This is a genomic window from Brevibacterium iodinum ATCC 49514 (genome assembly GCF_900169265.1).
Classification (GTDB): Bacteria; Actinomycetota; Actinomycetes; order Actinomycetales; family Brevibacteriaceae; genus Brevibacterium; species Brevibacterium iodinum.
The window spans coordinates 57,672-114,379 of sequence record NZ_FXYX01000003.1 but is presented as its reverse complement, the minus strand read 5'-3'; the positions used below and the strand labels follow the sequence as shown (position 1 = coordinate 114,379).

Genomic DNA, 56,708 nt, shown 5'->3' with positions numbered 1-56,708 from the left:
CGGTGACGCCAGGGTCAGCTGCCCGCGGAACGATTCGACCTTGCCGCCGAAGACGACGGTCAGCCCCGGCTTCAGCGACTTCTCCAACCAATACTGGTTGAAGAACGCGATCTTCATCGACTGCTTCCCGTCGTGGACGATGACCTCGGTGATGGTGCCTTTCCGCTGCTTCATCCGCCGCGTCTCCACCCGGATGACTTCGGCCTGGATGATGGCGGTCTCTCCCAGAGGCAGTTCGCCGAGTTCCGTGCGCTCCCCGGGCACGAGGTAGCGCCGGGGGAAGAAGCGGAGTAAATCAGTGACCGTATACACCCCGCGTTTGGCCAGGTGAGTGCGGTCGGCCTTGCGGAAGTTGTCTTCGAGCCGGGTCGTCATTCGACCCCCATGATCACGAGCACCCCGGGGTCTCTGGCATCGATGTCCTGGAAGTGGACGGTCCCATGCGACTTCTGGATCCAGTCCCGCAGATGGTCGAGCACCTCCGGTGCGCAGTCGGGTCCGTGGACGACGGTGAGCAGCTCACCCCCGGCCCCGAGCAGCCGATCGGCGAGCTTCTCGACCAAGGTCCGCAGCTCCGTGCTCTGAGTCTTCGCTCTGCCCTCGATGAATACGCGGTAGAACTGCGCCGGATGAGTCGCCACAGCCGTGCCCAGACCAGAGCCCGTGCCCTGCCCCGAACCTGCACCAGCCGCCGCGCGGCCTTCCCCGTCCTCGTGGACGACGGGCAGCATCCCTGTCGGCGGGTCGGAGGCGAGCTGATCGGCCGAATAGATCGTGCCCACCCTGGTGCCCGCGGCCGCTTCGGTCATGTCCGCAAAGATCTCCCCCGCCGGTGCGAAGGGATCGTAGACGGCCAGGGCCGAGAGCAGGGTGGCGACGTTGCGGGAGCGCACGACATGCGCGCCCAGCCCGGTCAGGGACTTCAGCGCCGAGGTGGAGCTGGGGATGACGATGACCGCCCGGTCCTCGGCGGCGATGAGTTCGGACATCGTCTCAAACAGGTCCCCCACCTCCGGGGTCAGCGCCGTGGCTCCGTTGAGCGCGGTGTGCATGAGCAGTCCCGTGCCCTTGACCAGGGCGATGAGCTTCGTCTCGCCCTCCTCCTCGTGCATGCGCAGGTCTTCCATATCGAGCCGAGCGATCCCAAACTCGCCGAGGCGGTCGATGACGGTCGCGGCGGTCGCTTCGTCGGCGACGTGGACGTGGACCTTGGCCGCGTTGATGACGATGGAGGTCCCGCCGAGGCGGTCGAGTTCGTCGCCGAGCGAGTCGGTGGGTTCGGTGGCGAGGACGGCGACGATCTCGAGTTCGTCGGCGGTGGCTTCGTGGATGATCTTCGGTGCGCGGGCCACCTCGGCGAGCATCGAATCCTGCGGTGTGCGGCCGGTGACGGTGGCGTAGAGGAGGTCGAAGAGTTCGACGATTCCCGTCGATCCGGCGTCGACGACCTCGGCCTCGCGCAGCACCGTGAGCTGTCCGGTGGTCTCACGCAGGGCGGATCGGGAGCGTTCCCGCACGGCCGCGATGACGTCGATCAGGGAGGCTCCGTCGTCGGCTTGCTCACGGGCCTCGGTGGCCATGGCGTCGAGCACAGTGAGCATGGTGCCGTCGACGGGTCGGGCGACGGCGGCCCGGGCCCGGTCGGACGCGGTCTCCAGGGCGGTGGCCATGGCGTCGGCGGTGGCCACGGTGACTCCGGCCAGGGCATCGGCGACTCCCTGCAGAGCGACGGCGAGGATGAGTCCGGAGTTGCCGCGAGCGCCGCGTCCGGCTCCGGCGGCCAGTGCCGCGACGACCTGGGGGAGGGTGACGGGTCCGGTGAGCTCTTCCACGGCGAGGTAGGCGGCACGCAGGGTGTGGTACATGTTCGTGCCGGTGTCGCCGTCGGGGACGGGGAAGACGTTGAGCTCGTCGATCTCGGTGCGCTCCTTGCGCAGCCGGTCGACGGCGCGGCGGGCCCAGCGTGCGGCCAGACGACCGTTGAGGCTGATGGCGTTGCTCATGTCACTTCCCGAAATGGCTGAAACCGCTCGCCGGCACGGGTGTGCCGTCGAGGCTGACATCGTGTCCGGTGCGGACCCGTCCGATTCTCCGCCAGCCTACTCCAGGGGACTGACGCGACGGCGCAGACGCGGCGAAACCGTGGTCCTCTCCCCCGTCCAGGACCCAGGACAGGGCCAGATCCTCCGCTGTCGCAGCCGTCCCATTCGCTGACCGCGCATCGAGCACGAATTCGGCCGCCGGCAGCAGCGGGTCGATGAGGTCGGCCAGCAGAGCCCTATCGAGCTCGATGCCCACCCCCGAGGCGGTCGCCACCCGGGCGAGGTCGAGGCTGAGTCCGTCGGAGACGTCGATCATCGCAGACGCCCCGATCACACGCAGTGCACCGTAGTCCGGCCGTGGGGCCAATTGAGTCTCGATGAGGGGACGCAGTTCCGGGCCGGCGGTCTCGCGTCGCAATCCGGCGAAGAGCAGGTCGAGTCCGGCGGCTGCCCGTCCGACCGTCCCGGCCAGATAGAGAGAATCCCCGGGCTGGGCGCCGGAGCGCAGAATCGCGGAACCCTCCGGCACCGTTCCGAGTGCGGTGATGGCGATGACGATGAGTTTGGATGACGACAGATCGCCCCCGATGATCGGCACCGTGCATTCCAGCGCGGCACCTGTCCGCTCGGCTTCGTCGAAGAGCCCGGAGTACAGCGCTTCGAGGTCGGCGATATCAGTGTCATCCGGTATGGCCAGGGACACGAGCAGTCCGTGCGGGACCGCGCCCATGGCGCAGACATCGGCAAGATTCTGGGCCGCGGCCTTGACCCCGAGCTTCTGCCAGTCCAACCACTCGCGAGTGAAGTCCTCGTTCTCCACGAGCATGTCCGCGGTCGAGACGAGTCGCCCCTCCGGTGCGGTCACGGCTGCGTCGTCCCCGGGCCCGACGATCACGTGCGTGCTGCTGGGATTGCGGCCCAGCACGCGGGAGATGATGTGCGATTCGCCAAGTTCGGACAGTCGGGTCATGGCTCCAGGTTATCGGGCGATACGGTAGTCCTATGAGATCTCGCCCTGCTTCGACGCGCCGCAGCGCTCGGCCCGCGCACCGTCGTCGTTCTCTCGCCTTCGTCGCTCTGGCCACGGTGCTCACCGGTCTGGCAGTGACCGGGTGTTCGCGCACCGTCATCGTCGAACCGGCCAAGGACGCGGCGAATCCGAAGTGTGCCGACATCCTGCTCACCCTGCCCGATGAGATCTCGGGTGAGAAGGCACGCACGACCTCCTCACAGGGCACGAAGGCCTGGGGGGATCCCAACGTCGCGGTGCTGCGCTGCGGAGTCACTCCTCCCGGCCCGACGACGGATCAGTGCGTGAGCGTCTCCGGGGTCGATTGGATCTCGAAGCCGGTCGAGGACGATGATTCGACGTGGAGGTTCACCAGCTACGGCCGCACTCCTGCCGTCGAGGTGCTCGTCAACCGCAAGGCCGAGTCAGGCAACGATGTGCTCGCCGCGGTCTCACCGACCCTGTCGAAGCTCCCGCCGGAGAACGAGTGCGTCGGAGCCGAGGACATCGCCGGCTAGAGGGCCCGTTGGAGACGCGGCTGCTCCGCGGACTCGCTTGCTCCGCGGCCCGCGCGCCTACTTCGCGCGGGCGTGGTCGATCAGGGCGATCGAGATGAGTTCGCCGATGAGTTCGGAATACTCGAGTCCCGACTGCGCCCACATGAACGGATACGCCGAGGTGGGGGTGAACCCGGGCAGGGTGTTGAGTTCGTTGATGACGACCTCGCCGGTGTCCGTGACGAAGGTGTCGACGCGGGCCAGACCGGTGCAGTCGAAGAGACGGAACACCGAGGCGGCCAGCTCCCGAACCCGGGCGGTCACCGTCTCGTCGAGATCGGCGGGGCAGGTGACCTCGGCATCGGCGAGGTCGAGGTACTTCGCGTCGAAATCATAGAAGGAGTGGTCGCCGCTGACCCGGATCTCTCCGGGAGAGGACACTCGCAGCTCCGAGTCATAGACGGAACCGAGCACGGCGCATTCGACCTCACGGCCGCTGACCTCGGGTTCGACGATGACTTTGGAGTCGTGCTCGAAGGCGCCGAGCAGGGCTGCTTCGAGGTCGGCCGCCTCGGCGACCCGGCTGACTCCCATGGACGATCCGGCACGGGCGGGTTTGACGAACACGGGCAGGCCGAGCGCGGCCACTCGCCTCTCCGCCTCCGCGCGGTCTGCGGCCCACATCGTCTCGGTCACGAGCTCCCACGGGCAGGTGGGGATTCCGGCGTGGGCCATGAGTGACTTCGTATAGTGCTTGTCCATGCTCGCTGCGGAGGAGAACACACCGGAGCCGACGAACGCGGTGTCGCTGAGTTCGAACAGTCCCTGCAGCGTTCCGTCCTCACCGAAGCGGCCGTGCAGGAGTGGGAAGAATACATCGACCGCACCCAGTTCGGTGTATGTGCCCTCGGCATCGCGCCGCAGCAGCGGTGACCCGTCGGCGGAGACCGGAGGGATCACCTCGGTGCCGTTGTCCGTGACCTCAGGCATATTGTCCGGGTCGAAGCGCATGCTCGCCCAGTCGTCGACGACCCGCCACACACCGGTCTTCGTGATGCCGATCGGCAGTACGTCGAAGGCATCGGCGTCGATGGCACCGATCACACCGGCCGCGGTGACGCAGCTGACGGAGTGCTCGCTCGAACGGCCTCCGAAGAGGACTGCGACAAGGGGCCGGTGATCGTTGTCTGCCATGAGTTTCCTTGCTGAAGTGGTACTCCCGTGCCCTCGGACCGGACACGGGTGCGCACAGCTGGTCAGGTGTGCGCGGACTGAAAGACTTTAGCTCACTTGGCCTCGTACGTGCATTCCAGCCACGCCCGGCCGATGCCCTTGAAGAACATGTTGAAGCCGGCGAAGGCAGGTGTTGCGGATTCGTCGATGCCCAGCGGTTCGGCCAGAGCGGTGACGATGAAGAAGTAGCGGTGCGGTCCATGGCCCTCCGGTGGGGCGGCACCGACGAAGCGGGGTTCGCCGGCGTCGTTGCGCAGGGTCACGGCTCCGCTGGGCAGGAGGTCGGCGGCCGGGTCGCCGGCGTTGGTCTCGAGGCTCGTCACCGAGGCGTCGAGGTCCGTGACGACCCAGTGCCAGAAGCCCGAACCGGTGGGAGCGTCGGGGTCGTAGCAGGTCACGGCGAAGGCCTTGGTCTCTTCGGGGAACCCGGACCAGGACAGCTGCGGAGAGACGTCCTCACCGCCGGGCACGCCCATGGCGCCGGAGAGCTGGGGGCCGGTGAGCACCCCACCGTCTTCGATGTCGGTGCTCGTCAGCGTGAAGGTGGGAAGTTCGGGAAGATTGAAGAACGGTGAGTTGGCGCTCATGAGTACTCCTAGGTTTCCAGCGGGTGCCTGAGATTCGATGTGGCTCAGGCAGGTGGTCCTTCGTGCTTACGCTTCCGAGACAACAGCAATCCGGCGAGTTCGTCAACCTGCAGTTTTCCGCTGAGAACCGCACAGACCGCCTCGGTGATGGGGAGGTCGACGCCGTTGAGTCGACCCAGGGCGAGGACGGCGGGAGCGGATTTCACGCCTTCGGCCGTCTGTGAAGTGTGGGCGATGACGTCCTCGAGGCTCATCCCCTCACCGAGGTGGCGCCCGAAGGTGCGATTGCGCGACAGGGGCGAGGCGCAGGTGGCCACGAGGTCGCCGAGCCCGGCGAGTCCCGACAGGGTGTGCGCCTCGGCGCCCATGGCCGCGGCCAGGCGAGAGGTTTCGGCGAGCCCGCGGGTGATGATCGACGCCTTCGAATTGTCGCCGAGCTTCTGTCCGTCGGCGATGCCTACAGACAAGGCGATGATGTTCTTGATCGCTCCGCCGATCTCGACGCCGACGACGTCGGTGTTCGTATACGGGCGGAAGTACGCGTTCGCGCTGATCTCCGCGACCACCTCGGCGGTGGTGATGTCGGAGGACGCGACGACGGTGGCGGTGGGCTGCCGGTCGGCGATCTCACGCGCCAGGTTGGGTCCGGAGACGACGGCGATCTGGGATTCGTCGACCTCGGCAACCTCGGCGATGACCTCGGACATGCGTTTGCCGGTGTCGACTTCGATGCCCTTCATCAGGCTCACGAGCTTCACACCCTCACGCAGATGCGGCTTCCACCGGGTGAGGTTCTCCCGCAGGGTCTGGGCGGGGACGGCGAGGACGATGACGTCGGCGTCGGTGACGGCGGCGATGTCGTCATCGGTGGCACTGAGCAGCTCGGGCAGGTCCCGATCGCCGAGGTAGCGCTCGTTCGTATGGGAGGTGTTGATCTCCTCGGCGACCTCGGGGCGGCGGGCCCAGAGAGTGACGGGGAACCCGGCGTCGGCGATGACCGCGGCGTAGGTCGTCCCCCACGATCCGGCTCCGAGGACTGCGATCTTATCCACGCTCATTCGTCCGTCTCCTCAGTCGCGAATCGGGTCGGCAGCTCACGGCCGGAGAGGTCGGCGACCATGGCCGCGATCGTGTTCTTCAGCCGGTGGGAGAGCTCCCCCATAGTCGACTTCTCATTCCGGTGGGGCCACAGGTCCGAGTAGTCCAGGGCGGGCCCGAACTCGACGACGCAGTCGTGGCTGAAGGGCCTGAAGCACAGACGCTTCTTGTCCCCGCGCGGGTAGATCTCGTTCAGCCCCCAGTGGGCGACGGGGATGATCGGCGCTCCGGTCTCCAGCGCCAGGCGGGCGGTGCCGGTCTTGAAGTGCTGGGGCCAGAAGTCCGGATCCTTCGTCAGCGTGCCCTCGGGGTAGATGACGACGGTCTCGCCCTTAGCCAGGGCCTGCTTCGCATACGCCAAGGAGTCGCCTGCCTGCGCCGAGGCACGGAGGACGGGGATCTGACCGACGCGTTTGAGGATCGTGCCGAGGATGCCCGTGAACAGGGTGGACTTCGCGAGGAAGTGCGGCAATCGGCCGTTGCGCTTCAGCGCGAGGCCCACGAGGATCGGGTCGAGGTGGTTCGCATGGTACGCGGCGACGATCATGCCCTCCCCCTCGGGCGGGAGGTTGCCCAGGCCCTTCACACGGATCTTCGTGGCCGTGCGCATCAGGCCGTAGGCGGCCGTGGCTGCGACGGTGCCGGCCCGGTTCTGCGACCGCACCGAGGCGGGGTCGAAGGAGACGAGTGCGTGATCGACCACGTCCGCTTCGCGTCCGGGACCGTGGTCGGCCCTCATGCAGACACCTCGGCGCCGAGGCCGATGAGTTTGTCGAGGAAGTTCTCGTATCCGCGGTTGATCAGCTCGATGCCGTGGACTTCGCTCGTGCCCTGGGCGGCGAGTGCGGCGATGAGGTGGCTGAAGCCGCCGCGCAGATCGGGAACGTCGATGCGGGTGCCCTTGAGGTCGGTGGGTCCCGACACGACCGCCGAATGCTGGTAGTTCATCCGTCCGAAGCGGCAGGGGGTGCCGCCGAGGCATTCGCGGTAGAGCTGGATCTGCGCACCCATATCGCGCAGGGCGTCGGTGAAGCCGAACCGGTTCTCATACACGGTCTCGTGGATGATCGACAGACCTTCGGCCTGGGTCATCGCGACGACCAGCGGCTGCTGCCAGTCGGTCATGAAGCCGGGGTGGACGTCGGTCTCGAGAGCGAAGGATCGGAGTTTGCCGCCGGGGTGGCGGAAGCGGATGCCGTTCTCCTGCACATCGAATTCGCCGCCGATCTTGCGGAACACGTTGAGGAACGTGATGAGCTCCGGCTGGCTGGCGCCTTCGACGAAGATGTCTCCGCCGGTGGCCAGTGCCGCCGAGGCCCAGGATGCGGTCTCGTTGCGGTCGGGCAGGGCACGGTGGATGAACCCGCGGAGGGTGTCGACGCCCTCGATGCGCACCACGCGGTCGGTGTCGACGGTGATGATCGCGCCCATCTTCTGCAGCAGCGCGATGAGGTCCATGATCTCCGGTTCGATGGCCGCTCCCCGCAGCTCGGTCACACCTTCGGCGCGGACCGCGGTCAGCAGCACCTGCTCGGTGGCTCCGACGGAGGGGTAGGGCAGTTCGACCTTGGTGCCCTTCAGGCGGCTGTGCGCCTTGAGCATGATGCCGCCGGGGGTCTTGTCGACCTCGGCTCCGAACTTGCGGAGCACATCGAGGTGGAAGTTGATGGGGCGGTCGCCGATATGGCAGCCGCCGAGGTCGGGGATGAACGCCTGACCGAGGCTGTGCAGGAGAGGTCCGCAGAAGAGGATCGGGATGCGGGAGGATCCGGCGTGGGCGTCGATGTCGACGATGGAGCCCTGAGCCACATCGGCCGGGTCGAGGTGGAGTTCGCCGTCGGGCTGGTCCCCGTCGGGGCCGGAGGTGACGCGGACTCCGTGGAGTTCGAGGAGTCCGGTGACGATCTCGACATCGCGGATGTTGGGCACGCCGCGCAGCACGGACGGGGTCTCACCGAGCAGAGAGGCCACCATCGCCTTGGGCACCAGGTTCTTGGCGCCGCGGACTCGGACGGTGCCGTCCAGCGGATTTCCCCCACGTACTTCGAGCATGTTCCTCCCTGATTCCGATGATCGGATCCGGGCGGGATGCCACCCGGAGACGGTGCCCCACGATTGCTGCGGGCACCGTCCTAGACTAACCCAGCCGACGGTATCCCACCGATTCGCCTAGGCGGCCCACCGTCACGTCCGGACGTGTGACGGTGGGCATCCTCGGCGAGTGTGGATCGGTGCGGGTGGGCCGGCTTAGGCGAGGGTCAGACCTTGGCGGGCAGGGTCGTCGGCTTGAAGGCGAAGCGGGAGGATTCGTAGGCGACGATCTCGTCTTCCTTGGCCAGGGTGAGACTGATGTCGTCGTGGCCTTCGAGCAGGCGCCAGCGCGTGTAGTCGTCGATCTGGAAGGACACGGTGACGGTGTCGCACGTCACGGTCTTCTCGTTCAGGTCGACGGTGATCGAGGTGCCGGGATGGTTCTCGAGGATCTTCCAGATGAGTTCGATGTCGGCCTGTTCGAGCTGGGCGGCCAGCAGGCCCTCCTTGCCGGAGTTGCCGCGGAAGATATCGCCGAAGCGGGAGGACAGGACGACCCGGAAGCCGTAGTCCTTGAGCGCCCAGACGGCGTGTTCGCGGGAGGAGCCGGTGCCGAAGTCGGGGCCGGCGACGAGGACGGAGCCGGATGCGAAATCGGGGTCGTTGAGGACGAAGTCGTTGTTGGTTCGCCAGCGGTAGAACAGGGCGTCCTCGAAGCCGGTGCGGGTGACCCGTTTGAGGAACTTCGCGGGGATGATCTGGTCGGTGTCGATATTGGATCGGCGCAGAGGAACGCCGATGCCGGTGTGGGTGGTGAAAGCTTCCATGGCTCGTCCTCCTTATCAGTCGTTCGCCGAGACGGGTGTCAGGTTGAGGGACAGGCGATTGTCGGCCCATTCCACGGGTTCGGCATCCCGCGGCAGGTCCGCGACGTCGCCCGGTGACGACAGCGTGCCGCGCACCGCGGTGGCCGCGGCCACGAGCGGCGAGACGAGGTGGGTGCGACCGCCCTTGCCCTGGCGGCCCTCGAAGTTGCGGTTCGAGGTCGAGGCGCAGCGTTCGCCTTCGGCCAGCTGGTCCGGGTTCATCCCTAGGCACATCGAGCAGCCGGCGAAGCGCCATTCGCCGCCGAAATCCTTGAAGATGACGTCGAGGCCTTCTTCTTCGGCCTGGAGGCGGACCTTCGCGGAGCCGGGGACAACCATGAAGCGGACGTTGTCGGCCTTCTTGCGTCCGCGGACCACCTCGGCGGCGGCCCGGAGATCTTCGATCCGGGAGTTCGTGCAGGACCCGAGGAAGACGGTGTCGACTTCGATCTCGCGCAGCGGCGTGCCCGGGGTCAGACCCATATAGGCCAGCGCATTGGCGGCGGCGGCCTTGTCGTTCTCGTCGGTGAAGTCGTCGGGGCTGGGCACGCTCGCCGACAGCGGCAGGCCCTGGCCGGGGTTCGTTCCCCAGGTGACGAAGGGTTCGATGTCTTCGGCCTTGAGGACCACCTCGGCGTCGAATTGCGCGCCTTCGTCGGTGTAGAGGGTCTTCCAGTACTCGACGGCGGCGTCCCAGTCTTCGCCTTCGGGGGCGTGGGGGCGGCCCTTGACGTACTCGAAGGTCGTCTCGTCGGGGGCGACCATTCCGGCGCGGGCACCGGCTTCGATCGACATATTGCAGATCGTCATCCGGGCTTCCATGGACAGCTGGCGGATGGCCGAGCCGCGGTATTCGAGCACGTAGCCCTGTCCCCCGCCCGTGCCGATCTTCGCGATGATGGCGAGGATGATGTCCTTGGCGCTCGAGCCTTCGGGCAGGTCGCCGTCGACGGTGATCGACATCGTCTTGAAGGGCTTGAGGCTGAGCGTCTGCGTGGCGAGCACGTGTTCGACCTCGGAGGTGCCGATGCCGAAGGCGAGCGCTCCGAAGGCGCCGTGGGTGGAGGTGTGCGAATCGCCGCAGACGACCGTGGTGCCCGGCTGGGTCAGGCCCAGCTGCGGTCCCACGACGTGGACGATGCCCTGGTCGGCGTCGCCGAGGCTGTGCAGGCGGATGCCGAATTCCTCGGCGTTCTTGCGCAGGGTGTTGATCTGCGTGGCCGAGGTCGGTTCGGCGATCGGCTTGTCGATGTCCCAGGTCGGGGTGTTGTGGTCCTCGGTGGCGATGGTGAGGTCGGGGCGGCGCACGGGGCGCCCGGCGAGTCGGAGTCCGTCGAAGGCCTGCGGGCTGGTCACCTCGTGGACGAGGTGGAGGTCGATGTAGATAAGGTCCGGCGCACCGTCAGCACCAAGTGAGACGACGTGATCGGCCCAGACCTTCTCGGCCAATGTGCGTGGCATGGTTCCTCCCGCCGGTGCAGGGATCTCTGCACCCGATGTAGACCTGACGGGCCGAGGTACGGCGCGTCGATGAACTGCGATGTGTGCACTGGAGTGAGTGCGTATTCGAAATCTACTCGGCCGTATCGCAATGCGAACTTGCATCTCGCCCACTGAGACGCGCACAATGGTGCCTATGACAAGCATAGGTAGCGGCGTCGGGGTCATCGACAAGGCCGCAATGGTTCTCTCCGCACTTGAGGCCGGACCCGCCTCTCTCGCCGAATTGGTGACGCTGACCGGACTGGCACGCCCCACTGCCCACCGCCTGGCTGTTGCCCTCGAATTCCACCGCATCGTCGGTCGCGACCTGCAGGGACGTTTCGTCCTCGGGCCGCGCCTGGCCGAACTGTCGTCGGCCGCCGGCGAGGACCGCCTGTTGGCCGCGGCCGGGCCGGTGCTCGGTCAGCTGCGCGATCAGACGGGCGAGTCCGCTCAGCTCTTCCGCCGTCAGGGCGATCTGCGTCTGTGCGTGGCCGCGGCCGAGCGCCCCGTAGGGCTGCGCGACTCCGTGCCGATCGGTGCGACGCTGTCGATGCGCGCCGGCTCTGCGGCTCAGGTGCTGCTGGCCTGGGAGGAACCGGACCGCCTGCACACGGGTCTGCGGGGTGCCCGGTTCTCCGCGACCATGCTCTCCGGGGTGCGTCGCCGAGGCTGGGCCCAGTCCATCGCCGAACGCGAACGGGGCGTCGCCTCGGTGTCGGCTCCCGTGCGCGGGCCGAGCAATCGGGTGGTCGCGGCCGTTTCGATCTCCGGACCGGTCGACCGGCTCACCCGACAGCCCGGTCGCCTGCACGCGAAGTCGGTCATCGACGCAGCGCGTGCTCTGACCGAGGCACTCGTGCGCGGCTGAGTCCGACTCTGCTCCCATCGCGCCTCGCCCAGCGGCGAACGGTCTGACCGCGGGCCCGGAGGATCATCCCTCCGGGCCCGCGGTCGTGCATCGCCCGTCGGCCCGGCCTCCGGGGCTTGTACGATGGCTCCATGATCGCCGCTCAGAGACGCAACATCATCGTCGATACGATCGAGAGAGACGGCGCCGTCTCCATCGCCTCCCTGTCGGAGAAGCTCGATACTTCGGCCGTGACCATTCGCCGTGACCTCGATCAGCTCGCAGAGGAGGGCAGACTCATCCGCACCCATGGCGGTGCGGTCCTCGCCTCGAGCGCGCGGGAGTCGAGCTATGCGGAGAAGCTCGAGCAGGCGCTGGCCGAGAAGTCGGCGATCGCTCGCGCTGCGGCGACGCAGGTGCGCAACGGCGATGTCGTGGCCCTCGGGCCGGGAACGACGACAGAGCTGTTGGCCAAGCAGCTCGTGACGCGTTCGGGTCTGCGCGTGGTGACGAATTCGCTGCTCGTCGCCGAGGCCATGGTCTCCTCCCCCGACAACGAGGTCATCGTCGTCGGCGGACTGCTGCGCCATTCGATCCGGGCCTTCGTCGGCGGCGGCACGGTGTCTCAGCTGCTCGGCCTGCGTGCCGACACCGTCTTCCTCTCCGGGAACGGACTGGCCGCGGACTTCGGCCTGTCGACGCCGGCGTTCCCCGTCGCCGATACGGATCGGGCCATGGCCGCCGGGGCAGGGCGCGTGACCGCGCTCGTCGATCATACGAAGGTGGGCCTCCGCTCATCGGTGCTCACCGTTCCGACCGAGCAGATCCAGCAGCTCATAACCGATTCGAAGAGCGAGGAATCCGAACTCGCTTCCCTGCGCGAGGCGGGCGTCGAGGTCGAGGTCGTCTGACTCTCGCCAGCAAACGATCAGAACTGTTCAGCTTCGATCACTAGCGATCAGGCTCACAATCCTCTAAAGTGTCCACTCGGGTGTCTTACACCACACGCAGCCATGCACTGACGCATTACGAAGCGATGCACTGACGCATATGGAGGAACCTTGGAAGCAATCCGCTTGGACGCACAGTGGATCGACTATCTGCTGATAGCGATCTACTTCATCTTCGTCCTCGGCATCGGTTGGTTCGCCAAGCGCGGGATCTCCTCGAGCATCGAGTTCCTCCTCTCCGGAAGGAGCCTGCCTGCTTGGGTCACGGCTCTCGCGTTCGTCTCGGCCAACCTCGGCGCCGTGGAGATCATGGGCATGTCCGCCACGGGTGCCCAGTACGGCATGCCGACGATGCACTACTTCTGGATCGGCGCGGTCCCGGCGATGCTGTTCCTCGGCGGAGACGTCGCCGACGAAGGCGCCCATTGCGGCCTCCGAACCGGCGAGGAACTTCAGCTTGTTCTCCGCTCGGCGGGGGCTCGTGATCTCGAGGTGGAGCCAGTCGGCGCGGCGGTCGGCACTGTTGACCGGCGCCTGGTGCCAGGCCGCGATATACGGTGTGGGACTCGGGTAGAGGCCGTCGATGCGGCGCAGCACCTCCGGATAGACGCGAGCCAGATCGTCACGCTCGGACTCGTCGAGCTCGTCGACGCTTCCCACCTGGCGGCGCGGAACGAGGTGGACCTCGATCGGCCAGCGGGCCGCGAAGGGCACGAAGGCGGAGAAGTGATCGGTCTCAAAGATCATTCGCTCCCCTGCCTCGCGTTCGAAGGCGAGCACATCGCCGAGCAGCGGCCGACCGGTCCGGCGCAGGTGTTCACGCGCCCGGGCCGAGGTGATCGCGGTGTGCGGGGTGACATAGGGGTAAGCATAGATCTGACCGTGCGGGTGGTTCATCGTCACCCCGATCTCCTCCCCGCGGTTCTCGAACATGAAGACCTGTTCGATGCCCGGCAGGGCAGAGAGTTCGGCGGTCCGATCGGCCCACGCGTCGATGACGGTGCGGGCGCGTGCGGTGCCCAGGCATGCGAAGGAACCCGTGTGCTCCGAGGAGAAGACGACGACTTCGCAGCGACCGTATCCCGGTCCCGACAGCGCAGAGGTCACGGTTTCGACGGAGTCCGCGGCCGCCTCGGCGAAGGTGGTGTCCACGCTCTGAGCGGACGGAACATCACCGAGGCCGGGACCCAGGGAGGGGAATCGGTTCTCGAAGACGGCGACGTCGAAGTCCACGGCCGGGATCTCTGTGGGACGATCCGGCGTCGACGGGCACAGCGGACATTCGGCGGCGGCGGGCAGGTGGGTGCGGGTCTGCCGGTGCGTGGCCACGGCGACCCATTCGCCGGTGAGAACATCGAAGCGCAGGGTTCCGCTGTCTGGTCGCGAATCGTGCGGCCGAGGGTCGGCGGCGATCGTCGGCGCAGGTGAGTCGAGGTCCTGGAAGAACAGGATCTCACGACCATCGGACAGGTTCGCCCGGCGATGCGACGCTGGCATCTGACCTCCCAAAAATTATCATTTTAGATCATAATGCTAACATCCGGCGGCTGAGATGCGCGTGGACGGCGTAGAATATCTGCAACTGTTCTTCCCGCGCTCGAGCACCCTGGAGACCCATGACCGCCACGATCGAACTCGCCTGCGACGAGTCAGCGGCGGTCATCTCCTCCATCGGCGCGAGCCTGGTTCGCTTCAGCGTCGGCGATCGTCCGGTCGTGGTGCCGATGAACGCCTTCGACGGAGCCGTGCTCGCGCCATGGCCGAATCGAATCGATGGGGGTCGTTACGACTTCGCCGGAGACAGCCACCGGCTGCCGATCACCGAACCCGAGCGGGATGCTGCACTGCATGGCCTCGTCGCCGATGTGCCGTGGTCCGTGGTCGAGCGCACCGAGTCGACGGTCAGTCTCGAATACACGCTGGAGCCGACCGAGGGATATCCGTTCGCGTTCGATCTGCAGGTGGATTTCGAACTCGCCGAGGCGGAGCTGCGCATGCGCGCACGCGCCCTGAACACGGGATCGGCTCCCGCACCGTTCGGTTTCGGATTTCATCCGTGGCTCTCGGCCGGGGATGGTGAGCTCGTCGACGAGGCTCAGCTCGTCATTCCCACTGCGCACTGGCACGAGACCGATGAGCGGCTCATCCCCACGGCTGTTCGCCCCTTCGATGACGGCACTGCAGTCCCGGCCGATCATGCCTCCGATGATTCCGCATGCATGGTGTGCAAGGACTTCCGGGCGCTGCGCCTCATCGGCGGAACGATCCTCGATGATGCGTACGGCTCACCTCGGCGCGGGGACGACGGGTGGTCTCGAGCACGGCTGAAGGGTGCCGATCTGCGCGAGGTCGTCGTCGGGATGGGTCCCGGTTTCCGCACCTGGCAGGTGTGCACGGGCGACGGCCTCGATGAGGATCTGGCTCGTCGGGCGATTGCGATCGAGCCGATGACGTGCCCTCCGAATGCGTTCGCCGCCGGCGAGGCCGGAGAGGACTTCGACGTCATCGCCACCGGTGACGAGCTTGCCGTCGAGTGGAGCGTCGCCCTCACTGAGGCAGACGTCGCTTCGCCTTCCCTCCCAGAATGACAGTCACCCTGCCGCGAGTCGGCGCATGCTGATAGGTTGCAACTACAGGCAGATATCAGGCGAGCGTGCCCTGCCCTGGGTGCGTTCCATTCTCGAAGGGGACACCATGTCGACACCGCAGAACCCGAACGACCCGAACAGCAGCTCGGCTGAGCAGAACCTCGACGGCCAGAACCCCGGCGCGAGCGACCAGCCGGAGAGTGCCCAGTCCGCGTCGGACCAGTCGGCGCAGAATCCTCAGAACTCCCAGTTCCAGCCCGGCCAGGATGCGCAGTTCCAGTCCGATCAGCCCACCTATCAGCAGGGCACCTATGATCCCAATGCCTATCAGGCACAGGGTCAGCAGTACCAGCAGGGCGGGTATTCGCAGCCCGGTGCCTATCAGCAGGATCCCTATCAGCAGGACGCTTACTCGCAGAACGCGGCGCAACAGCAGGCTTATGGTCAGCCCGCCTATGGTCAGCCAGCGTATGGTCAGGCTCCGCAGTCGACACCCCAGCAGGCCGGGTTCTTCAAGTCGCTGTTCGACATCCGCTTCGACAACTTCATCGCGGTGAAGTGGGCGGGCTTCATCTACATCATCGCGATCGTAGTCGCGGTCCTGTCCTACCTCGGGACCATCATCGCCGGCATCACCACGGGAATCGCAGCAGGTACGGCCTCGGCATATATGACCGGCGGCCCGAGCTTCAGCATCTGGCCGCTGCTGATCGCCATCATCTTCGGTTGGATCATTCCGGCGCTGTGGGTGATCGGCGTCCGTCTCGTGCTCGAGCTCATCGTATCCAACATCAAGACGGCCGAGCACACGAAGCGCATCGCCGATTCAGTCAGCCGCTGAGGCGACTACGGCACTGTTTGAGTCAGAAAGCACTGTGCGAAACAGGTGCTTTCTGACTCAGACAGTGCCGTTCCCAGCTGCCCCCAATGCAGGCGCGGGAAAACGCCCGTGAATTAGAGTGAGCCCCGCACCGAAATTCGATGCGGGGCTCAACCGTACCCCCGAGCAGATTCGAACTGCCGTTACCGCCTTGAGAGGGCGGCGTCCTAGGCCACTAGACGACGGGGGCCAGAACAACACTCCTGGACTGATCCAGACTGTGTCCGCTGGGCTACCAGGACTTGAACCTAGACTAAATGAACCAGAATCACTCGTGCTGCCAATTACACCATAGCCCAATGTTTTTCAAGGTCATCCCCGAGGAGATTTCCCTGAGCAACGAGATATAACTCTACACAAGCACCCCGCCTCCCGACAAATCCGAGAGGCTCCTTTTCAGTGTGACCTTCTTAACACAACAGGCTCCCCGCACCCGTCCCGCCGACAGGCCAGTAGTCCCGCGCGCGCAGGCTCGGTCTGCCCGCCCCGACGGGCCCCGGCCTCACCCGCGGGCGAGACCGATGAGCCGGTCGAGGACCCGGTAGCCGTCGGCGCGCAGACCGTTGTGTTCGTACTCGTTCGTCACCCACGGCTGCACCCCGGAGAGATGCTCGGCTGTGGCCAGCGAATACTCCACCGGCACGTAGGCGTCTTCGAAGTACACTGCCGCCGCACCACGCACCGAGGCAGCCTGCAGAGCGTCGACGTCGTAGAGACCGGGCCACTGACGTGCGGCGACGAGGTCGGCCACCTCGGCGAAGGGCGCAAGCTCCGGATCCTCATGCAGCGACTCCGGCCCGGCATGCTCGCCGGCCAGCAGAGTCGGATCATTGACCACGGCATCGGGCATCGCCCGCCTGGCCGCCCAGTTCGTCACCGTGCCGTCGGCCCAGCAGGATTCGTGGACGACGACATAGAGCGGATTGCGCCCTGAGAACGGCAGAGACGCGGCAAGGTCATGCCGGAATGCCCCCGAAGAGAAGTCAAGGTCGAGCAGATAATGCAGCTTCTCCGGACCATCCGAGGCGCCGAGGAAGTGCCCGAGCAGACGGATCCGCTCCGGCGTCGCCCGCGCTCCCCCGGGCAGGGTGAGACCGTCACCGACAGACGCAAGGTCGACGAGGCGCCGCATCTTCTCACGGTCGCCGGGAAACGCTGCGTAATACTGCTCGGACTTGCGGATCATGCCCTCCCACGTGCGTCCGTAGACGGTCGCCGGGTCGAGGCCGATCGCGGGCAGACCGCCGGTGAAGTACACCTCGTGAAGGGCATTCGAATGCGCGGAGATGTAGCGCAGAGTCGTGAAGCCGCCGAAGGACTGCCCCAGCAGGGACCAGGTGTCCGCGCCGAGCTGGCGGCGCAGGATCTCCGCGTCCTCGACGATCGAATCGGCACGGAAGAAGGACAGCGCCTCGGCGATCGCAGCCGGGTCGTCCCCTACCGTCTCCAGTCCGGTGATGGCCCCATCAACAGAGCCGATCGGATTCGATCTTCCGGTGCCACGCTGGTCGAGCATGACGACCTGGAATTCCTCGAGGGCACGCTTCACCCAGCCGCCGGGACCGCCGACGATGCCCGGGCGCGGGGCTTCCACGCCGGGCCCGCCCTGCAGGTACACGAGGTAGGGCTTCTGACTGTCCGCCTCGGTGGCGATGATCCGGGCGAACACGTCGATCGTGTCCGGCAGATCCAGCTTCCCCGAGGCGGCTGACGCGGCTCCCTCCCCCGCCGAGGCGGCATCCCCCGACCGTCTGAAATGGTCGAAGGGCACGGAGACCGTCACGTCACGGAAGTGCAGTCCCCCACGGGTCCAGTTCTTCTGCTCGACCATGGTCACAGCTGCGCCGCGAGTGCCTTGAGGCGCTTCAGCGAGGAGTCCTTGCCGAGGATCTCCATCGACTCGAACAGCGGTGGTGAGACCTTGCGGCCGGACACGGCCACACGCAGGGGTCCGTAGGCCAGGCGCGGTTTGATCTCCATCTCGGTCACGAGCTTCGCCGACAGCACCTCTTCGAGCTTCGCCGTCGTCCAGTCGTCGAGCCCTTCGAGGACCTCGATGGAGGCGGCGAGCACCTCGGGGGCGGAGTCCTTGAGCGTCTTCAGTCCGTCTTCGGCCATGACGAGGTCGTCATCGGAGGTGAAGAGGAACGCGAGCAGGTCGGGAGCTTCTCCGAGCAGCTTCATGCGGGTCTGCACGAGCGGAGCCGCCTCGTCGAGGATCTGCAGCTGAGCCTCCGTCGGGGACGCCGGGAGCACCTCGGCGGCCTGGAGGTAGGGCACCAGACGGTCACGGAAGTCATCCGGATCGAGGAGGCGGATGTGGTCGGCGTTGATGGCGGTGGCCTTCTTCACGTCGAAGCGGGCCGGGTTGGGCAGGACATCGTGGATGTCGAATGCCTCGGTGAATTCCTTGACGCTGAACACATCGCGGTCGGGTCCGATGGACCATCCGAGCAGGGCGAGGTAGTTGATGAGTCCCTCGGGGATGAATCCGTTCTCGCGGTGGAGGAACAGGTTCGATTCGGGGTCGCGCTTCGACAGCTTCTTGTTGCCTTCGCCCATGACGTAGGGCAGGTGACCGAACTCGGGAGTCGCCTCGGCGATGCCGATGGCCTTGAGATGTTCGTAGAGAGCGATCTGACGCGGGGTCGAGGACAGGATGTCCTCGCCGCGGAGCACATGGGTGATGCCCATGAGCGCGTCGTCGACGGGGTTGACCAGGGTGTACAGCGGCTGGCCATTGGCACGGACGACGACGAAGTCGGGCACGGTTCCGGCCTTGAATGTGATGTCGCCGCGCACGAGGTCGGTGAAGGTGATGTCCTCATCGGGCATGCGCACGCGCCACACCGGTTCGCGGCCCTCGGCGCGGAAGGCAGCTTTCTGCTCGTCGGTGAGGTCGCGGTCGTACCCGTCATAGCCGAGCTTCGGATCACGGCCCGCGGCCTTGTGCCGGGCTTCGACTTCCTCGTTGGTCGAGTAGGACTCGTAGATGTGGCCGCCGGCCTTGAGCTTCTCGATGACGTCGGCGTAGATCTCGCCGCGCTGCGACTGGCGGTAGGGTCCGTTGTCGCCGCCGACCTCGATGCCTTCATCCCAGTCCAGGCCCAGCCATTTGAGGGCTTCGACGACCTGGCCGAAGCTCTCCTCGGAGTCACGTGCCGCGTCGGTGTCTTCGATGCGGAAGACGAGCTTGCCGCCGGTGTGCTTGGCGTAGGCCCAATTGAACAGGGCTGTGCGGACCATGCCGACGTGCGGGGTGCCGGTGGGTGATGGGCAGAAACGAACTTTGACGCTCACGATTGTCCTTTGCGTGATCTTCTCGGGTGTGAGTCTGTGGTGTGCGCGGTGGCGCGGGTGGTGTGGGTCGGAAGGTCCGGGACGCAACCCCGCCGAGGCGGCGGTGGGTTCAGGCGTCCATGACCGGGTTCGACAGGACGCCGAGTCCTTCGATGGCGATGTCGACGCGGTTGCCGGACACGATCTGGCCGACCCCCTCCGGGGTTCCGGTGAGGATGACGTCGCCGGGCAGCAGGGTGATCGTCTCCGACAGGTGTTCGATGATGGTCGGGATATCGAAGATGAAGTCGGCGGTGGTGCCGTCCTGCTTGAGATCCCCGTCGACCCAGGACCGGATGCCGAGGTCGTCGACGTCGAGTTCGGTTTCGATCCAGGGACCCAGCGGGGCCGAGGTGTCGAAGCCCTTCGCCCGCGTCCACTGCTTGTCGGACTTCTGGAGGTCGCGCAGGGTGACGTCGTTGCTCGCGGTGTAGCCGAGGACGCAGTCGTTGGCGTTCTCCGCCTTCACACCCTTGGCCACACGGCCGATGACGACGGCGAGTTCGGCCTCATAGGAGACGTATTCGCTGATCGCGGGCAGGCGGATGGGGTCGCCGGGGCCGATGACCGCGGTGTTCGGCTTGAAGAAGGTCACTGGGGTCACGGGAACCTCGTTGCCGAGTTCTGCTGCGTGTGCGGCGAAGTTGCGGCCCACGCCGATCACCTTCGAACGCGGCAGGATGGGACTGACCAGACGCACGTCGTCGATCTTCAGCCTCTCGCCTGTCGATTGGGCCGGAGAGAAGAAGGGGTCCGAGTCGAGAACAGCGAGTTCGAGTCCCGACGTGTCCCAGCTTCCGTCGGTGATCGGCGGCACTTCACCCTCGACGACTCCGTATTTGGGTTCGTCCTGATGTACAAATCTGGCGATACGCATGTGTCACAGTCTAGTCAGTGCCTGGTGCCCTCCGCGCCTCGGTGCTCATCGATCCGCGATCGGGTCTCCGCAGACCCCCCGCTGTGTCCCGTGTGCGGGCCGGGCCGCCCTGCTGAGAGACTGGTGGCATGCCCGATCCGCACCTCCCGCACACCTTCGATCTCGCCCGCATTGGGGCCGGCCTGCCTGCCGCCGCGCTCATCGATGAGTTGGGCCTCGCCGAGGCGACCCCCGCCCCGAGATTAGTCGTGGAGGCTCCTCCCGGAACCGGTAAGACCACCGTGGTGCCGCCGATGATCGCTGAGCACCTGACTGGTCCGGGCCGCATCATCGTCACCCAGCCCCGGCGGATGGCGGCCCGCGCCGCGGCCAGGCGGCTCGCGTCGTTGACGGGGACCCGCCTCGGCGAGGTGGTGGGGTTCACCGTCCGCGGTGAATCGCGGACCTCGCGGGCGACACGGATCGAATTCGTCACCACGGGTGTGCTTCTGTCCCGGCTGCTGCACGATCCGGAACTGACCGGTATCGACGGGGTCATTCTCGACGAGGTGCATGAGCGGCAGCTGGATACGGATCTCGCGTTCGCGATGTGCCGGGAATTGGCTGATCTGCGTGAGGATCTGTCCGTGGTCGTCATGTCGGCGACCTTGGATGCGCAGCTGTGGGCCGCGCGTCTCGGTGACGGACCGCAGGCACCGGCGACGCTGCTGTCGGTGTCCGCCGATCCTCATCCCTTGGAGATACGATGGGCACCGGCGAAGGAGCGGCCCCTTGACTCGCGGGGTGTGACCTGGGATTTCCTTGATCATCTGGCGGCGACGACGGTGCGTGCGCTGACTGAGACCGGTGAGGGCGACGTCCTCGTCTTCGCTCCCGGTGCACGCGAAGTCGACGAGGTGGCCTCCCGCGTGCGGCGCCGTGTGGAATCAGATGGCGGTGCGGGAGCCAGTGGTGGACCGGTCGGCGCTGGTGATTCGGGTACCGGTGACACGATCGAGGTGCACACTCTCACGGGGCGGACCCCCGCGAAGGAGCAGGACGCGATCCTGCGCCCACGCACCGACCAGGGACGGAACCGTCGCGTCATCGTCTCAACGTCGGTGGCGGAGTCGGCGCTGACGATCGACGGAGTGCGCATCGTCGTCGACTCCGGGCTCTCCCGGGGACCACGGCTGGATACGAGGCGGCGCATGTCCGGGCTGGTCACGATGCGGGAGTCGAAGGCTTCGGGAACACAGCGTTCCGGTCGTGCCGCCCGGCAGGGGCCGGGTGTTGCGTATCGGTGCATGTCAGAGGCGGATTGGGCGAGCCTGCCCGAGCACACTCCTCCCGAAATTGCGACCTCCGATCTCACCTCCGCAGTGCTCGCGCTCGCCGTGTGGGGCGGCGACGAGACCCTCTTGCCCGATCCGCTGCCGGCCGGACCGAAACGGCAGGCGGTCGACAACCTGGTCGCCTTGGGAGCCGTGGAGATCTCGGCGGCGGCAATGGACGGTGCAGGAGGCGGGCGCTCCGCCGATGGGCGCCAAACCGGTGAGCGCCCCGACGCTGCCGAGATCCCGATATCAGCACTGCACGTCACGCAGACAGGTCGAGCGATCGCGGCGGTTCCCGCCTCGGTGTGGTCGGCACGTGGTCTCCTCGACGGGGCCGCCCTGCTCTCACCCGCGCGAGCGGCAGAAGCGGTCGCCGTCATCGAATCCGATCAGAGGGCTCCCGGCGCCGATCTCTCCGCGCTGCTGCGGCAGCTGCGACACCGCAAGGACACCCGCTTCGCCCAGGACTGCAAACGGTTCGCGTCGATCGCACGCGAATTCGCCTCGGACGGCGATGGTGGCGACACGGGAGACGACGGAGGGAACGGCGGAATCGCCGACCGAGGCGAGCTCACCCGCGGTTCCGGCACAGCGCTGACTCCCGAGGACCTCGGGCTCGTCACGGCGCTGTCCTATCCCCTGCAGATCGCGCGGCTGCGCAGCGCCTCCGATTCCGAATACCTGCTCGCCTCAGGCACGGCGGCGAGCCTGCCCCGAGACTCCTCGCTCCAGGGCAGCCCGTGGATGGCCATCGCCGAGGTGGGCCTGGCCGGATCGCGGGCGATCATCCGATCTGCCGTGCCCATCGACGTCGACACGGCGGAACTCGCCGGAGCCGGGCTGCTGCACACGGAGGAGGCGGCGACGTTCGAGTCCGGGAAGGTCCGTGCGGTTCGGCGCAGCCGCCTCGGCGGAATCGAACTGACCTCCACCCCGATCCAGGCCGGTCGCGAACTCGCTCGCCGTGCCATCGCCGAATCGGTGCGCGAACGAGGAGCCCGCGAAGTTCTGCGTCCTTCCGAGGCAGTCGAATCGCTGCGCGCCCGACTGGGACTGCTCCGCGCGATCTACGGGGACCCGTGGCCGGAAGTGACGTGGGAGCACCTCTCTGACACGCTCGATCAGTGGTGTCCTGATGCGCTCGATCGCATCGCGAAGGGCTCCGATCCTGCCCGCGTGGACCTCGTCTCCGCGCTGCGCGGTCTGCTGCCGTGGCCGGAGGCGGCCCGGCTCGACGAGCTTGTGCCGACCCATATCGAGGTGCCCAGCGGATCACACATCCGCCTCGAGTATCCGGACCCCGAGCGCGCCGAGCTCCCGAGCCCGATCCTCGCGGTCAAACTCCAGGAGTGCTTCGGATGGACCGACGTGCCTCGCATCTGTGACGGCCGGGTGGCGGTCACCATGCATCTGCTCTCCCCCGCCCGGCGGCCCCTGGCGGTCACCAGTGATCTCGCGTCGTTCTGGGCGAATGCGTATGCCCATGTCAGGGCCGAGAACCGGGGCCGTTACCCGAAGCATCCGTGGCCGGAGGATCCACTCACCGCACCGGCGGCGAAGGGCACGAAGCGCTCGGGTCGCTGAGCTGGAGCCCGACTCGACCGTCTGGGACAATGGTGCGGTGACTTCCGCACTCTCGACCACGACCCCCGACCCAACCAGGGCGGCGACCGAGCGTGCCGACGCATCGTCGGGCCGCCTCGGTGATGGTGTCGTTCCTGCCGAGATCTGGCGCGAGCTGCGTGACGAGCACGAGCATCGGATCGTCGAGCGCACCGATGCGCATATCGGGCGGCGGATGCGACAGGAGACCCACCCGGTTGAGGACTTCCTCTTCACCTACTACCCGTTCAAGGTCGGGCAGCTGAAGAAGTGGCACCCCGGTCCGGGTGTGCGCATCGCGCTTGAGACGGCCGAAGATCGTCGGTATTTCGACCGTCGGTGGTATCGCATCGACGATGCGCAGAATTTCGCCGAGGTGGACCTCGAGTCCTGGCGCACCGACCGTGGAGACGGGGCGAAGTTCATCGCCTCGCTGCTGTCGTCGACATTGGGTCGGGAAGCGAACTTCGGGTGCTTCGGCATCCACGAATGGGCGATGGTCTACCGTCTCAGCGACGAGCATCGACGCCATCAGCAGGTGCCGCTGCGACTGAGCCCCGCCGAGACCGATGCGGTGGTCGAAGGCCACCGCATCCAGTGTTCGCATCATGATGCGTTCCGTTTCTTCACCGAACCTGCCCGGCCGCTCAACACCCTGCAGCCGGACCGCGAGGGCATGGTCGCCAACGAGCAGCCCGGGTGTCTGCACGCGGGGATGGATCTGTACAAATGGGCGATGAAGATCTCGCCGATCGCTGATTCGGATCTCGTCGTCGACTGCTTCGACCTCGCGCTCGACATCCGCACCCTGGACATGGAGGCCTCCCCCTATGACCTGCGTGGTTGGGGCTACGGAGTCGTCGCCATCGAGACCGCTGCGGGCAAGGCCGAGTACATGGAGCGGCAGAAGGATTTCTCCGGCAGGGCGCAGGCGCTGCGGGCTCGGCTGCTCGATGCTTTGGCGGTCGCGGGAGTTCATCCGCGCTGAGTCGCCTGGGGGCTGCGGTGGCTAGCCGCTGCGACTGCGCCGGGCCCGCTGTGCTGACTAGTCGCTGCGGCCGCGCCGTTTCGTGGACGTCTTCGCGGTCGCGGCACCGGCGAGCCTATGATCGGCGGTATGCGTGCCATCTTCTTCGATCAGTTCTCTGTCCGTCCCAATCTCACGGACATTCCCGCCCCGACCGCACCTGGTGCGGGAGTCGTCATCGACGTCGAAGCCACCGGGGTGTGCCGCAGCGACCATCACGCGTGGGCCGGCCACGAATCGACGATCACCCTGCCCCACGTACCCGGGCATGAGCTGGTCGGGAGGGTCGCCTCGGCGGGTGTGGGCGTACAGGACTTCCGTGTCGGCCAGCGTGTGACCGTTCCTTTTGTGTGCGGGTGCGGGAGTTGCCGGTGGTGCGTTTCCGGCAATGCGCAGGTGTGCCCCGATCAGACCCAGCCGGGGTTCACGCATTTCGGGTCGTGGGCGGATCAGGTCGACATCCACAATGCCGATGCCAACCTCGTGGCCGTGCCTGAGGATGTGCCGGCCGCGGCCGTCGTCGGACTCGGGTGTCGATTCGCCACGGCCTTCCATGGTCTGGGAGTGCGGGCTCGGCTTGCCGCGGACGAGACGGTCGCCGTCTTCGGCTGTGGCGGGGTGGGACTGTCGACGATCATGATCGCCCGGGCTCTCGGTGCGAGGGTTGTCGCCATCGACGTCAGCGATGCGGCCTTGGAATCCGCCCGTGAGTTCGGTGCCGCACGGACCGTCAACGCTCGCGGTCTCAGTCCCGAGGAGCTGAGCGCCGAGGTGGTCGCGCAGTTCGCGTCGACCGACCCCGACGGGGTGGACGTGACCGTCGATGCCCTGGGCAGGGAGGACACGATCCGGGCGGCGATCGGTGCTCTGGCGCCCTTGGGTCGGCATGTGCAGATCGGGCTGCTGTCTGCCGAGCCGGTCGTCGATCTGCCGCGGGTGATCGCTCTCGAACTCAGTGTGCTCGGCTCGCACGGAATGGCTGCGGCCGAGTACCCAGAGCTCGTCGATCTTGTCGTTCAGGGACGGCTGCGACCGCAGGACCTTGTCAGCACTGTCATCGGCCTCGACGAGGCTCCCGCGGCGATGGAGGCGATGGGGTCACCCTCTGCCTCGGCGGGGATGACGATCATCGACCTGGCCAGGTAAGTCGGCCGGTGGGTCGGCGGCAATTACGGCAATGCCTCATTCCTCGCCGAGTGACTCCCGCATGCTCGCGGCCAGGGTTCCGATGAGTTCCGGATTCCCGCGGACGCCGGGGTCGAACGGCAGATGCAGGCGGTCCTTGTCCTTGTCCCGGTAGCGCGGAATGACGTGCATATGGAAGTGGAAGACCGTCTGCCACGCCTCGGCACCACAGCAGTTGAGGAGATTGACGCCATCGGCTCCCCACGCGTCGAACGCGTGCTTGGCAATGCGCTGGGATTCGAGCGCCACCGCAGACAGATCCTCGGCGGGGACGTCCCGCAGGTCCGTGCTGTGGCGTTTCGGCACGACGAGCAGATGCCCGTCCGACCCGGGTTGGATGTCCATGAACGCGAAGGTCGACTCGGTCTCGGCGATCGGCGCACTCGGTGCGTCACCCGCGACGATCTGGCAGAAGATGCAGTCGCTGCTCATCAGTTCCGATTCCTCCCCTGCTGTCAGTTGATTGTCCTGTCGGTGCTGGATCGGGTCCCTCAGATCGTGTTGGCAAGCCCTCAGACCATGATGGCGAGGACGACGTTCGTGTCCTGACCGTCCCAGCGGCCCAGCAGCAGACCGGCGTCCGACTTCTCCGCCGGAGACTCGGGCGACAGGCGGTAGAGGATCTCGACGTCACCGGCACCCGGCAGAGGTCCCGTCCCGAAGGCGTGGGCCACCTCGGTGATCTCTTCTCCCCGATTGCCCTCCTCGTCGACGCGGTACTGCTTCGCTGCGGTCGACGCGGTGGCGATGGTGTGGTCGAGGCGCTGCCGGAACAGCGGGTCGCCCATGCCGGCGTAGACCCACCGCTTGCCGAGCACCGAATGCTCCATATTGGCCATGAATGCTTCGTCGGCGCCTTCGAGCGGTTCTCCGCGGTAGGTCAGCGGCACCTGCAGCAGCTGGTCGCCGCTCTTCACGATGTGGATCTCGATGCCCACTTCGCCGGCGGGGTCGTCGAAGCGATACGCGGTGACGGCCTCGAGCGGGTTCGCCGCGGGGTCGAGCTCGGAGGCCCAGTCCTGCTTGGCTACCCAGTCGGTGACGACGTCGAGCTTGCCGGGATTGAGCTGAGCTGCGTAGATATCTGCCATGACGGTTCCTCCTGAAATCTGTCTGACGTCGGCGTCAGGTGTGGCTGGGCGTGTCAGGCGTCTGTAGGTGTGAGGCGCTCGGAGGTCTCCGGACGCTTCGCGACAGGCCTTGCGTGGTCTCAGGCTTTGCGCGTGCCGGGGATCCATTCTCCGTCGACGACTTCGTAGTCAGCGAAGACAGCCGGAGCCTCTTCGCGCATGGCCTCACCGATCTTGTTGAAGATCAGGCGGATCTCCTCTTCAGCGCCCTTTGCAGTGCGCATTTCAATGACGTGGCGCAGCGAGCGCAGGTTCGCGGTGTAGACGATGCCGGTGGCCAGGCCCTCGGGGGCGAAGCGGCGCATGAACGAGGTCATGTGCTTCTTGTGGGAGAACTTCGTGCCCTCCTCGTCAAGCTCGAAATGTTCGGCCATCCACTGCTGGTGCTCCTCGAGGGTGTCGAGGACCTTGAGGCTGCGTTCCATGAGTTCGGGATCTTCGCGGGCCCACTCGGGGAACCAGAACGGGATGTCGGTGAGCCGGACGTAGCGCAGCGATTCCTGCGAGAACGCCGATCCCGCGCGATGGCGGATCAGTTCGTGGGTGAGCACGCGCGAGACGTTGTGGAGGACGAAGGTGAAGTTCGCGTGTTCGAGCACGGACCCGTGCTGGGACTTCACGACGTTGCCGAGGTACTGCGCGGAATCGGTGCGCACCCGCGAGACGTTCGGGTTGAGTCCCGGCTCCCACGAGCGATAGCACATGCGCCCGGAGAACTCGAGGAGATCCTCGGCGTCGGGAGATTCCGCATCTTCGACCCGGTCCGCCCAGGAGGTTCCGCCCACCTCGTCGAGGTAAGTCCTCATCGCTTCCCAATCGATATTGGGCTTAGCGAGCAGTTCAACGGACGGTTCGACCTGGCGCATGGCTCTCCTAGTGAAGGGGACGTGATTGATTCCCAATCCTACAGACAGCCCGGCTGGTTGCGGCGACCGGTCCGCACCGAAATTCTCCTTGCCTCAACCGTGTTAGCTGACAGGTGCGACGGGGCGGTGTTCGTCGAGGTTGTGCAGGCGACCGCCCGTATCAACGACGAGCGCCCGCGCCCCTGTGGACTCCACCATCACCGAGGTGGCCGCACCGTCGACGTACACGACCGCGGCATGATCATCGATGGCGATTCCGGGGCCGGGAAGTCGGCCCTGTGCGATCCATTCCCGGAAGGATTCCTTCCGTCCGGGTTCTCCATGAAAGTGCGGGCAGGCACTCCCTTGCAGGAATCCGAGCCCGTCGTTCAGCGGTGCCAGCGGACCGAACGAATCGGTCGAGGATGCTTCGAACCAGCAGTTCGCACCGGCGCTGATGCCGGCGAGGATCGTTCCTCCGGCGGCTGCTTCTCTCATCCGTTGGTCGACGCCATGCCTCCGCCAGAGGCTGAGCAGGTTCGCCGTGGAGCCGCCGCCGACGTAGATGAGGTCCATGTCGAGCAGCATCGCCGGATCTTGGTAGTCCCACGGACTCTGCCCGAACAGAGAGAGGACATGGGTTCGTGCGCGCGCCTCGAATGCCGCTTCGAACCGCTCGATGTAGTCGCGGCTGTCGCCGGATGCCGTCGGGACGAAGCAGACGTTCGGGAGTCCAACAGAGGCGCCGAAGCCACTCTGAGCACCGGCCTCGTCCTCAGCGCCGCCGCGGATCCGTCTGGCGGCCATGCGCACCAGCTCGTCGTCAATGGCCGATTCCCCGGTCTCGGACATCGAGAATCCACCACCGCCGAGGGCCACGATCGTGCCCCGGAAAGCGGTGGATTCAGAGGTGCTCACGGCACTCGGTGCGTCCACTTCTCGGTCGCGAACTTCTCATCGACGAGTTCCTGGGCCCGCTTGATCTCCTCCTCGGTGTAGGTGCCGTAAGTGGCTCCATAGCGGGTGGCGAAGGTGTCCGCCATGACATCGATGATGTCCTTGCGTGCCTCACCGGTCTGACTCCGCAGCGGGTCGACGCGTTTCTTCGCGCTCGCTACTCCCTTGTCGGAGATCTTCGCTTCACCGATGCGCAGAACTTCGACCATCTTGTCCGCGTCGATGTCGTAGCTCATCGTCGCGTGGTGGAGCAGTGTGCCGTCGCGATTGCGCTTCTGTGCGGCACCGCCGATCTTGCCTCCGGTCGAGGAGATGTCGTTGATCGGCTTGTAGAACGCCTCCACGCCGAGAGTCTTGAGAGCCGCGAGCACCCACTGGTCGAGGAACACATACGACTCCTCATAGTCGAGGCCGGCGACGAGGGCAGGCGGGACGAACATCGAATAGGTGATGCAGTTGCCGCCCTCCATGAACATCGCACCTCCGCCCGAGATGCGGCGCACGACCTGGACGTCGTACTTCTCCACGCCTTCGGGCCGCAGCTCGTTGACGTAGGACTGGAAGGCCCCGATGACGGTGGCTGTGTCCTCCCATTCCCAGAACCGCAGGGTCGGCTGCCTGCGACCTGCTGCGACTTCCTCGAGCAGGACCTGATCGAGCGCCACATTGAGCTGAGTGGGGAGCACCTCGCCGCGGATGACCTGCCAGTCGAAGTCAGTGAAGTTCGCCGCTGATCCCAATGCCCGACGCACGACGGTGGCGATATCGGCGGTGGAGAAGCCGTGCATCGCCAGTTCCGAACCGTATCCGGCCAGAGCCGCGTCGAGGCGGCCGCGCAGCGCCGCATTATCGGCAGTGACGCTGGCGCCGACGAGGGCCGGTGCCAGGTCGAAATAGGCTTCCTCGGGTTCGAGGAAGAAGTCCCCGGAGATCTTCACCTCGGTGATGGTCTGACCGTCGGTGGTGACATCGGCGACGACGAGTTTGCCGCCGATGACCTTGTATTCGCCGTGGAAGTGCTGCGTCTCGTTCGTCATGTCTCCCAACCTACTCCCCTGTCAGTGCGTTCCACATGAACCGGTAGCTCAGCGCCCGGGTGAACGCGGTCTGCTCATTGTCCGAAGCGGCGGAATGTCCGCCTTCGGTGTCTTCGAAGAACCACACGTTCTCGATTCCGTGTGCCTGCATCCGGGCGGCCATCTTTCGTGCCTGCACCGGCCCAACCCGATCATCCGACGTGGCCGTCCAGAACAGCACCGGCGGATAGTCCTGACCGTCCTCAAGGAGGTGGTAGGGAGAGAACTCTCTGATGAACGCCCAGTCCTCGGCCACGTCCGGGTCTCCGTACTCGGCCTTCCATGAATAGCCGGCGCTGAGCTTCGTGTATCGGGCCATGTCCAGCAGCGGAACGCCGCAGGACACAGCACCGAAGAGCTCGGGATACTGGGTGAGCATATTGCCCACCAGCAGGCCCCCGTTGGATCCGCCGGCGCAGGCGAGCGTCTTCGGGCTCGTCACTCCGCGGGCGATGAGATCGCGTGCCACGGCCGAGTGGTCCTCATAGCAGCGCATGCGGTTCCCCCGCATCGCCGAGGTGTGCCACTCGGGTCCGTATTCGCCTCCGCCGCGGATGTTCGCGAGGACATAGACGCCTCGGCGACCTGCCGGGAGGGTGTTGCCGGTGGTGCTGCGGCTGAGCCAGCCGATGCCGACGACGGGTGAGTATCCGGGAGTGCGGCTGACTTCGAAGCCGCCGTAGCCGTCGAGCAGGGTGGGATTCTCTCCGTCGAGCGCGAGGTCGTCGGCTCCGATCTGGAAGTACGGGATCTTCGTCCCGTCGGCGCTGGTGGCGAAGTGCTGCTCGACGCTCAGCCCTTCGGCATCGAACATCGCCGGGGCTGACTTGATCACCTCGATGGTGGACTCGTTCGTTCCCGCAGCTTCGTCGGAGGGGCCCACGGTGCCGTACGACAATGTCGAGGGCGTGAGGAAGCCGGTGCTGACCACCCAGAAGTCGTTGGCGGTGGCCGGGTCGTACTTGTCGACCGCGCCGAGGCCGACCATATGGTTGGCCGGAACTCCGGTCAGGCCGGATTCGGCGAAGCCGTTGTTCAGGTCGAGGACCGTGAGCTTCGACTGCACGTCGGCGAGCAGCTCGAGCACTAGGTAGTCCCGGGTGAAGGTGAAGGACTGCAGGGAGGTGTGGGCGTCGGGGGTGAAGATCACGCGCGGAGCGATCTCGCCTGCCTTGACTGCATCGATATCGGCGATGGCGAGGCCGCCGGCGGCCACCTCCGCAGTGGTGGACGTCCACGTCGACTGGGGTCGGAAGAGTACGAGGTCGCGCTCGAAGCCAACCTCGACGTCGGTGGGGACGTCGACCCTGTTAAGCGCGTCGGCCCATGCCGTCGGTTCGACCGACAGCGAACCGTCTGCGCTCGTGATGTCGGCGAGGTCGAGGAAGCTCATCGTCGAGTTGAAGAAGTCGATGGCGTCGATGATGACGGCGCGGTCGGTGGCCTCGGTGTCGGGGCGGATGTCGCTGCCGACGAAGATCGCCACATGGTCGCGCGGCACTTCGGCGACGATCGGGGCGTCGTCGAGGCTCTGACCACGGCGGAGCGCTCGGGCTTGGCGTGGGTAGGACGAGGTCGTCAGTGAGTCGGCGTCGGTTTCGGTGGCGACGAGCACGGTGTCGTCGTCGAGCCAGGCCAACCGTGTTTTGGCGGCGGGGATGTCGAAGCCGCCGTCGACGAAGGCGAGGTCGTCGAGGTCGAACTCGCGGACTCGGTGCGAGTCGCCTCCGTCCGGGGACAGGAGGACGAGTGCGCGGCGGTTGTCGCTGCGGCGCACCATCGCTCCTGACCAGACCCAGGCGGTGTCTTCCTCTGCGGCCAGTTCGTCGAGGTCGAGCAGCACTTCCCAGTCGGGGGTGGCCGTGCGGTAGCTGTCCCAGGAGGTGCGTCGCCACAGGCCCTTCGGGTTCGTCTTGTCCCGCCAGAAGTTATAGAAGTGGTCCCCGCGTTTGGTGACCATCGGGATGCGGTCGTCGGAGTCCAGTGCGGTGCGCAGATCATCGGAGATGTCGTCGAAGAGGCCGTCGTGGAAGCGCTCGAGGGTCTTCGCGTTCTGGTCCTTCACCCAGGCGATCTGCTCGTCGCCGTAGATGTCTTCGAGCCAGATGTTTTCGTCGTCGGGCAGTTCGGCGTTCACCGTCGAGGCCGTCTTTGAGGAGTCTTCTTCACGCATGACTCCATCCTAGTGACCGTCGCTGACTCAGCCGCTCGGTGCCGCTGACGAGGAACTGTTCTGACGAGGATTTCTCACCGCGGGCTGCGGAACATGGCCAAGCCGGGGTGCCCGTTGGGTGCTCCGGGCCCGTGGCCGAGTTCGGTCGAAGCCTCGCCAGGGCGGCGCTGCAGTTCGAATGCCCACGGATATTTCGGTTCTTCCCATTTCCAATCGTGGCCGTAGGCGAACGAGCTCAGCCGCCCGTCGGGCTGGGTCCGCGTCAATGTCATGAGGACCTGTCCGTTGCGGACGGAGACTTCTTAGACGTCGGCGAACACCGCCGCGAACCTCGGGTCCTCGTTCAGCGGCGGCTCGGCGGCAGCGGCCCCATAGACTGCTTCGACCTCGCTGCGGGGCGGGAGGACTCCGGTGATTCCCGGCCCCGAGGGCATGCCCTGCCACAACGGACCCATTCCCGTCGGCATCCCCCACACGATTTCGACCGCGGGAACGTCTGCTCGGCCGGAGGGCGCGATGTGGTCAGCGGGCGACGGCTGCCCGTTGAGGTCGTTCATGACTATCACCATAGTCCCGTGATGGAGCGGGCAGTTGAACTTTCGGTGACCACTTGTCATCGCTTCGGCAGACTCGGTTCACAGCCTGCCTCGGTGTTTGAGGATTGCGGCGCAGAGGAGTTCTTCCGTGGGACTCATCGGGCGTTCGTCAGCGTCGAAGATATCGATTCCGATGGTGGACCCGCCGACTTCGACGGTTGCCGGCTGCGAGGTCCGGCGAACGTACCGCCATTGGATCAGCACCGAAAACGCGTGTTCGCCTTCGTCTGGTGAAGCACCGTCACGGTCGCTCGGGGGAACGGCACGAGCTCTGTCGCCCGACGTCGCGGCACGGGTTCCATCGCCCGGCGGCACGGCACGGGTTCCATCACCCGGCGGCACGGCACGGGTTCCGTCACCCGGCGGCACGGCACGGGTTCCGTCACCGGGCGGCGCCGTCGCCTCCGCTGCTTGAGCGGGCCCGCGTCCCGTTTCGGGACCATAGTCTCGTCCCGGCTCGGGGCCGTGTTGTCGACCGGGAAGTTGTTGCCGTTCCCGATCCTGATCAGGAGGATCCTGTTCGCCGGGCCCATGCCTCGCACCGAATCCCTCGTCCTGACCAGAGGCGCGTCCGGGATCGGGGCCGCTGAGTGGTCTGGTGCGGGTTTTGTAGTGGTGACCGGTCGGTGTGACGACCTCCAGGGCGTCGGCAGTTGCCTTGTGGCGCCAACCGCTGAGTTCTTTGAGATAGTTGCAGGCCGCGCACAGTCCAGAGGCGTTGTCCCAATCGGTTTCGCCGCCGCCGGCAGCCGCGTCGGCATGATCGGCGTGCTGGATGGGTGCCTCACACCAGGGCGAGCGGCAGACGTCGTCGCGGAAGATGACCATGCGTCGAAGCAGCCCGGAGAATTCCCTGCGGCGCGAGTCCATCCTCACGAGCTGCCCGTCTTCGGGTCGTGTGTAGAGCCTGCGGATGAAGGTGGCGGCCTCGTTTTCGGCAACGACGGCCCTGGCGGCTTGTGCCGGGATCGGGCCGACTCCGGGGAACCACGCCGATTCTTCCCCAGGCCCGAACAGACTGCTGTCCTGCATGATGAGGTGGACTTCGGTGGGCACTGCCGCAGCAGCAGCCTGCCCGGTCAGTCGCTCGACCAAGAGGTCGGCAGCGATCTGATTCTGACCACGGCCATCGGCGTTGCCTGCGGCGATGGCAGTCTGCGCCGACTTCTTGAGGTTGGCGAATGCGGCGACAGCCTGCGACCTCGGCAGCAGAGCGGTCAGGTACGCCATATTTCCCGGTGCCGGACGCACGCTGACCGAGCGCTCTTCGATACAGCGCTCGAGGTGGTCGACCGCAGCCTGCTGATCGAGCCTCTGTGCGAGCGCCCTCACTTCGCTGCCCAGTCGCCTGACACCCACCTCGGCTAGCCGTCCGGCCATCCGCTCGTCGAGCTCGTGCTTCTTCTCCGGGGGAAGCCAGTCGGATTCCTTTGCGACCGTGCGGGCCTTCTCCTCCGAGATGTCGCCACCCTTCATCGCCCTGTAGACATTGGGCAGATCCAAGAGCAGGGTCCGAGAGAATTTGAGCAGCGCGTTGCCACGGTGCCGGGAGACCTTTCTGGCCAAGCCGATCTCCGAACCGACCCCGAGACCCTGCTTCTTGCCCGGTATCCCGTCTTCGGCTTCCCGATTCCTGCGGTGCATATCGAACGTCAGGGATTCGCGGGCCTGCGCGGCGGCGCAGGCGGAGGTCAGCTCCTCGAGAGCCGTGATGCGATCGATCGCCTCTTCCTCGGTCGCGGCAGGAGGCATTTCGGACAGGCTCTCACACCACCGAGCGATCTCGGTGAGCACGTCTGGAACCTGCTTTGCTTCCATGTCCAGAACACTATCGTTCGCCACTGACACGAGAGTTCACCTGGGCATCTGTCCAGCTCGGACACCCGTGGAGGCAAATCGGGCGCTGACCTCAGTGAGGCGGGGACAGTGGCCCTTTCGACTGAATGATCCGTTACTCCTTTGGCCGGATCAGCCCGACTCCCGCGGCTGCCTCAGCTCAGTTCTTCGCCGGTCGTCTCTCGGGCGAGGAAGCCCATGAGCAGCACGGCGGCGACCACAAGCGCGCCGGTGAGGACGAACGTCAGCGTCAGTCCGAGCACGGGCCACATGAACGCACCGAAGACGATCGGGGCGATTCCTGTCGCCAGTCGAGACGCAGCCGACGCCCAACCGAAACCGGATCCGCGCAGGCGGGTGGGATAGAGCTCGGAGACGTAGGTGTAGAGCGTCGGGATGGCGATCTGGATGACGAAGCCGAACCCGATGATTGCGGCCTTCGCGGTCCAGGTGAGATCGGCGCCAGAGGCTTCGATGAACACTGCCGCCCCGGCGAGCAGCACTGCCGCGATGATCGCCGAGACCCCGAGCACCCACTTGCGACCGAATCGTTCGACGATGAGCGCGGAGACGATCACGCCGAGGATGCCCACCGCGGTCATCGACCCGGTGACGAGGAATGCCGCCTGATCGGCCAGCCCCTGCTTCTTGAGGATCCCCGGCAGCCATGTCAGCGCCGCATAGTAGACAAGAAGGACGGAGACGAACAGCGACCAGGCGACGAGAGTCGTTCTCGCGGAATGCTGCCACAGCTGCACCAGCTGACCACTGGCCGCACGCAGCTGCCCCCTGACCTTGGGCTCTGCACTCGACGGCGTCGCAGCAGTCCCTCCGACCGGCTCGTGTGTCCACTCACGCACGTCGGCGCCGGTGCGCTCGACCAGTCGCTTGATGATCGCATCGGCCTCTGCGTAGCGTCCGACCGAAGCCAGATAGAGAGGTGATTCCGGAATCCCGAAACGCACCGCCACCGTCAACAGAGCCGGCACGATCATGACGAGCATGATCAGGCGCCAGTCCCCGAAACCGAGGAGATAAGCCGACACGAACGCACAGAGCGAGGCGCCGATCGGCCACCAGCCGTCCATAGCCGTGAGCACGCGTCCGCGGCGACGGCTGGGAGTGAACTCCCCGACGAGGGCGTAGTCGACGGGGATACATCCGCCGAGCCCGAATCCCGCAAGGAAGCGGAAGAGGATGAACCACCCATATGCGGGTGCGAAGGCTCCGGCGACGGTGAAGATCGAGAACACGAGGAGCGTGAGAGTGAAGGCCTTCTTCCGACCGATGACGTCGGCGATGCCGCCCCAGATGAAGGCACCAAGTGCCATGCCGATGAGGTTGGCGGTCGCGATCCAGGCGGCCTGGCCGACGGTGAGACTCCAATAGTCGCTGAGCAGCGGAATGAGGAATCCGTTGAGGGCGACGTCCCATGCGTCGAACATGAAACCGAGCCCGCCGATGATGAAGATGGCACCTTGAGTGCGCCACTTCCATGGCAGGTGAGCGATGACTTCGGAGGCTGTCGGTACTGACGCCGAGGTGGTCGTGTGCACGAAGACACAGTACCCCATTTAACGCACGACTGAGTAAAATAGCTGCCGACCGGTCACCCCGTAATCAACGGCTCCGCAACGGCAGACGGACAGACACAAAGGGCCGGACTCCGCGATCATCGCGACGCCCGGCCCTCCAGAGCCCCGACCCTCAGGCCAGGCGCACGAGCCAGTTGTTCTTGTCCTCGACGCGTCCGTACTGGATGCCGAGCAGCGTCTTGCGCAGCTCCATGGTCTTCTCACCGGCCTCTTCACCATGGTCGATGGTGAAGTCTTCGCTGACGAGCTTGCTGATCGGCGTGATGACCGCGGCGGTGCCGCAGGCGAACGCCTCGACGATCTCGCCGCTGGCCGCGCCCTCGCGCCACTCCTCGATGGAGATCTGACGCTCTTCGGCCTCGAGCCCGAGCTGAGGAGCCAGTTCAAGCAGCGAACGGCGGGTGACGCCGTCGAGGATCGAATCGCTCAGCGCCGGGGTGAGCAGCTTGCCGCTCTTCGTCACGAGCATGAGATTCATGCCGCCGAGCTCGTCGATGTACTTGTTCTCCACCGAGTCGGTGAACAGCACCTGCTGGCAGCCCTTGGCGGCCGCCTCGTTGGTCGCCACCAGCGACGATGCATAGTTGCCGCCGCACTTGGCGAATCCGGTGCCGCCCGCGCCGGCGCGCTTGAGCTTCGGCGAGAGCCAGATCGACACCGGTTCGATGCCGCCGGAGAAGTATGGTCCGGCCGGTGAGGCGATGACGTAGTAGTCGACCTCGTGGCTGGCCCGCACGCCGAGGAACCGCTCCGTGGCGATCATGAACGGGCGCAGGTAGAGACTCGACTCGTCGGCGTCCGACTCCGGCGTCGGAACCCAGGCCTGATCGAGGCTGACCAGGTGCTTGAGCGAGTCGATGAAGTCCTCTTCGGACAGCTGCGGCAGCGCGAGACGCTCGGCGGACTTGTTGATGCGCGCGGCATTGCGCTCGGGTCGGAACGTCCATACCGATCCGTCGGCATGACGGTAGGCCTTGAGCCCCTCGAAGATCTCCTGGGCGTAGTGGAGGACGGCGGCTGCCGGGTCGAGCAGCAGCGGACCATACGGCCGGACCTCGTGTCCCTGCCAACCGTCACCGATCGTATAGCGGATGTGCGCCATGTGGTCGGTGAAGTACTGGCCGAAGCCGGGGTCCTTCTTGATGTTCTCGCGCACCAGCTCGGGTTGCGGCTGGAGGTTCTTAAGAACGGTGAAATCTGTCATGAAAACTCTTTTCTCACTTGTGATGAGTGACACTTCCAGGGTAGTCCACCACCCCGGCGCTCGTCGCACCGGGGTGATGTCGTCAAACCTGAAATCGGGAGTCGCTCGGTTGGGTTCATCCTCGCAGAGGTGACACCATGGTTGCCCATCCGCCCCCTCGCAGAGGTGACCCCGTGGTCACCCACTCGCCCCTTCGCCGAGGCGGTCGATCCGGTCAGCCGAGGCGTGCCGCGATCGCGTCTCCCACCTCGGCGGTGGACCGCTTCGTTCCGTCGCGCTCAGCGAGGTCGGCCTCCACGGCCGTCTCGATCGCCTTGGCCACGGTCTCGAGTCCCAGGTGGGAAGCCATGAGCGCCCCCGAGAGGATCGAGGCGGTCGGGTCGGCGATCTGCTGCCCGGCGATGTCCGGAGCGGATCCGTGGATCGGTTCGAACAGGCTCGGCGCCGTTCCTTCGACATTGAGGTTCCCCGAGGCGGCCAGACCGATTCCGCCGGTGACCGCGGCTGCGAGGTCGGTGAGGATGTCACCGAAGAGGTTGTCTGTGACGATGACGTCGTAGCGCTCGGGATTCGTGACCATGTAGATCGTGCACGCATCGGTGTGCTCGTAGTTGACGGCCACCTCGGGGAATTCCTGCCCGACCTTCTCGACCACCCGACGCCACAGGTGACCGGCGTGGACCATGACATTGTGCTTGTGCACGTAGGTGAGCTTCTTGTTCCGCGCCTGAGCGCGGGCGAAGGCATCGCGGACGGCGCGCTCGACGCCGTACCAGGTGTTGACCGAGACCTCGGTCGCGACTTCCTGTGGCGTGTCCGTGCGCACGGAACCGCCGGATCCGGTGTACGAACCCTCGGTGCCCTCGCGGACGACGACGAAGTCGATCTTCCCGGGCTCGGCCAGCGGGCTGGTGACTCCGGCGAACAGCTTCGAGGGACGCAGGTTCACAGCATGCCCCAGTCCGAAGCGCATCTTGAGGATGACCCCGCGCTCGAGCACGCCGGAGGGCACGGACGGATCTCCGCAGGCGCCGAAGAAGATGGCATCATGTTTACGCAGCGATTCGAGCTCTTCGTCGGTGAGCGTCTCACCTGTCTCGTGATAGCGCTGAGCACCGACCTTGTAATCGGTGAGCTCGAGCTCGACGGGCTCGCCGGACACCTCGATGGCGCGCTTGAGGACTTTGAGGCCTTCGGGGACGACCTCGTTGCCGATTCCATCTCCGGGCATGACTGCGATTGAGAACTTCATGCTCACAGAATAAGACTCAATCTCACGATACAACTACAGCGTCTTACAATGTGAACCGTCGTCTGCGCCGTCGCAGAGGGCGGAGATGCAGCGACGTCGGCGCAACAGCGGCGCGAACACATCGGACGAAGACCGCCGCACCCGCCGCTGCCCCGCGCTTCGTGTGCCGACATGAACAAATTCACGTCTCAATCACTGTTCTCGGCTACACATCCGACGCCGCAGGGACGAAAATGGAGACAGCAACCCAAACCCCGTGGGGGCCAACCGCAACCAGCCTCGAGAGAAAGTCGATCATTGACCGAAATCATCCGCAACGCCCGCGCCGCAGCTCTGCCCGCCAAACTCTCCCGGTCCTGGCTGCTCGTCAATGCTGCGAGGGAGGATCTGTTCACTCCTGCGCAGACCTCGGAAGCGGATTCCGTCATCTTCGACCTCGAGGCTTCTGTCGCCGATGACAAGAAGATCGAAGCCCGCGACAATGTCGTGCGCGCCCTCGACTCGGGAATGTCCGCCTGGGTGCGGATCAACAAGATGGAATCCGAGTTCTGGGCCGACGACCTCGCCGCCGTTGCCATGCTTCCGGGCCTGCGCGGAGTCATGCTGCCCGAGACCGAACGCCCCGAGCAAGTGTCCTACACCGCGATGCGCGCAAAGGCCGGCCTGCCCGTCCTCGCCCTCCTGGAATCGGCCCGCGGAGTGGAGAACGCCACCCGCATCGCCGAGGCGCCCGGTACTTTCCGCCTCGCTTTCGGCACCAATGACTTCCGCAAGGACACCGGCTTCTCCGGCGATCCGATGGCTCTGGCCTATGCCCGCTCACGCCTGACGATCGCCTCTCGCATGGGCGGCCTGCCCGGACCCATCGACGGCCCTTCGGCCGCCGATGCCGATGATGAGAAGGTCTGGGCCGATGCCGAAGTCACACACATGATGGGCATGACCGGAAAGCTCGTCCTCACCGTCGACCAGGTCAACACCCTCAACGAGGCCATGAGCCCGAGCGAAGACGAACGCGATTGGGCCCGCCAGATGCTCGAAGCCGCCGAAGGCGGATCCGAGATCACCGACGGCTCCTACCTGCCGCGCCTGGCCCGCGCCAAGAAGATCGCGTCCATGGCCGACGCCTACGGTCTCTGGAACGCTTAAGCCGATTGCCGCCTTGGCTGCTGTGGGCAACACTGCCCGCCGTCCTGCTCGTCATCGCCTTCGGACTGTGGCTGCATCTCGAGCGCATCGGCCCCACGCCGGTCAATCAGTCGTGGCTGGAGTTCGCCGGCCTCGACAGAGGCTCGGTGCCGTACTGGATCGCCGTCGTCCTCGCCGAGGTCGGCGGCGGTACCGGTGTGGTCATCTGCACCGCGCTGCTCGCGAGCATCTTCGTGCTGCGCAGACGCCTGCGCTCGGCGATCTTCCTCGTCACCACGATGCTCGCCGGCATCGCCGCCTCGGAGCTCCTCAAGGCCATCGTCACCCGGCTGCGCCCCGGCGACCAGCTCTACGCATCGTTGGGATTCTCCTATCCCTCTGGGCATTCGATGGGCGCTGCCGCACTGGCCATGAGTCTGGCCATCATCGCCTGCCGCCGTCATCAGCGGCGCGGATCGGCAACCCAGGCAACAGAAGCACCAGCACCCAGGATGGGCTTCCATTGGTCGTTCATCCTCGCCGGGATCTGGATCCTCGGCATGATGTGGTCGCGGACCGCGCTCCAGGTCCATTGGCTCACCGACACGATCGCCGGTGCCTTCATCGGCATCGCCGTCGCCGTTCTCGTCGACGAATTCTGGACCCTGGCAGCGCAGAAGACCCGCTCACCCCGCTTCGCTCTGTGGCTTGCGGGTTGAACGGGTCCAGCTGCTGAGGGGCTCAGTCCTCCTGGAGCGAGACGCCGGTGAAGGCCGAAGCGTTCACGGCACCGGCCACGGCCTTGACGACCTCGTCCGAGACGACCGAATCCACTGCCAGGACGGACAGCGCCTCGTTGCTCGTCGACGCGGGCGAGACCTGCATTCCGGCGATGTTGACGTTGTTCGCACCGAGCGCCAGACCCAGCTGACCGATGATTCCCGGACGGTCCTCGTAGCGGAAGATCAGCAGGTTGTCGGTCAGTTCGATCTCGAGCGAGTAGCCGTCGACTTCGGTGAGCTTCTGCACGAGCTTCGGACCGGTGACCGTGCCGGACACGGAGATGCGCTGCCCGGTGCTCGTCGTCGCGGTCAGACGGGTGATGTTGCGGAACGATTCGCAGTACGGATCGGTGACGAGCTCGACGCCGATTCCGCGCTCTTCGGCCAGCAGCGGAGCGTTGACATAGGAGACCTGATCGGACACGACGTCCTTGAACAGGCCCTTGAGCGCGGAGAGCTTGAGGACGGAGACGTCCTTGTCGGCGATCTCGCCGTTGACCTCGACCTTGAAGTGCGTGACCGAGGAGTCCGCCAGAGCGTTGACGACCCGTCCCAGACGCTCGGCCAGGGGAATGCCCGGACGCACATCCTCGTGAATGGCACCGCCTGCGACGTTGACCGCATCGGGGACGAGCTCCCCGGCCAGGGCCTTGCGCACGGACTTCGCCACGGCGACGCCGGCCTTTTCCTGGGCCTCATGAGTCGAGGCGCCCAGATGCGGGGTGACGTTGACGGCATCGAGATCCATGAGTGCCGAGTGCTCCGGCGGTTCGACGTTCCAGACGTCGATTCCGGCACCGCCGACCTCACCGTTGGCCACGGCCTCGGCCAGGGCCGCCTCGTCGATGATGCCGCCGCGGGCGACGTTGATGAACCGGGCGCCGGGCTTGGCGGCTTTGAGCTCCTCGGTGCTGATCATGCCGACCGTCTCCGGCGTCTTCGGCATGTGCACGGTGACGAAGTCGGACACGGCGAGCAGACCGGGCAGGTCGAGGACCTCGACGCCCATCTGAGCCGCGCGGGCCTGGGTGATGTAGGGGTCGTAGCCGACGAGTCGCATGCCGAAGGCCTTCGCGCGTTCGGCGACGAGTCCGCCGATGCGGCCGAGGCCGACGATGCCCAGGGTCTTCTCGTAGAGTTCGACGCCGGTGTACTTCTTCCGGTTCCACTCCCCCGCCTTCAGCGAGGTGTTTCCGGCACCGAAGTAGCGAGCCGCGCCGAGGATGTGGGCCATCGTCAGCTCGGCTGCGGAGATGATGTTCGAGGTGGGTGCGTTGACGACCATGACACCCGCCGAGGTGGCCGCGGGGACATCGACATTGTCGAGTCCGACGCCGGCGCGGGCGATGACCTTGAGGTTCTTCGCCGCGTTGATGGCTTCGGCGTCGACCTGCGTGGCAGACCGGACGAGGATCGCATCGGCGTCGGCGATGGCGGGCAGAAGCTGGGATCGGTCGGCGCCCTCGGTGTGACGGATCTCGAAGTCTCCTCCGAGAGCTTCGATGGTGGCCGGTGACAGTTCTTCGGCGATGAGCACGACGGGCTTGGGCACTGATTTCCTCCTGTTGCGTCCGGGACGCGTCCACCTTATGAGACTTTCAGGATTCCTTCACAAGGTCTCAGATTCTGGGAAGAATCGCTCAACAGACGGTTCGGGTTGCTCAGAACCCGCGGCGCGCTCAGAATCCGTTCGGCGAATACGGTGCCCGACCGAGGCTGAACATTGCGCTGGCGAGTACGGCGGATCCCGCCGTCTGCTCATCGATGCGTCCGGCCCGGGCCAGAATGACGGGATCGGCGCCGCCGAGGTACAGGGACCCGAGCTCGGCGATGCCGAGCCCCAGGTCTGCCGGCGTCGAATCGGAGGCAGGGGTCACCTCGGCGCTCTCACCGTCCGAGGTGATCGTGAAGCGTCCCCCTGCGAGGTCGAGAGAATCGTCGATGTCGATCGTCAGCGTTCCGGGCACGTACCAGGGCCGGGCTTCGAGTGCGGCCTTGACGTCGAGGATGCGGATCCAGATGTTGTCCTCGCTCGCGACGGTCTTCACACGCCTGGAATCGGTCAGCAGCCACGGCAGCGGGGAGTATTCGGCGGACTCGCCGAAGGTCACGCGAGTCGACAGGTCGATGGCGGCGAGGAACGACCACAGGGAGGCGTAGGCCGCATCGGTGACGGCCACGAAGTCGATGATGTCGACGGTCGGCGGGGTCTTCGACCAACCGGCGAATTTGTAGGACACATAGCCGTCGGGCTCGCCCTGTTCGTCGAAGTGCAGGGCCGCGCGGACGCCGCGGTCCTCTTCGCCCGTCTCAGTGTTGAGGGCGCCGGTGGCGCGTTCGATGTAGGTCTGCTGACGCTCCATCGCCCCGGGCGAGGTGCGCATGAAACGGTCGTAGATCTTCGGAGCCAGTTCGCGCAGCTCGCTGGGCAGGCACATCTCGACACGGCGATCGGGTTCGCGGACCATTTTGAACCCGGGCGAGGTGTCGACCTCGATCGAACGCAGCCAGGTCGCCACACCGAAGCCGAAGCGCGAGTAGATTCCGCCTTCGGTCGCGGTCAGTGCGGCGAACGGGTAGCCGGCCGCCTTCGCCTCGGCGAGGTCCGTGGTCATCAGCGACCGCAGCAGGCCACGCCGCCGGTGGGTCGGTCGCACCGTGATCCAGGTGATGAGGTGACCCGGGACCAGCCGACCGCCGCCGACGTTGACGAGTTTTTCGAACCAGGCGAAGGTCGCGACCGGGATCGACGAATCCAATCCGTGGCCGAACTCCTGGTCGGCGTAGACGGCGGTGAGCTTGCGCCCATCGGTGATCGCCCGCTTCACCCTGCCCAACAGGGCCGCATCGGTGGAGCGGGGGTCGTGGAAGCCGACGCTCGTCGAGGCGAAGTACGCCTTGGTGCGCTCATCCGGCTCGCCGGTGGCTTCGTCGATGGTGGGCTCGAAGTCTTCGAATCTGTAATTCGTCACACGTCCACACTAGTCCAGATCGGTGCCGCCGTCGGGAGTTTCTCCCGATCGATCGATGTCCGGCGCCCCTGTGATCGCCGAGGCCCTGTGATCGCCGAGGTGAATGCGAAGGAGCCCCGGACTTCTGTCCAGGGCTCCTTCTCTCAGCTCTCCCGGCTGGGGCGGTCACAGCATCGCAGCGTTGGGGCCGCCTCGGCGAGGTTGAGACTCAGCCGATGATTCCGACTCAGCGAGCGGCAGTGCCCTCGGTGTAGTCGTCGTCGGAGTCCTTGAGCCATGCGAACATCTTGCGCAGCTCGCGACCGGTGGATTCGATCGGGTGCTGCTCTTCCTTGGCACGCAGCTCCTTGAACTCCGGTGCGCCGTTCTTCTGGTCGTTCATGAAGCGCTCAGCGAACTTTCCGTTCTGGATGTCGTCGAGGACGCCCTTCATGTTCTCCTTCACCTCGGGGGTGATGACCCGCGGGCCGGAGACGTAGTCGCCGTACTCGGCGGTGTCGGAGCAGGACCAACGCTGCTTGGCGATACCGCCCTCGACCATGAGGTCGACGATGAGCTTGAGCTCGTGGAGGACCTCGAAGTAGGCGATCTCGGGCTGGTAGCCGGCCTCGGTCAGGGTCTCGAAGCCGTACTGGACGAGGTGCGAGACGCCGCCGCAGAGCACGGTCTGCTCACCGAACAGGTCGGTCTCGGTCTCCTCGGTGAAGGTGGTCTTGATGCCGCCGGCGCGCAGGCCGCCGATTCCCTTGGCGTAGGACAGCACGGTGTCCCAGGCCTTGCCGGAGGCGTCGACCTCGACGGCGACGAGCACGGGCACACCGCGGCCGTCGACGAACTCACGACGAACCACGTGGCCGGGGCCCTTCGGGGCGACCATGATGACGTCGACGCCCTCGGGAGCCTTGATGTAGTCGTAGCGGATGTTGAAGCCGTGGATGAACACGAGGGTCTTGCCGGGAGCCAGCTGATCCTTGATCTCGTTGTTGAAGATCTCGGCCTGAACCTGGTCGGGTGCGGCGATGGTGATGACATCGGCCCATGCGGCCACCTCGGCGGGGGTGCCGACCTCGAGGCCTTCTGCCGTGGCCTTGTCGCGGCTGGCCGAGCCTTCCTTGAGGCCGATGCGGACTTCGGCGCCGGAGTCGCGCAGGCTCAGCGAGTGGGCGTGGCCCTGGCTGCCGTAGCCGATGACGGCGACCTTCTTGCCCTGGATGATCGACAGGTCTGCATTGTCATCGTAATAGCGTTCTGCTGCCATAGTTCTAGCTCCTTCGGATTACGGGGTGATGTCCCCATTGTTTCACAGTTCGGTACTGCTGTTCACGTATTGAGATCAGCGGGGTTCCACAAGTTGGAACGCGAAATCAGCTGCGCAGGGCGCGGTCGGTGATCGACTTCGCCCCGCGGCCGATGGCCACGGTTCCCGACTGCACGATCTCCTTGATCCCGAAGGGTTCGAGGACCTCGCGCAGGGCTTCGACCTTGCCGAGCTCACCAGTGGCCTCGATGCTCACGGAGTCGGGTCCGACGTCGACGATCTTCGCCCGGAACATCTCCACCGCCGAGGCGACCTGCGGTCGCGTGGCCGCATTCGCCTTGACCTTGTAGATGATGTGCGCACGACGCACCGAGGACTCGGGTTCGAGTTCGACGATCTTGATGACGTTGACGAGCTTGTTCAGCTGCTTCGTCACCTGCTCCAGCGGAACGTCGTTGACGTCGACGACGACGGTGATCCGCGAGAGCTCTTCGTGCTCGGTCACACCGACGGCGAGGCTGTGGATGTTGAAGCCGCGACGGGCGATGAGCCCGGTGAACCGGGTGAGGACACCGGGCTTGTTCTCGACCAGGACAGAGAGTGTGTGTCGGCTGCTGTTCATTCCAGGCCTCCTTCGATCTGAGCCACGGAACGCACCGTGCCGTCTTCGTTCGCTCCGGCCTCGGCGATGGCGGCCTCGGCCTCCTCTTCGCCCTCTCCGTCGAACTCGGGGCGGATGCCGCGGGCGTATTCGATCTCATCGTTCGACACGCCTGCCGCGACCATCGGCCACACCATCGCATCCGGTGGGACCGTGAAGTCGAGGACGACCGGTCGGTCGTTGATCGACAGCGCCTTCTCGATCGCGGCGTCGACATCCTCGTTGCGGTCCACGCGGATCGCCTCACAGCCGTAGGCTTCTGCCAGCTTGGCGAAGTCGGGGATGCGGATCGTCTCGTGTCCGGTGTTGAGGTCCGTGTTGGAGTACCGGCCGTCGTAGAACAGGGTCTGCCACTGGCGGACCATGCCCAGGGACGAGTTGTTGATGATCGCGACCTTGATCGGGATGTTGTTGAGCGCGCAGGTGGCCAGCTCCTGATTCGTCATCTGGAAGCAGCCGTCACCATCGATGGCCCACACCACACGGTCGGGCTGGGCGACCTTCGCGCCCATGGCAGCCGGCACGGAGTAGCCCATGGTGCCGAGTCCGCCGGAGTTCAGCCAGGACTTGGGGCGTTCGAATTCGACGAACTGAGCTGCCCACATCTGGTGCTGCCCCACGCCTGCGGCATAGACCGCCTCGGGGCCGGTGAGAGCCGAGATCCGCGAGATGACGTACTGCGGATCGCACAGTTCGCCGTGCGTCTCATAGCCGAGCGGGTAGGTCTGCTTGAGACGGTTGAGGAAGCGCCACCACGGTTCGCGCTGACGTTCCAGAGCCTTGGGGAACTTGCGGCGCATCTCGGCGAGCATCTCGGCGAGCACTTCGCGGGCATCGCCGACGATGGCGACGTCGACCTCTCGGTTCTTGCCGATCTCGGCCGGGTCGATATCGGCGTGGATGACCTGGGCGTTCGGTGCGAACGAGTCCAGCTTGCCGGTCACGCGGTCGTCGAAGCGGGCACCGATGGCGATGAGCAGGTCGGCCTTCTGGAAGGCGGTGACGGCAGGCACGCTGCCATGCATTCCGGGCATGCCCAAGTGCAGCTGATGCGAGTCGGGGAAGGCTCCGCGCGCCATGAGCGTGGTGACCACGGGGATGTTCGTGGCCTCTGCCAGGCGCAGCAGCTCCTTCTCGGCCTCCGAGCGGATGACTCCGCCGCCGATGTAGAACACCGGACGCTGAGCCTCGGACATCAGGCGTGCGGCCTCGCGGATCTGCTTGGCGTGCGGCTTGAGGATCGGGCGGTAGCCGGGCAGCACCGGCTCTTCCGGCCAGACGAACGGGGCCGTGCCGGTCTGCGCATCCTTGGTGATGTCGACGAGCACGGGGCCGGGACGGCCGGTGGTCGCGATGTGGTGGGCGTTGACGAGCGCCGCCGGAATGTCCTCGGCACGGGTGACGAGGAAGCTGTGCTTGGTCACCGGCATCGTCATACCGACGATATCGGCTTCCTGGAAGGCGTCGGTGCCGAGCAGCGTCGAGGCCTGCTGACCGGTGATCGCGAGCATCGGCACGGAGTCCATGTGCGCATCGGCCAGAGCCGTGATGAGGTTCGTCGCGCCCGGGCCCGAGGTGGCGATGCACACGCCGAGCTTGCCCGATGCGGCCGCATAGCCTTCGGCCGCGTGGCCGGCGCCCTGCTCGTGACGGACGAGGATGTGACGGATCTTGTCCGTCTCGAACAGCGGGTCGTAGGTGGGAAGGATGGTGCCGCCGGGAAGCCCGAATACCGTGTCGACCTCGAGCTTCTCGAGGCTGCGGACGATCGCCTGTGCGCCGGTGAGGACCTCCGGCCCGGTGTTGCGGCGAATGCTGGACGGTGTGGCTGTGACCGGTGCGGACGCGGGTTGAGTGCCCGTGTCTTTCGCGGTCGAGGGCTTGGCTGCCATCGATTCCTATCCTTCCTGGGTTTCCTTCTCATCTCCGCATTAAAAAAGCCCCTCCGGATTCGGTAGGGGCGCGCGGAACGTGTCGTCTCGACAGGCTACGGAAGATCCGCGCGCTGGGTAATAACGACGACAAGAAGGTGAGTCATGCCTCAATAGTTCCCCGCAGCACTCGAGGGTGTCAAACCTCGCAAACGTTCGTCCCGACATTCGAGACCGACAATGGTTGCCAGGCGAGACTCGCCGAGGCGGCACAGCGTCCCCATTCCCCACCGCCGTTCCGCATGACCGCGATATTCGGCGCACAGAGAAACGGGAAGCCTGTTTGCCGGATTCGTGGAATAGATCACAGTCTGCGACTAGGCTGGATTCTCGTGCGCCCCCTCCTCCGTTTCTGGCCTGATCTCCGCTCCCGCATCGGCGTGTACGTCCTCGTACTCGTCCTCACTCTCCTGGCCAACGGAATCCAGCTGATCGTCCCGGTGATCACCGGCCACATCGTCGACGGACCCATCGCCCATCGCGATCTGTCGGGCCTGTGGCTGCCGGTCCTCGGGGTCCTGTTCATCGGCATCGCCGAGGCTGTCGGGATGTGGGCCAGGCGCATGGTCGTCGCTCCCGTCGTCTCCCATTGGGAGGTGACGTGGCGTTCGCGCCTGTTCGATCGTCTGCAGTACACCTCGGTGGCGATCCACGACTCCTGGGAGTCCGGCCAGCTCCTCTCGCGCGCGGTGAATGATCTGTCTCAGCTGCGTCGCTTCTTCGCGTTCGGGCTCCCGTTCCTCCTCTCCACACCGATCGTGCTCGCCGTCGGCACGGTGATGCTCGTGATCATGCAGCCCGTCTTCGGTCTGATCATGGTCATCATGGCAGTGCCGGCGATCATCGCGGTCGCCGTCTTCGAGAAGCACTATCGGGAGACCTCCCGTCGGTCGCAGGACACTATGGGCGAACTGACCACCGACGTCGAGGAGTCCATCCAGGGCATCCGCATCCTCAAGTCCTTCGGACGCTCCCCCTGGGCCGCCGAGCGCTTCTCCGAGATCTCGACCCGGCTGAAGTCCTTGGAGATCCGCAAAGCGAAGCTCGACTCGTGGCTGTGGAGCGTACTCCTGCTGCTGCCGACTCTGGCTCAGGCCGCGATCGTCGCCGTCGGCACGTGGGGTGTCATCGAGGGCTGGACGACGATCGGCACGGTCGTGGCGGCCGTGACGATCTCGATGGTGCTGCGGATGCCCATCGAGATGCTCGGCTTCCTGCTCGCCGATGCGCTCATGGCGCTGACCGCCGCAGGACGGTACTGGGAGGTCATCGACATCCGCCACGACATCACCGATGCCGACGGCGGTGTCGACGATGCCCCCGCAGTCGGCCGCTACCGCGGAAAGCTGCGCTTCGACGATGTCGATTTCCACTTCGCCGATACCGAGCGACTGACTCTGCGCGGTCTCGATCTCACCATCGAGCCCGGTCAGACTCTCGCTCTCGTCGGGGCGACCGGCTCGGGAAAGACGACGCTGGCGTCACTGGTGCCCAGGCTTCAGGACGTCTCCGCCGGCACGGTGAGCATCGACGACGTCGATATCCGAGACATGCCGGTCAACGAGCTGCGTCACCTCGTGTCCGTGTCCTTCGAGGATCCGATCCTGTTCTCGACCTCGGTGGCCGAGAACGTCGAGATGGGTGCCCCGGGCGCGAGCGAGGAGGAGATCTGGGAGGCCCTCGAGATCGCGGCGGCGAAGGATTTCGTCTTCCGACTGCCCGATGGTCTGGATACGCAGGTCGGCGAACAGGGACTGTCCCTGTCCGGCGGTCAGCGTCAGCGCCTCGCTCTGGCTCGTGCGGTCATCGCGCGTCCGCGCATCCTCGTGCTCGACGACCCGCTCTCGGCCGTCGACGTCGATACCGAGGACCGAGTGCAGCGAGCACTGCGGGTGATCCTGCCGGATTCGACGACTCTCATCATCGCCCACCGCCCATCCACAGCTGCATTGGCCGATGTGGTGGCGGTGCTCGACGAGGGCCGGATCGCAGCGCTCGGCACCCACGAAGAGCTGCTCGAGTCCTCGAAGCTCTACCGCGAACTCATGGGGGCGAGCGCGAAAGCCGATGCGCATACGTATCCGGGGGCGGCCGCCTCGACGAAGGAAGGAGGGACACCATGAGCATGCCACGACTCGACAGCGACGACGAAGTCGAGCAGCTGCCGCCGGATATTGCGAAGAAGGCGCGAGCCCTGCTGATGTCTCTGGTCAGACCGCATCTGGGGATGATCATCTTCCTCGCGGTCATCGTCGTCCTCACCGCGGTGCTCATGGTCATCGGCCCGGTGTTCATCGCCGATGCCCTCGACAACGGTGTGCCCGCAGCCATCGACGGGGATACGGGGCCGCTGATTCGGGCGGTCACGTTCTTCGTGGTCTCCGCGGTCGCCTCGGCGATCCTGGCTTTCACCTCGACGAGACTCGTCGGGATCACTGCGCAGAAGATCCTCTTCACTCTGCGTGAGCGGGTGTTCACTCATGTGCAGCGCCTTGACCTGGGCTATCACGAGAAGTCGACCTCGGGTCGGCTCGTGTCTCGGCAGACCTCGGACATGGAATCGGTGCAGCAGTTCCTGTCGTATTCGCTGTTCGAAACGGCTCTGGCGGTACTGCAGATGCTCTTCATCGCTGTCACCCTCGTCGTCCTCGATGTGCCCTTGGCCATCGTCGTCTTCGCCGGGTTCGTGCCGCTGTTCTTCATCACGAAGGCCGCGCATTCGACTCAGCGCAGCGCGTATCGGCGGACCCGGACGTCGATCGCTAAGGTCATCGTCCACTTCGTCGAGACGATGGGCGGCATCCGCGCCGTGCAGGCGTATCGCAGGCAGCCGGAGCGGCGCGGGACGCTGAGCGATCAGGATGCCCGCTACCGGGACGCGAACACCGATGCCCTGCGCGGGGTGGCGTGGTTCGCCGGGTGGACGCGGCTGATCGGCAACATCACGCAGACGGTCATCATCGTCATCGGAGCCTGGCTGGTCATCGAAGGGTGGACGCAGATCGGTGTGCTCGCCGCATTCATCCTTTACCTGCGCCGGTTCTACGGTCCGCTCGATGAACTTGTGCAGGCGTTCAATCTCTATCAGTCCGCCTCGGCGGCGTTGGAGAAGATCGCGGCGGTCCTCGACACCGACCCCGAGGTGGTCGAACCGACCCAGCCGCATGTTCTGCCCGCGCATGCCAGCAATGATGCTGCCGCCAATGGCCGTGCCCTCGACCTTGACAATGTCCGCTTCGCATATGCGGACGGACACGATGTCCTCCCCCGCTTCGACCTGAATATTCCGGCGGGGCAGATCGTTGCGCTCGTCGGCGCCACGGGCGCGGGCAAATCGACCTTGGTCAAGCTCGTCACCCGGTTCTACGATCCCAGCGAGGGTCGGATCACCCTCGACGAGGTGGATCTGCGTGATCTCGATGATGCGCAGCTGCGATCGTCGGTCGTCATGGTCACTCAGGAGTCGTTCCTCTTCGCCGGCACGATCGCCGACAACATCCGCATCGGCAATCCTGGCGCCAGCGATGACGACGTCGTGGCGGCGGCGACGGCGGTGGGCCTGGACGCGTACATCCGCAGGCTGCCCGAAGGGTATGCCACGGATGTGAAGAAACGCGGCGGCCGGCTGAGTTCGGGACAGCGCCAACTGGTGTCGTTCGCCCGGGTGTTCCTCGCCGATCCGGATGTCGTCGTCCTCGACGAGGCGACCGCACACCTCGACATCCCCTCGGAGCGGTTGGTGCAGAACGCTCTGGCCACGGTGCTCGAGGGCAGGACCGCGATCATCATCGCCCACCGGCTGTCCACCGTCGAGATCGCCGATCGCGTGCTCGTCATGGAGTCCGGTCGGATCATCGAGGACGGGACACCCGACGAACTCATCTCCGGAACGGGCAAGTTCGCGCAGCTGCACCAGGCCTGGCGCGACTCCCTCGTGTGAGGTCACTCGCTGATCAGCGGCACGAACCGGTACCGGCCGTGACGAGTGATCGCCAGCTCGTCGGCACCTGGCCCGTCACGGACGACTCGGAGCATCTCCCCTGCGACGGGAATGACCATCGTGGCGCCGAAGGCCAGCTGATCGACGAGCTGGTCGGGCAGTGTCTCTGTCCCGGCGGAGACGAGGATCCGGTCGAACGGGGCCTCAGCCGGGAGACCGAGGGCACCCGGAATGGCTGCGTGGATGGCCACCTCGGCGAGGGTCTCCTGGTCTGGGGCATCAGCGGTGACGGCGTCGATGGCCGCCTGCGAGGAGTCGACGAGCTCGGGATGCCGTTCGACCCCGCGCACACGCCCGGCCGGCCCGACGAGGACGGCGAGCAGCATCGAGGTCCACCCGGAGCCTGATCCGAGGTCGAGGACGGTCTCACCCGGCTGCGGATCAAGCAGCCGGAGCATGTCCGCGACGGTGCTCGGCTGCGAATTCGTCTGCCCGCGCCCGATCGACAGGGGCACATTGTCTAAGGCATTCTGACGTTCCGCTATCGGCAGGAAGCGTTCGCGCGGAACCCGGGCGAACGCCTCGGCGATTCGACCGTGCGTCTCATCCGTTGTCATGGTTCCTCCGATCCCCAGCGACCCCCGGCACCTCCCATTGTGCCGGTGCATGCAGAGGGCGCAATGCCGCCACCGAGTATCGTTGTGCCGTGACTCAATCCGATCTCTCCCGCGCCCAGAGCCTCATCACCTCGATTCCCGACTATCCCGAACCGGGAGTGGTCTTCCGCGACATCTCCCCGCTGCTCGCCGACGGTCCGGCGATGCGGGTCGTCACCGAGGCGCTCATCGAACCTTTCGCCGGACAGTTCGATATCGTCGGCGGGCTCGAGGCCCGTGGCTTCCTCTTCGCGGGTGCCGTCTCCGCGATGACGGGAGTCGGAATCCTGCCGATCCGCAAGGCCGGAAAACTCCCCCGCCCAGCGGCTGCCGTGTCGTACACGCTCGAATACGGCACCGCCACGATCGAAGGTCCCGATGTCCTGGAGAAGGGCGAGCGCGTCCTCCTCATCGATGACATCCTCGCCACCGGCGGAACGCTCACAGCGGCCCAGTCCCTGGTCGCCGATCTCGGCGCTGAGGTCATCGGCTCAGCCGTCGTCCTTGAGCTCACCGCGCTCGGCGGACGCGAGCATACGGGCGAGGTTCATACCCTCTTCGCGGAGTGAGACGCCTCAGCCGATTCGGATGAGGGCATCGCCGGCAGAGATCGGTCCCGCCTCGGCGAGGGTCAGGTCCTCGACGTCGGCTTCGAGGACGACGACCGGAACGATCACGGACTTCTCCGCCTCCCGTGCGGCCTCCAAGTCCCAGACGACGATCTCTTCGCCGGCCTCGACCTGCTGCCCTGCCTCGGCACGGAGCGTGAAACCCGCTCCCTTCAGGTGAACGGTGTCGATGCCCAGGTGGACGAGCACACCCTGATCGGGCCGGTGGGAGATGACGAACGCGTGGGGCTTGAGGCTCGTCAGCTTTCCTGAGACAGGAGCCGTGACGGTCAGGTTCGCGGCCTCGCCGGGGTCGATGGCCGCTCCGGGACCGACGAGCGCTTTTGCGAAGACGGGGTCGGGAACCTCCGTCAATGGGATCACCGTGCCGGTGATGGGTGCAGCGATCGTGACTGCCATAGTCAGCAGGCCGCCTTTCTCCAAAATCAGGTGTACTTCGCCTAGACTGACCTCAGACTACAGACAAGGATCACTGTCGACCAGCAGATGCTCACCGGCGAGCAGAGGAGACGAAGACGTGACTCAGCCCATGAGGTCTTCGATGTCATCGACGAGGTTGTCGGCCTCCGGGCCGACGACGACCTGGACCGCGCTTCCCTGCACCACCACGCCGAACGCACCGGCTGCTGTGAGCGCCTGTTCGTTGACGAGAGAGTCATCGTCGACCTCGACGCGCAGGCGAGTGATGCACGCTTCGATGTCGTCGATGTTGTCGGCACCGCCCAGTCCGGCGAGGATCTGTGCTGCTTTGTCCATGTCTGTCACCTTCATCTCCGGCGTCCATGCGCCCGCGTCGATTTCACGTTCTGCGATCTGCGTCACAAGTCTACGGCGACTCGTGTCCAACTGCCCCACTTCCGAGGAGGAAACCGATGACCACCGCATCCGCTGAGGCACCCAAGAATCGCAGGAAGGCGATACCAGGGTTCGCCCAGCTCCAACGCGTCGGACGCTCCCTCATGCTCCCGATCGCCGTGCTTCCGGCCGCGGCCCTGCTGATGCGCTTCGGCCAGCCGGACATGCTCGGCGCCGATGGGCTCGGCCAGTTCGCGGACTGGCTGCTGCCGGTGGCGACGGTATTCGCGGCCGCCGGTTCGGCTCTGTTCGACAACCTGCCGCTGATCTTCGCCGTCGGTGTGGCCATCGGCTTCGCGAAGAAGGCCGACGGATCCACGGCACTGGCCGCCGTCGTCGGCTATATGGTCCTCACCGGAGTCTTCACAGCCATGGCTCCGGGCTTCGGCTCGGACAACGGTGAGGGCGAGAACGTCATCAACTTCGGAGTGCTCGGCGGAATCGTCGTCGGCATCATCACCGCCCTGCTCTATCAGCGCTATCACCGGATCAAGCTGCCGACCTACCTCGGCTTCTTCGGCGGTCGCCGTTTTGTCCCGATCGTCACTGCGGTCGCGTCGATGGTCATCGCCGTGATCATGGCGCTCATCTATCCGGTCTTCGACGCCCTCATCAACAAAGGCGTGGGCGGCTTCCTCATGGAGCACGGAGCCAACCCGGGCACAGGGTTCGTCTTCGGCACGATCAACCGCCTCCTCATCCCTTTCGGACTGCACCACCTGCTCAATAACCTGCCGTGGTTCCAGTTGGGTTCGTGCACAACCGCCTCGGGAGACACCGCCCACGGCGACATCACCTGCTTCTTCTCCGGCGTCGACGGCACGGCAGACTGGACGGGCTCGTTCATGACCGGCTTCTTCCCGATCATGATGTTTGCGCTCCCAGCTGCGGCCCTGGCCATCTACCACACCGCGCATCCGAAGCGCCGAAAGATCGTCGGCGGCATTATGCTCTCGGTGGCCCTGACCGCGTTCATCACCGGAATCACGGAACCGCTCGAATACGCCTTCGCCTATGTCGCATTCCCGCTCTACGCGGTCCACGCCGTGCTCACCGGCACGTCACTGGCGCTGGTGAATGCGCTCGGTATCAAATCCGGATTCGGCTTCTCCGCCGGTGGCCTCGACTACCTGCTCAACCTCGGACGAGCGTCGGAACTGTCCGGCGGCATCGGGCCGGTCCTGCTTCTGCTGGTCATCGGACTGGCCTATGCTGTCATCTACTACTTCCTGTTCCGGTGGGCGATCATCAAGTTCAATCTGCACACCCCGGGTCGCGAGGACGAGACCGACACCGGCACCGGAACTCCATCGGTCTTCGACGAAGCGCAGCTCGCCGCCGAGGAGTCCACGGGCAAGAAGCGCGCTCAAGACGAAGGGCGGAGCTGACACTCACTGGCACGTGTCGTACAGAGCTCGCAGCTGATCCTCAACCGTCTGTGCCCCTGTGGTGGACTGCGAGTCTGGTTCATCGCCATAGTCGCATCCGCCCACATTGACCCACCCTGGATTCCACTGATTGTTCGGCCCCGCGTTGAGAGTCCAGTGGAAATCCCAAGACTGAGTGTTGACAACGTCAATGCGTTCGATTTTGTCTCTCAGCTGACTGACCGCTTCTGGTCCGTCAGGGATTTCAACAAAATAGCTCGACACCTGGTCGTCTTCGATCCTGATCTCATCATTCTGGTCAAGGATCGGGCTGATTGCAGTCTCCAGACGGTTCTGCGCCTGCTCTGAGAACGGGAAATCCACATTCCACTCAGCCTGGGACGGAGCTCTGGTCCTCAGTTGGAAGTCTTCGGAGCCGAGCTCTGTCCGTACCGCACTGATTGTCCGGAAGGGGTCAGTCTGCGCGTCGCTCAGCTCCAGTGAGTCTTCGAAGGTACTCTGCTTCGACTGTCTATTCCACTCGATTCGATCGGCGGACAGTGATGCAGCGAGGATAAGAAGATGCGACGTTCGCTCCGCCATGATGTCACTACTCGTGTTGTCTCTGATATCAAGTTCCTGATCCGAAACCAGGAGCGTGAGCTCCTGGTCATAGCGATCGAAATCCGGACCGGTCTCCTGATCGAACGCGGCGGCCACCTCGAGGGCTTGATTGTGTGTCGCATCGGTGGACATTGTGACGGTGTGAGCCAGCAACCGACCCGAATCGAAGCCGTTCTGGTAAACGGTGCTGACATCTTCGACCCCCGCCTTAGTCGACAGCACCGCGCCGATGTCGTGCGCACGGTCGCTGAGATCTGGTCCGAAACACCCGGACAGCCCGACCGCCGCAACAATGACGGCAGCGACAGACGCGATCCGGCGGCGATGATGTGCTCTTCGTTCCCCCATGTCTCGAACCTATCGGTCTCACACTCGCTTCCACGGTCACAACGTGTGCCAGTCTCGACACTGATCGCTCGTGGCGGCATCGAAAAATGAAGAAACAGAGAGAAATCGGGAATGATCGCCAACGACACTGTCGTTATAGAGTCGCTCGGGGATCACCTTCAGATTCCCGAATCCGCGGAGACATCCCCAAGGACGTTCCGCAGATCATTCCGGCCCCGTGACGAAAGGCGTACACCATGACGGTTCCCACACTCACTCTCAACGACGGCAAGACGATCCCGCAGCTGGGATTCGGCGTCTTCAAGGTCGACCCCGACGAGACCGAACGCATCGTCACCGACGCCCTCGAAGTCGGCTACCGCCACATCGACACCGCTGCTGTCTACGGCAATGAGGAAGGCGTCGGCCGGGCCATCGCGAAGTCCGGGATCGCCCGCGACGAACTCTTCGTGACGACCAAGCTGTGGAATGACCGCCACGGTGCGGAAGAATCCAAGCGGGCCCTCGGAGAATCCCTGGAGAAGCTCGGCCTCGACCACGTCGACCTCTACCTCATCCACTGGCCGACCCCGGCGAACAAGAACTCCGTCGAAACCTGGGAGGCCTTCCCCGGCTACCGCGACCAGGGCCTGACCTCCTCGATCGGCGTGTCGAATTTCGACCACCGCTTCCTGCCGGAGATCCTCGACACCGGCATCATCCCAGCCGTCGACCAGATCGAGGTCCACCCGCAGTTCCAGCAGGTCGACACCCGTCCGCTGCTGGCCGAACACGACATCAAGATCGAGGCCTGGGGCCCGTTGGGACAGGGCAAGGTCGACTACGCAAACACCGTCATCGGTGAGATCGCTGCCGCCCATGAGAAGTCCTGGGCTCAGGCGATCATCCGATGGCACCTGCAGAAGGGCCACGTCGTCTTCCCGAAGTCGAACAACCGCGACCGCATGGAACAGAACTTCGACATCTTCGACTTCGAACTCACCGACGCCGAGGTGGCAGCCATCGACGCGCTCGAGAACGGCGGCCGCGTCTCGGCCGATCCTTCCGAGGTGAACTGACCCGGTCAGCTTCGCCCAAAACCTCGCCGAGGCGGCCCACCCCGACCAACGGTCGTGACCGACGTGGCCGGTTGAGCAGTCAGGTCGAGCAATGACGAAGCCGCCGGAGAGTTCCGACTCTCCGGCGGCTTCGTCGTTCTGTCACTCCGCCGGCTTGCCATCGACACCGAGGACGACGGCGTCGATGAGCACCGGCCCGTCGGCCTGCAGGGCCTCACGGTAGGCAATCTCGAATTCCTCTCGGGTCGTGGTCCGGTTGGCCGGGACTCCGTAGCCCTGTGCCAACGACACGAAGTCGATCGCGCCCAGAGTCAGCCCTGGGGTATCGGGAACTCCCATCCGCTTGGCGAATCCGGACAGCGCACCGTAGCCGGAG

The 56,708-nt window shown here is 65.6% G+C and carries 50 protein-coding genes, 2 tRNA genes and 2 pseudogenes (2 of these 54 cut by a window edge); 16 read left to right on the top strand and 38 right to left on the bottom strand.

The window, feature by feature from the left end; translation table 11 throughout:
- The 3 genes in view from BI49514_RS04315 to thiL are tightly spaced (at most 1 nt apart) and all read right to left on the bottom strand, a layout consistent with a single transcriptional unit that may run on beyond the window.
- A protein-coding gene (locus tag BI49514_RS04315; protein ID WP_101544582.1) for an ATP-dependent DNA helicase RecG crosses the window boundary here: on the bottom strand, positions 1 to 375 show its 5' end (the start). It extends 1,773 nt beyond the left edge of the window; the window shows 375 of its 2,148 coding nt (coding positions 1–375); it begins with the start codon at positions 373 to 375; its stop codon lies off the left edge, out of view.
- Positions 372 to 2,003: a DAK2 domain-containing protein gene (locus BI49514_RS04310; protein ID WP_101544580.1), complete on the bottom strand. Its 1,632-nt coding sequence runs from the start codon at positions 2,001 to 2,003 to the stop codon at positions 372 to 374. The genes BI49514_RS04315 and BI49514_RS04310 overlap by 4 nt, the downstream gene beginning before the upstream one ends.
- A 1-nt stretch (position 2,004) precedes the next feature.
- On the bottom strand, positions 2,005 to 3,012 hold the full coding sequence (gene thiL, locus BI49514_RS04305) for a thiamine-phosphate kinase (RefSeq protein ID WP_101544578.1): 1,008 nt from the start codon (positions 3,010 to 3,012) through the stop codon (positions 2,005 to 2,007).
- 32 nt (positions 3,013 to 3,044) lie between these two features.
- On the opposite strand from thiL, the gene BI49514_RS04300 reads away from it, so the two are divergent.
- Positions 3,045 to 3,569, top strand: a complete 525-nt coding sequence (locus BI49514_RS04300) for a DUF3515 domain-containing protein (protein WP_101544577.1) — start codon at positions 3,045 to 3,047, stop codon at positions 3,567 to 3,569.
- A gap of 57 nt (positions 3,570 to 3,626) precedes the next feature.
- On the opposite strand, the gene BI49514_RS04295 is transcribed toward BI49514_RS04300, so the two are convergent.
- The 7 genes from BI49514_RS04295 to leuC all read right to left on the bottom strand — a co-directional run bounded on the left by BI49514_RS04295 (position 3,627) and on the right by leuC (position 10,824).
- A complete protein-coding gene (locus BI49514_RS04295; RefSeq protein WP_101544575.1) occupies positions 3,627 to 4,742 on the bottom strand; it encodes a D-alanine--D-alanine ligase family protein in 1,116 nt (371 codons plus the stop codon).
- 92 nt (positions 4,743 to 4,834) lie between these two features.
- Positions 4,835 to 5,368: a YbhB/YbcL family Raf kinase inhibitor-like protein gene (locus BI49514_RS04290; RefSeq protein WP_101544574.1), complete on the bottom strand. Its 534-nt coding sequence runs from the start codon at positions 5,366 to 5,368 to the stop codon at positions 4,835 to 4,837.
- A gap of 44 nt (positions 5,369 to 5,412) precedes the next feature.
- A complete protein-coding gene (locus tag BI49514_RS04285; RefSeq protein WP_101544572.1) occupies positions 5,413 to 6,426 on the bottom strand; it encodes an NAD(P)H-dependent glycerol-3-phosphate dehydrogenase in 1,014 nt (337 codons plus the stop codon).
- Positions 6,423 to 7,205 carry a lysophospholipid acyltransferase family protein gene (locus BI49514_RS04280; RefSeq protein WP_101544571.1) on the bottom strand — a complete coding sequence of 261 codons (783 nt, stop codon included), beginning with the start codon at positions 7,203 to 7,205 and terminating at the stop codon, positions 6,423 to 6,425. The genes BI49514_RS04285 and BI49514_RS04280 overlap by 4 nt, the downstream gene beginning before the upstream one ends.
- Complete coding sequence (gene murA / locus BI49514_RS04275) at positions 7,202 to 8,518, bottom strand: UDP-N-acetylglucosamine 1-carboxyvinyltransferase (protein WP_101544570.1); 1,317 nt, start codon at positions 8,516 to 8,518, stop codon at positions 7,202 to 7,204. Before murA ends, BI49514_RS04280 begins: the two co-directional genes overlap by 4 nt.
- Positions 8,519 to 8,724: 206 nt before the next feature.
- The gene (gene leuD, locus BI49514_RS04270; RefSeq protein ID WP_101544568.1) at positions 8,725 to 9,324 is read right to left on the bottom strand and encodes a 3-isopropylmalate dehydratase small subunit; all 600 of its coding nucleotides are present in this window, start codon (positions 9,322 to 9,324) and stop codon (positions 8,725 to 8,727) included.
- 15 nt (positions 9,325 to 9,339) lie between these two features.
- Entirely contained in the window at positions 9,340 to 10,824 is a 1,485-nt protein-coding gene (gene leuC / locus BI49514_RS04265) for a 3-isopropylmalate dehydratase large subunit (RefSeq protein ID WP_101544567.1), read from the bottom strand.
- Between the two features lie 175 nt (positions 10,825 to 10,999).
- Between leuC and BI49514_RS04260 the strand changes: the two genes are divergently transcribed.
- The 3 genes and pseudogenes from BI49514_RS04260 to BI49514_RS16870 all read left to right on the top strand — a co-directional run.
- The gene (locus tag BI49514_RS04260; protein ID WP_101544565.1) at positions 11,000 to 11,716 is read left to right on the top strand and encodes an IclR family transcriptional regulator; all 717 of its coding nucleotides are present in this window, start codon (positions 11,000 to 11,002) and stop codon (positions 11,714 to 11,716) included.
- 131 nt (positions 11,717 to 11,847) lie between these two features.
- The gene (locus tag BI49514_RS04255; RefSeq protein WP_101544564.1) at positions 11,848 to 12,606 is read left to right on the top strand and encodes a DeoR/GlpR family DNA-binding transcription regulator; all 759 of its coding nucleotides are present in this window, start codon (positions 11,848 to 11,850) and stop codon (positions 12,604 to 12,606) included.
- 150 nt (positions 12,607 to 12,756) lie between these two features.
- Positions 12,757 to 13,044: pseudogene (locus BI49514_RS16870) on the top strand (sodium:solute symporter family transporter); the annotation flags it as partial.
- A gap of 9 nt (positions 13,045 to 13,053) precedes the next feature.
- On the opposite strand, the pseudogene galT reads toward BI49514_RS16870, so the two are convergent.
- A pseudogene (gene galT, locus BI49514_RS04250) lies at positions 13,054 to 14,142 on the bottom strand (galactose-1-phosphate uridylyltransferase); the annotation flags it as partial.
- Positions 14,143 to 14,261: 119 nt separating this feature from the next.
- Between galT and BI49514_RS04245 the strand changes: the two are divergent.
- Together BI49514_RS04245 and BI49514_RS04240 are read left to right on the top strand one after the other, a co-directional pair.
- The gene (locus tag BI49514_RS04245; protein ID WP_101544561.1) at positions 14,262 to 15,233 is read left to right on the top strand and encodes an aldose 1-epimerase family protein; all 972 of its coding nucleotides are present in this window, start codon (positions 14,262 to 14,264) and stop codon (positions 15,231 to 15,233) included.
- 106 nt (positions 15,234 to 15,339) lie between these two features.
- Positions 15,340 to 16,074, top strand: a complete 735-nt coding sequence (locus BI49514_RS04240) for a DUF4282 domain-containing protein (protein ID WP_101544560.1) — start codon at positions 15,340 to 15,342, stop codon at positions 16,072 to 16,074.
- Between the two features lie 156 nt (positions 16,075 to 16,230).
- Here BI49514_RS04240 and BI49514_RS04235 read toward each other — a convergent pair.
- From BI49514_RS04235 to BI49514_RS04215, 5 genes are all read right to left on the bottom strand, one after another.
- A tRNA-Glu gene (locus BI49514_RS04235) sits at positions 16,231 to 16,303 on the bottom strand.
- Positions 16,304 to 16,340: 37 nt separating this feature from the next.
- Positions 16,341 to 16,412: transfer RNA gene (locus tag BI49514_RS04230), tRNA-Gln, on the bottom strand.
- Between the two features lie 203 nt (positions 16,413 to 16,615).
- The gene (locus BI49514_RS04225; RefSeq protein WP_101544558.1) at positions 16,616 to 17,944 is read right to left on the bottom strand and encodes an alpha/beta fold hydrolase; all 1,329 of its coding nucleotides are present in this window, start codon (positions 17,942 to 17,944) and stop codon (positions 16,616 to 16,618) included.
- 2 nt (positions 17,945 to 17,946) lie between these two features.
- Positions 17,947 to 19,413, bottom strand: a complete 1,467-nt coding sequence (gene gltX, locus BI49514_RS04220; RefSeq protein WP_101544557.1) for a glutamate--tRNA ligase — start codon at positions 19,411 to 19,413, stop codon at positions 17,947 to 17,949.
- A 109-nt stretch (positions 19,414 to 19,522) separates the two neighbouring features.
- Entirely contained in the window at positions 19,523 to 20,329 is an 807-nt protein-coding gene (locus BI49514_RS04215) for a fumarylacetoacetate hydrolase family protein (RefSeq protein ID WP_101544555.1), read from the bottom strand.
- 128 nt (positions 20,330 to 20,457) lie between these two features.
- Between BI49514_RS04215 and BI49514_RS04210 the strand changes: the two genes are divergently transcribed.
- From BI49514_RS04210 to BI49514_RS04200, 3 genes are all read left to right on the top strand, one after another.
- Positions 20,458 to 23,229, top strand: coding sequence for an ATP-dependent RNA helicase (locus tag BI49514_RS04210; RefSeq protein WP_101544554.1), 2,772 nt, complete (start codon positions 20,458 to 20,460; stop codon positions 23,227 to 23,229).
- A gap of 37 nt (positions 23,230 to 23,266) precedes the next feature.
- A complete protein-coding gene (locus BI49514_RS04205; protein ID WP_338063761.1) occupies positions 23,267 to 24,235 on the top strand; it encodes a 3-methyladenine DNA glycosylase in 969 nt (322 codons plus the stop codon).
- Positions 24,236 to 24,364: 129 nt separating this feature from the next.
- A complete protein-coding gene (locus BI49514_RS04200) occupies positions 24,365 to 25,420 on the top strand; it encodes a zinc-binding dehydrogenase (RefSeq protein ID WP_101544688.1) in 1,056 nt (351 codons plus the stop codon).
- Between the two features lie 36 nt (positions 25,421 to 25,456).
- Here the strand turns inward: BI49514_RS04200 and BI49514_RS04195 are convergent, their stop codons facing one another.
- The 12 genes from BI49514_RS04195 to BI49514_RS04145 form a co-directional block, all read right to left on the bottom strand.
- Positions 25,457 to 25,891 (bottom strand): HIT family protein, encoded by a 435-nt coding sequence (locus BI49514_RS04195; protein ID WP_101544552.1) that lies wholly within the window; start codon positions 25,889 to 25,891, stop codon positions 25,457 to 25,459.
- Between the two features lie 80 nt (positions 25,892 to 25,971).
- The gene (locus BI49514_RS04190) at positions 25,972 to 26,550 is read right to left on the bottom strand and encodes a maltokinase N-terminal cap-like domain-containing protein (protein ID WP_101544550.1); all 579 of its coding nucleotides are present in this window, start codon (positions 26,548 to 26,550) and stop codon (positions 25,972 to 25,974) included.
- A 119-nt stretch (positions 26,551 to 26,669) separates the two neighbouring features.
- Positions 26,670 to 27,455, bottom strand: coding sequence for an FAD-dependent thymidylate synthase (gene thyX / locus BI49514_RS04185; protein ID WP_101544549.1), 786 nt, complete (start codon positions 27,453 to 27,455; stop codon positions 26,670 to 26,672).
- A gap of 102 nt (positions 27,456 to 27,557) precedes the next feature.
- Positions 27,558 to 28,352: a Type 1 glutamine amidotransferase-like domain-containing protein gene (locus tag BI49514_RS04180; protein WP_244195151.1), complete on the bottom strand. Its 795-nt coding sequence runs from the start codon at positions 28,350 to 28,352 to the stop codon at positions 27,558 to 27,560.
- Positions 28,349 to 29,428, bottom strand: a complete 1,080-nt coding sequence (locus BI49514_RS04175) for a lipoate-protein ligase small subunit (RefSeq protein WP_101544547.1) — start codon at positions 29,426 to 29,428, stop codon at positions 28,349 to 28,351. The genes BI49514_RS04180 and BI49514_RS04175 overlap by 4 nt, the downstream gene beginning before the upstream one ends.
- 10 nt (positions 29,429 to 29,438) lie before the next feature.
- Complete coding sequence (locus BI49514_RS04170; RefSeq protein WP_101544546.1) at positions 29,439 to 31,640, bottom strand: prolyl oligopeptidase family serine peptidase; 2,202 nt, start codon at positions 31,638 to 31,640, stop codon at positions 29,439 to 29,441.
- Positions 31,641 to 31,714: 74 nt separating this feature from the next.
- Positions 31,715 to 31,912, bottom strand: coding sequence for a hypothetical protein (locus tag BI49514_RS16865; protein ID WP_244195152.1), 198 nt, complete (start codon positions 31,910 to 31,912; stop codon positions 31,715 to 31,717).
- A 30-nt stretch (positions 31,913 to 31,942) separates the two neighbouring features.
- Positions 31,943 to 32,197 (bottom strand): hypothetical protein, encoded by a 255-nt coding sequence (locus tag BI49514_RS16860; protein WP_244195153.1) that lies wholly within the window; start codon positions 32,195 to 32,197, stop codon positions 31,943 to 31,945.
- A 78-nt stretch (positions 32,198 to 32,275) separates the two neighbouring features.
- Positions 32,276 to 34,054 carry a DUF222 domain-containing protein gene (locus tag BI49514_RS04160; RefSeq protein ID WP_208634985.1) on the bottom strand — a complete coding sequence of 593 codons (1,779 nt, stop codon included), beginning with the start codon at positions 34,052 to 34,054 and terminating at the stop codon, positions 32,276 to 32,278.
- A 173-nt stretch (positions 34,055 to 34,227) separates the two neighbouring features.
- Positions 34,228 to 35,646 carry an MFS transporter gene (locus BI49514_RS04155; RefSeq protein ID WP_167443962.1) on the bottom strand — a complete coding sequence of 473 codons (1,419 nt, stop codon included), beginning with the start codon at positions 35,644 to 35,646 and terminating at the stop codon, positions 34,228 to 34,230.
- Positions 35,647 to 35,779: 133 nt separating this feature from the next.
- Positions 35,780 to 36,871 (bottom strand): branched-chain amino acid aminotransferase, encoded by a 1,092-nt coding sequence (locus BI49514_RS04150; RefSeq protein WP_101544544.1) that lies wholly within the window; start codon positions 36,869 to 36,871, stop codon positions 35,780 to 35,782.
- Positions 36,872 to 37,085: 214 nt separating this feature from the next.
- Positions 37,086 to 38,123, bottom strand: coding sequence for a 3-isopropylmalate dehydrogenase (locus tag BI49514_RS04145; RefSeq protein WP_101544543.1), 1,038 nt, complete (start codon positions 38,121 to 38,123; stop codon positions 37,086 to 37,088).
- A 297-nt stretch (positions 38,124 to 38,420) separates the two neighbouring features.
- Between BI49514_RS04145 and BI49514_RS04140 the strand changes: the two genes are divergently transcribed.
- The gene (locus BI49514_RS04140) at positions 38,421 to 39,272 is read left to right on the top strand and encodes an HpcH/HpaI aldolase/citrate lyase family protein (protein WP_101544541.1); all 852 of its coding nucleotides are present in this window, start codon (positions 38,421 to 38,423) and stop codon (positions 39,270 to 39,272) included.
- Positions 39,273 to 39,277: 5 nt separating this feature from the next.
- Positions 39,278 to 39,970: a phosphatase PAP2 family protein gene (locus tag BI49514_RS04135; RefSeq protein ID WP_101544539.1), complete on the top strand. Its 693-nt coding sequence runs from the start codon at positions 39,278 to 39,280 to the stop codon at positions 39,968 to 39,970.
- A 22-nt stretch (positions 39,971 to 39,992) separates the two neighbouring features.
- On the opposite strand, the gene serA is transcribed toward BI49514_RS04135, so the two are convergent.
- From serA to BI49514_RS04110, 5 genes are all read right to left on the bottom strand, one after another.
- Entirely contained in the window at positions 39,993 to 41,585 is a 1,593-nt protein-coding gene (gene serA, locus BI49514_RS04130; RefSeq protein ID WP_101544538.1) for a phosphoglycerate dehydrogenase, read from the bottom strand.
- A 127-nt stretch (positions 41,586 to 41,712) separates the two neighbouring features.
- Positions 41,713 to 43,005: a GNAT family N-acetyltransferase gene (locus tag BI49514_RS04125; protein ID WP_101544536.1), complete on the bottom strand. Its 1,293-nt coding sequence runs from the start codon at positions 43,003 to 43,005 to the stop codon at positions 41,713 to 41,715.
- Between the two features lie 226 nt (positions 43,006 to 43,231).
- The gene (gene ilvC, locus BI49514_RS04120) at positions 43,232 to 44,263 is read right to left on the bottom strand and encodes a ketol-acid reductoisomerase (RefSeq protein ID WP_101544534.1); all 1,032 of its coding nucleotides are present in this window, start codon (positions 44,261 to 44,263) and stop codon (positions 43,232 to 43,234) included.
- Between the two features lie 106 nt (positions 44,264 to 44,369).
- Entirely contained in the window at positions 44,370 to 44,885 is a 516-nt protein-coding gene (gene ilvN / locus BI49514_RS04115; RefSeq protein WP_101544532.1) for an acetolactate synthase small subunit, read from the bottom strand.
- Positions 44,882 to 46,816, bottom strand: a complete 1,935-nt coding sequence (locus BI49514_RS04110) for an acetolactate synthase large subunit (protein ID WP_101544531.1) — start codon at positions 46,814 to 46,816, stop codon at positions 44,882 to 44,884. The genes ilvN and BI49514_RS04110 overlap by 4 nt, the downstream gene beginning before the upstream one ends.
- A 371-nt stretch (positions 46,817 to 47,187) precedes the next feature.
- Between BI49514_RS04110 and BI49514_RS04105 the strand changes: the two genes are divergently transcribed.
- The gene (locus BI49514_RS04105; protein ID WP_244195154.1) at positions 47,188 to 48,978 is read left to right on the top strand and encodes an ABC transporter ATP-binding protein; all 1,791 of its coding nucleotides are present in this window, start codon (positions 47,188 to 47,190) and stop codon (positions 48,976 to 48,978) included.
- The gene (locus BI49514_RS04100) at positions 48,975 to 50,795 is read left to right on the top strand and encodes an ABC transporter ATP-binding protein (protein ID WP_101544529.1); all 1,821 of its coding nucleotides are present in this window, start codon (positions 48,975 to 48,977) and stop codon (positions 50,793 to 50,795) included. Before BI49514_RS04105 ends, BI49514_RS04100 begins: the two co-directional genes overlap by 4 nt.
- Before the next feature lie 2 nt (positions 50,796 to 50,797).
- Here BI49514_RS04100 and BI49514_RS04095 read toward each other — a convergent pair whose 3' ends face one another.
- Complete coding sequence (locus BI49514_RS04095; protein ID WP_101544527.1) at positions 50,798 to 51,412, bottom strand: protein-L-isoaspartate O-methyltransferase family protein; 615 nt, start codon at positions 51,410 to 51,412, stop codon at positions 50,798 to 50,800.
- A gap of 89 nt (positions 51,413 to 51,501) precedes the next feature.
- Here BI49514_RS04095 and BI49514_RS04090 point away from each other — a divergent pair, with 89 nt between their 5' ends.
- Positions 51,502 to 52,020, top strand: a complete 519-nt coding sequence (locus BI49514_RS04090; protein WP_101544525.1) for an adenine phosphoribosyltransferase — start codon at positions 51,502 to 51,504, stop codon at positions 52,018 to 52,020.
- 6 nt (positions 52,021 to 52,026) lie between these two features.
- On the opposite strand, the gene BI49514_RS04085 is transcribed toward BI49514_RS04090, so the two are convergent.
- Both BI49514_RS04085 and BI49514_RS04080 read right to left on the bottom strand, forming a co-directional pair.
- Positions 52,027 to 52,479, bottom strand: a complete 453-nt coding sequence (locus BI49514_RS04085; protein WP_101544523.1) for a PTS sugar transporter subunit IIA — start codon at positions 52,477 to 52,479, stop codon at positions 52,027 to 52,029.
- Positions 52,480 to 52,602: 123 nt separating this feature from the next.
- Complete coding sequence (locus tag BI49514_RS04080) at positions 52,603 to 52,965, bottom strand: PTS sugar transporter subunit IIB (RefSeq protein ID WP_101544521.1); 363 nt, start codon at positions 52,963 to 52,965, stop codon at positions 52,603 to 52,605.
- On the opposite strand from BI49514_RS04080, the gene BI49514_RS04075 reads away from it, so the two are divergent.
- The gene (locus BI49514_RS04075; RefSeq protein WP_101544519.1) at positions 52,953 to 54,323 is read left to right on the top strand and encodes a PTS transporter subunit EIIC; all 1,371 of its coding nucleotides are present in this window, start codon (positions 52,953 to 52,955) and stop codon (positions 54,321 to 54,323) included. The two genes, BI49514_RS04080 and BI49514_RS04075, sit on opposite strands and share 13 nt — an antisense overlap.
- 3 nt (positions 54,324 to 54,326) lie before the next feature.
- Here the strand turns inward: BI49514_RS04075 and BI49514_RS04070 are convergent, their stop codons facing one another.
- A complete protein-coding gene (locus BI49514_RS04070) occupies positions 54,327 to 55,274 on the bottom strand; it encodes a hypothetical protein (RefSeq protein WP_101544517.1) in 948 nt (315 codons plus the stop codon).
- Positions 55,275 to 55,510: 236 nt separating this feature from the next.
- On the opposite strand from BI49514_RS04070, the gene BI49514_RS04065 reads away from it, so the two are divergent.
- Positions 55,511 to 56,332, top strand: a complete 822-nt coding sequence (locus BI49514_RS04065; protein ID WP_101544515.1) for an aldo/keto reductase — start codon at positions 55,511 to 55,513, stop codon at positions 56,330 to 56,332.
- Positions 56,333 to 56,473: 141 nt separating this feature from the next.
- Here the strand turns inward: BI49514_RS04065 and mdlC are convergent, their stop codons facing one another.
- Positions 56,474 to 56,708: the end of a benzoylformate decarboxylase gene (gene mdlC, locus BI49514_RS04060; protein ID WP_208634986.1), read on the bottom strand. 1,412 nt of this gene lie beyond the right edge of the window; only the last 235 of its 1,647 coding nucleotides appear in the window; the start codon falls outside the window, past its right edge — the gene reads right to left on this strand; its stop codon occupies positions 56,474 to 56,476.

Bases quoted from the DNA above. Each gene is read 5' to 3' on its own strand.
- BI49514_RS04175 (WP_101544547.1), bottom strand. From the start codon at position 29,428: ATGACGAACGAGACGCAGCACTTCCACGGCGAATACAAGGTCATCGGC.
- BI49514_RS04190 (WP_101544550.1), bottom strand. From the start codon at position 26,550: ATGGCAGATATCTACGCAGCTCAGCTCAATCCCGGCAAGCTCGACGTC.
- BI49514_RS16865 (WP_244195152.1), bottom strand. From the start codon at position 31,912: ATGACATTGACGCGGACCCAGCCCGACGGGCGGCTGAGCTCGTTCGCC.
- BI49514_RS04310 (WP_101544580.1), bottom strand. From the start codon at position 2,003: ATGAGCAACGCCATCAGCCTCAACGGTCGTCTGGCCGCACGCTGGGCC.
- BI49514_RS04160 (WP_208634985.1), bottom strand. From the start codon at position 34,054: ATGGAAGCAAAGCAGGTTCCAGACGTGCTCACCGAGATCGCTCGGTGG.
- BI49514_RS04145 (WP_101544543.1), bottom strand. From the start codon at position 38,123: ATGAAGTTCTCAATCGCAGTCATGCCCGGAGATGGAATCGGCAACGAG.
- BI49514_RS04280 (WP_101544571.1), bottom strand. From the start codon at position 7,205: ATGAGGGCCGACCACGGTCCCGGACGCGAAGCGGACGTGGTCGATCAC.
- BI49514_RS04240 (WP_101544560.1), top strand. From the start codon at position 15,340: ATGTCGACACCGCAGAACCCGAACGACCCGAACAGCAGCTCGGCTGAG.
- BI49514_RS04300 (WP_101544577.1), top strand. From the start codon at position 3,045: ATGAGATCTCGCCCTGCTTCGACGCGCCGCAGCGCTCGGCCCGCGCAC.
- BI49514_RS04215 (WP_101544555.1), bottom strand. From the start codon at position 20,329: ATGCGTATCGCCAGATTTGTACATCAGGACGAACCCAAATACGGAGTC.
- BI49514_RS04225 (WP_101544558.1), bottom strand. From the start codon at position 17,944: ATGGTCGAGCAGAAGAACTGGACCCGTGGGGGACTGCACTTCCGTGAC.
- ilvC (WP_101544534.1), bottom strand. From the start codon at position 44,263: ATGGCAGCAGAACGCTATTACGATGACAATGCAGACCTGTCGATCATC.
- thiL (WP_101544578.1), bottom strand. From the start codon at position 3,012: ATGACCCGACTGTCCGAACTTGGCGAATCGCACATCATCTCCCGCGTG.
- BI49514_RS04245 (WP_101544561.1), top strand. From the start codon at position 14,262: ATGACCGCCACGATCGAACTCGCCTGCGACGAGTCAGCGGCGGTCATC.
- BI49514_RS04070 (WP_101544517.1), bottom strand. From the start codon at position 55,274: ATGGGGGAACGAAGAGCACATCATCGCCGCCGGATCGCGTCTGTCGCT.
- ilvN (WP_101544532.1), bottom strand. From the start codon at position 44,885: ATGAACAGCAGCCGACACACACTCTCTGTCCTGGTCGAGAACAAGCCC.
- BI49514_RS04295 (WP_101544575.1), bottom strand. From the start codon at position 4,742: ATGGCAGACAACGATCACCGGCCCCTTGTCGCAGTCCTCTTCGGAGGC.
- BI49514_RS04085 (WP_101544523.1), bottom strand. From the start codon at position 52,479: ATGGCAGTCACGATCGCTGCACCCATCACCGGCACGGTGATCCCATTG.
- BI49514_RS16860 (WP_244195153.1), bottom strand. From the start codon at position 32,197: ATGAACGACCTCAACGGGCAGCCGTCGCCCGCTGACCACATCGCGCCC.
- murA (WP_101544570.1), bottom strand. From the start codon at position 8,518: ATGCTCGAAGTACGTGGGGGAAATCCGCTGGACGGCACCGTCCGAGTC.
- BI49514_RS04200 (WP_101544688.1), top strand. From the start codon at position 24,365: ATGCGTGCCATCTTCTTCGATCAGTTCTCTGTCCGTCCCAATCTCACG.
- BI49514_RS04290 (WP_101544574.1), bottom strand. From the start codon at position 5,368: ATGAGCGCCAACTCACCGTTCTTCAATCTTCCCGAACTTCCCACCTTC.
- BI49514_RS04080 (WP_101544521.1), bottom strand. From the start codon at position 52,965: ATGCGGTGGTCATCGGTTTCCTCCTCGGAAGTGGGGCAGTTGGACACG.
- leuC (WP_101544567.1), bottom strand. From the start codon at position 10,824: ATGCCACGCACATTGGCCGAGAAGGTCTGGGCCGATCACGTCGTCTCA.
- BI49514_RS04095 (WP_101544527.1), bottom strand. From the start codon at position 51,412: ATGACAACGGATGAGACGCACGGTCGAATCGCCGAGGCGTTCGCCCGG.
- BI49514_RS04255 (WP_101544564.1), top strand. From the start codon at position 11,848: ATGATCGCCGCTCAGAGACGCAACATCATCGTCGATACGATCGAGAGA.
- BI49514_RS04155 (WP_167443962.1), bottom strand. From the start codon at position 35,646: ATGGGGTACTGTGTCTTCGTGCACACGACCACCTCGGCGTCAGTACCG.
- BI49514_RS04260 (WP_101544565.1), top strand. From the start codon at position 11,000: ATGACAAGCATAGGTAGCGGCGTCGGGGTCATCGACAAGGCCGCAATG.
- BI49514_RS04285 (WP_101544572.1), bottom strand. From the start codon at position 6,426: ATGAGCGTGGATAAGATCGCAGTCCTCGGAGCCGGATCGTGGGGGACG.
- BI49514_RS04210 (WP_101544554.1), top strand. From the start codon at position 20,458: ATGCCCGATCCGCACCTCCCGCACACCTTCGATCTCGCCCGCATTGGG.
- BI49514_RS04195 (WP_101544552.1), bottom strand. From the start codon at position 25,891: ATGAGCAGCGACTGCATCTTCTGCCAGATCGTCGCGGGTGACGCACCG.
- BI49514_RS04170 (WP_101544546.1), bottom strand. From the start codon at position 31,640: ATGCGTGAAGAAGACTCCTCAAAGACGGCCTCGACGGTGAACGCCGAA.
- BI49514_RS04075 (WP_101544519.1), top strand. From the start codon at position 52,953: ATGACCACCGCATCCGCTGAGGCACCCAAGAATCGCAGGAAGGCGATA.
- BI49514_RS04110 (WP_101544531.1), bottom strand. From the start codon at position 46,816: ATGGCAGCCAAGCCCTCGACCGCGAAAGACACGGGCACTCAACCCGCG.
- BI49514_RS04150 (WP_101544544.1), bottom strand. From the start codon at position 36,871: ATGACAGATTTCACCGTTCTTAAGAACCTCCAGCCGCAACCCGAGCTG.
- BI49514_RS04100 (WP_101544529.1), top strand. From the start codon at position 48,975: ATGAGCATGCCACGACTCGACAGCGACGACGAAGTCGAGCAGCTGCCG.
- leuD (WP_101544568.1), bottom strand. From the start codon at position 9,324: ATGGAAGCTTTCACCACCCACACCGGCATCGGCGTTCCTCTGCGCCGA.
- thyX (WP_101544549.1), bottom strand. From the start codon at position 27,455: ATGCGCCAGGTCGAACCGTCCGTTGAACTGCTCGCTAAGCCCAATATC.
- BI49514_RS04065 (WP_101544515.1), top strand. From the start codon at position 55,511: ATGACGGTTCCCACACTCACTCTCAACGACGGCAAGACGATCCCGCAG.